This window comes from Flavobacterium sp. ov086, assembly GCF_900187965.1.
Taxonomy (GTDB): domain Bacteria; phylum Bacteroidota; class Bacteroidia; order Flavobacteriales; family Flavobacteriaceae; genus Flavobacterium.
Window position 1 is genome coordinate 57672 of record NZ_FZNL01000005.1, and the last position, 56922, is coordinate 114593.

Consider the following 56922-nt stretch of genomic DNA (forward strand, 5'->3'; position numbering starts at 1 on the left):
TGGATCAATAAGTGCATTAATTTCCGGATGAAGATCTTCGCAATTGGTGTTGCCAAATACAAAACCTTCATGAAGCTGTAAAACCGCAGCAATGCTTTCTATACTTCCGGCAGCACTAAGGCAATGTCCCGTCATACTTTTTAAGGAGTTGATATACGGAAAATCAGTACCACTTCTTCCTAGTGCTTTAGTCCAATTTTCAATTTCAAGACTATCTTTTGTAGTGGCCGTAAGATGACCGTTTATAGCATCAATATCATTTGCTGAAATACCGGAATTATAAATGGCACTAGTAATACATCGTTGGACAGCAATACTATTTGGCGCCGTCATACTTCCGTTTCCGCGCTGTCCGCCGGAGTTTACATTTCCGCCTAATATTTCGGCATAAATGGTGGCACCTCTTTCCAGAGCAGTTTCTAAATCTTCTATAACCAATGCTCCGGCACCACTACCGGGTACGAATCCTGATGCAGAGGCACTCATTGGGCGAGATCCCTGCTCTGTATTATCATTATAGTTAGAACTGCAAACACGTAAAGCATCAAACCCGCCCCAGATATAAGGTCCGCTATCGCCAGTGCTTCCGCTTAATATACGTTTCGCTTGTCCGGATTGTATGCGGTCGTAAGCCATTAAAATAGCTTCTGTACCCGTTGCGCAGGCTGATGAATTTGTGGTTACCTGATTTCCGAGCCCTAATTTACCGCCAAGATAAGCACTTACGCCACTGTTCATCGTTTGTGCTACTACAGTACTACCAAGTCTTCGGACCTGTAATTCATCTATTTTATAAATGCTTTCGCGAAATTTATCTATCCCGGATGTACCAGATCCAAAAATAGTTCCGCTGTCCCAATCGGGATTGTCATTGTTTTCTATTGGCAATCCGGCATTTTTCCAAGCTTCTATACCTGCAATAACACCATATAAAATACCGGTGCTGTTAAAACCTCTTAGCTCAAGTTCTGTAAAGTATTCCAATTTTAGTTCGTCTGATATTTGTGGCTGACCGGCGATCTGACAAGAAAATTGTAATTCCTGCAACTGCGCATCATGCCGAATTCCAGAGACTCCGTTTTTTATAGCATGAGTAAATTCGGGAAGTCCAACTCCATTGGGAGCCACCACACCTAAACCTGTTATTACAACTCTTTTGTTCATAATTTTGTACTAATCATACCGGCCAAAATACCTTTACAAACTTCCTGTCCGGCTTCGTTTTTCATAATTACCTCACACTTCAGTTTACCAAATCTAAAAAATATTTTTTGAGAAGTTATCGTTACTTTTTCATTAGGATATACGGGTTTTAAAAATTGCATATCTGCCGATGTAAAAGCGATTACGGTATCTTTATTATAATTGTTTCCAAGTAAATAAATACCAAGGCAAACCAGACCAATCTGCGCCATGGTTTCGGTTAGGATTACACCCGGAGTTATTGGATTATCTTTAAAATGACCTTTATAAAAATCAAGATCTTCATTAAAAGTATAGGTTCCGGTAACACTATTTTCATCTGCATGCAATAATTCGTCTACAAATAAAAACGGTTTAGTGTAAGGAAGCTTCGTTATGATATCGGTAAATTTCATCTTTTGTTTATTTAGAAATTACCACTGTAACAAAACCCGTTGCGCCGAAAATCCCGGACCAAAACTAAGCATCAATCCTTTTTCTCCCGATTTTGGATTTCCGTCCATAATTCTTTCTAAAACATACAAAACGGTAGCGCTCGACATATTGCCATATTGTTTGAGAACTTCTTTAGTATCGTCAATGTTTTTTCCTAATCCGGAGAAAAGTGATTCTACTGTTGTAACTATTTTTTTTCCACCGGGATGAAAAATCATATGATCAATATCGTTAATCTCTAGATTGTTTTTTTGTAAAAAAGGATGAATAATATCTCCAAAATGTGAGGAAATAGTATCGGGAACTTCAATATCCAAAACCATTTGTAAACCTGTATTGGTGAGTTTAAACCCCATCATATGTTCAGCATCATAAAAATGATACATTTGTTCGTCCAGTATTTCGGGGCCATTATCTTCTTCATACGATGATAAAAGACAACAGGCAGCACCATCGCCAAAAATAGCAGCGCTTACAATGTTTGGCATCGAAAAATCATTCAGCTGAAATGTTGCTGTAGGCGATTCAATTGCTATTACTGCAGCACGTTTTTTGGGATTAGCCTTAAGAAAGTTTTTAGCGTATATAATACCCGATATTCCTGCGGCACAGCCCATTTCGGTTACAGGAAGACGTACGATGTCTTGTCTTAATTTCATTTTATTGATAAGATAAGCGTCTAATGACGGTATCATAATTCCTGTACAACTTACCGTAATAATGTAGTCCAGCGTTTGCGGGTCCCAGTTTGCTTTTGTTAATGCTTTTTCTAATACTTGTTCGCCCAGAATGATTACTTCCCGACTATAAATATCATTTTTATCTTCAAAAGAGGTTGCGGTAAAGACTTCGGCAGGATCCATGATGGAGTAGCGTTTGTCTACCGCTGCACCTTCGAATATTTTTTTTACTTTTTTGATAAAGCGTTCGTCTTGTCCGTGCAGCCATCCTTTCAACATTGGGAGTATCTCGGCCGTTGTACGCGAATATTTTGGTAGTTGCTTGGCAACAGTTATAATTTTTACACTCATGTTTTAGCGATTATCCACTGATAACGGAATGCCCATTTCCAGTTTATGGTATAGTTTTTAAAATTTACTTTATTTGAAAAGATTTCTAATTCGTTTTTCTTAAATCCTCTCAAAATAGATACAAGTCCATCCTGGCGTGACATTTTATTTAGATTAAAAATAATACCAATCATTTTAAAAAGCCGATAAGCTAATTTACTGCGATGCAAATCGTTAATAATAATACCAACTTCGGCATTGTTATTAAAGGTAGTGATTATATTTAATATTTCCTCATTGGTAAAATGGTGCAGGGTAAGAGTACATAAAACAATATCATATTTAATAGCAGTAAACTCATCGCTAAAAATATCCACGCATATATATTCGATATTTGGATATCCAACGGAGAGTTTTTTAGCATAATTTATCGTAAAGGCATTTGCATCTATACCTATAAGTTTAAAATTAAGATTGTTCCTTTGGCCATATTTCGCCAACATGCGCAACATATCTCCATTGCCACAACCTATATCTGCAACTACTATTGTTTTATGAGTATTGGATTTCTTTAATAATGCTTTTATACCGTGAAGAGTAAGTTTGTTACCTCCTAATAATTGATTAATACTGGCGATTTTGTCTAATGCATCTTTGAGCTCTTTCCCCTGAAGAGAAAAATCATCCATTATTTCTGTATCTAGTGTTCTAAATTTAGTGCTTATTCCCATTTAATTACTATAGGTTTGCCGTGAGTTTGTTTAATTATTGCAGGCATTATCTCTGGAAATGATGCTACGATTGCAAAGAGTACATTAGTAATGGTTTTATTGGTTAAGATTTGTGCCAGAATCCTGCCCATAAATAATCTTTTACCAAAATGTTTATACCATTGCTTAGTATAGGTTTTTTCTAATAATTCGCGTGAGATTATTTTGCCTGAATAATAATCAACTATTAATTCTGAAGCTATTTTTGCGCTGTGTATCGCCATCGCCATTCCGTTGCCACAAAGCGGATGAATAAGTCCGGCCGTATCACCAATCATTAATAAATGGTTTTCTACAGGTTGTTTTTTATCAAAAGATATCTGGCTTATGGTTATGGGTTTATCAAAAAGAAGTTTACTGTTTTCAAAAACAGATTTTAAGTGTTTGTTTTTATAGAGAATATTTTGCTGATAATCCTCGATGTTTTTATATTGTTTAAAGGTGGCATAATCTGCCAGATAACAAATATTTATAATGTTATTCTCGACTTTAGAAACCCCACAATAACCACCTTTGAAGTTATGTAAAGATACGAGATCATTATCTATATTACCTGAATAATGAGCCTTAACAGCCAGCCAAGGTGATTTTTTGGTGATAAAATTCCGGGCTAAAACCTGATCGATGTTAGACCGTTTGCCAAAAGCACCCAATACTATTTTAGCCAATAAAATTTGATTTAGAGTCGTAATTGTAAAAATTTCGTTGCTAAAAGAAACATCAATAACATTTTCTTTAATAATGATACAATTGTTCGCTAATGCTTTTTGGTATAAAAAATTGTCAAGCGCATATCGACTAATGCCAAAGCCTCCTAACGGAAGTTTTGCAGTTACAGCTTTTCCATTGCTTGATGTAAATTCAAACTTAGAGATATTGGTGGGATGCAGTTCTGAAACATCTACACCAAGTGATAACAAATAGGGGAGAATCTCATTAGAAATATACTCCCCGCAGACTTTATGCTTGGGATAGTCTGATTTCTCGATCAGGCTTACTTTTAATCCTTTTTGAGATAGATGTATAGCGGCTGCCAATCCGGCAAGTCCGCCACCAACAATTATTACATCTGCATCTGTTTTCATTCTAGTAATTTAGATATAAAATTTTGGATATGCAAACAGAAAAAGGCATAAAAAAAGCATTTAGTAAGAAATGGGATTTTAGTTTTGTGACCCGTAAAGGACAAATAAGACACCATTTCATGGAAGATTTAATGAGATTGGCTTATTATATGTAAGACTTGTCTTTGAATGACACCAACAATTTGGTTTGGATATACTGTTGGGGATTATTTGTAATATCATTTAAATTTATCTTATCCAGTTTAAATTTGAATCACATAGTTAATATACTTAAAAGACTGATTTAGATTTTTGTACTAAGATTTACAATAGTAAATAAGCATTTTTTTAAGTAAAAAAGCAGGTATTTATACTTGTGTCATTTTTGTAATTTATCATTACTTTTATATAGTCCAAGCCAGATAGTGTACTTAAAATGACCTGAAAATTATTAGCTTTTATTTATAACTTTAAAATTAGAAAATGTCAAATCATACTATTAATATTGGAATCAAACAACACGGGCTAAATTCGCAAGGTTTTTTCAGTTATAGTGAACCTAATAATCTAATTGTGTTTGTTCATGGTTTTGGAGGTACTTCTATTGGAACATGGAATAATTTCCCAAATTATATCACATCAGAATCAGAGTTTGCAAACTCTGATATTATTTTTTATGGTTATGATACTTTCAAAGGTCAAGCAGGTGATCACTCCGCGCAACTTTTTAAATTTTTAAATCTTCTAGAAAATCCACTAGCGAATCATATTTTACCCATTGAACAAGGCTTACCTGAAAGGAATTACAGTAAAATTATTTTAGTTGCTCATTCTCTAGGTGCTATCTTAACAAGGCAGGCTTTAATATTTGCTATAAATGAGAATAGGTCGTGGGCTGATAAAGTTTCTTTGGCATTGTTTGCGCCTGCCCATCACGGGGCAAGTATTGTCCATTTGGCAATGCAGGCTTTACCAGGCTTAACTGGCTTACTTGGGATTTTTGCTAAACTCAGATATCCAATTCTTAATGATTTAGATCATACTGAGGAAGGTATTATACATAGTATAAAAGAAACAACTCAAGAACTTCAAAACCAGAACAAAGGCGATTGTACTAAAGCAAAATTAGTTGTGTATGCTATGGGAGACAATGTAGTTAGAAATTTCCAATATCTAAATGATATAACTCCGGATGTTTTAGAAGAGACAAGTCATGTATCTGTTTGCAAACCCAAAAAGGGCTTTACAAAACCATTGGATTTGCTTAAGGCCATCATCTAAAATTAAGTATTTATGGAAAACAAAGACAGAAATTACCATTCTTTAAGGGCTGAATTTTATAAAAAAAAGATGCCGTCGCAAGGATTCGATTTGATAAATCATTTAATTTCAGAAAATAGAAACAATGACTTACATTCCTTACTTGGGCATCATAGAGAAAGGGGCTATTATGGACTTGAACTTGACCAACGATTTTGGACTGATGAGTTAATAGGATATTACAACCTTTTATTACTAGCTGTATTTGCTGGATTTATGCCCAGAAAGTTCAATAATCATTTAACACAAGAGATAATTAAAATAATGTCTGATGAAGCTGTAAAGATATATTATGAAGAGCACTATCCTTATAAATTAGCGGAATATACTAGGGAGTTTGCTTTTAATAAGATGGAATATAACGGAGAAACAAATGAAGATAGTTTACGAATTTTTAATGATTACATTAGTTTAAACAGATTCTTAAAAAATGATGATGATATTGACGTTTTTTTAGGAATGCTGGATTACGTTAGCTATGGTAATTACGATATTTCGCATGTTATTGAAAGTTTAAAATCATTCGAAAAATTAAGTAAAATTATTATATCAGAAAATAAATCTATTTTGGCGCAAGGTGTTTGGGGCTTTATTAAATATACCTCTTTTATAAGTCAGTTAAAAATAGTAATGGAAAGTGCTAATGACTTTCCTGTTCTTCAATCTGCCATTTGGTTATATCATGAATATTATTTCAACCGATTACAAATGAAAATGGAACTTTTCTTTGACGAGGCGTTCTTTAATCTTGAGAAGACAATGAGCAATGAGTTGCTTTTTAAAGAAATGGTTGAAGAACTATATAATCAAAATGTCCCAAAAGATTTTAATTATAAAGAATTAATGGACTTTTCGAAAAAAGAGATAAGTGACGCTAAAGGAGATATTACATATATTTTAGATGAAAGATGGAGTTTTGCTATTGCAGACTATTTCAAAGAATATCAAAGAGAAGTCTATTAAAAAATGATATACTATTAATTTATTACTTCTGAATTATGAGAGATTTTATTGGTAAAAAGAAGGTAAGTTGACTATAACCCAAGTTAAGTACAAAGAAGGATTCAAAAAAAATCCCATTTCGTAAGAAATGGGATTTTTTTTTGTGACTCCTAAAGGACAGATTTTGCACCATTTTATGGAGGATTTAAAGAGGTTAGCTTACTACAAGTAGTACCTCTTTAGATGTCTTTAGTGCTTTGGTTTGGATGTCCTGTTGGGGATTGATAGGGTATTATAAAATAAGTAATTAGGGTTCGATAACTAGCTTAGGAGAATAACTAACCTGCCTGCTTATAATGATGCGGAGTGCAATAAGTCGCAGAGGATAGGGAAGCAGAGGGTAGCCATAATACACGTTGCAAACCCAACGGTTTACAATTAATCTTTATATTTGATGATTAAAATACTAAAATGAGCGAAAAAACTAAACCGTATGCCTTAATAACTGGCGCCAGCAAAGGCATTGGAAAATCTATTGCTTATGAACTGGCTAGACAGGGTTATCCGTTATTGCTTGTTGCAAGAAGTGACGAGGAATTAAAAACATTATCTGATGATCTTCAAGCTAAATACGGCATCAAAGCTTCTGTTTTATCGATTGATCTTTCGACAAATGGTGCAGCGCAAAAAGTAACCAATTGGATAAAAATGAATAACTATCCGGTTGGTTTTTTAGTTAACAATGCTGGTTATGGTGTGTGGGGCAATTTTAGTCAGTCTTCTCTAACTGATCAGCTTGGCATGATGCAACTTAACATGAATGTAGTTGTAGAACTTTCACATTTATTAATACCCATACTTTCACAAGAAAAACAAGCCTACATTTTAAATATATCAAGTACTGCTGCCTACCAGGCTGTACCTACGCTGGCTGTTTATTCGGCTACAAAGGCTTTTGTTTTATCATTTACCCGCGCCTTGCGTTTCGAACTTGCCCAAACTTCAATTTCGGTAACCTGTTTTAGTCCAGGTCCGGTTGATACTGGTTTTGCTGAAAGAGCTGGTTTAAACGCTTTTAGCAAAATGGCCGAAAAGTTCAATATGCAGCCTGATGAAGTTGCAAAAATTGCGGTAAAAGCCATGTTCAACAAAAAATCAGAAGTTATTCCAGGCTTTACAAATATCGTTTCGGTTTATGCCAACCGTATACTACCAAAGGCATTTATCGAAAAAACTGCTGCTGGAATTTATAAAGTTTAATTTTTTCAAAAAAAAATAAAGAAAAATCTTTTGCAAAAGAGAAATTATAATATATTTGTATAAATATCTACTAATTCTATAGAGTATGTCTAATAAAAGAAATATGTTTAATTTATCTGAGAGCAGAATGCACGCAAACATGCGAATGTGTTGCTGTTGTTGCTGTTGCTAATCTCTTAGATAAAATTACAAACACTATTATTTCATTTATTAAATATATTTATCATGGTATCTTCTTATAAAACCTTTACCCTTACTGAGCAATTAACTGCTGAGCAAATCAACTTTTTTAACGAATATGGCTTTATCCATTTCAAAAAATTTATAAATCCAGAAACTGTTTCATCAATCATTGATGCCTCAAAACAAGTTGAGCAAAAATGGATTGACAATGACCTTCAAAAAATAAATGGTGTTCCTATTAAATACGGAAAAGATTTAGATGGTTCTCCTATTGTACAGCGTTTTGCTTTTATCAATCAACATCATCAAACCTTAAGCGGCCTTTTACTTGATCCAAGATTTAATAGTCTATTACCATTGGCAGGCGATGGCGCAAGATTAGGTACCGAAGAAAAAGACGGAATGGTTTTTAATCATTATATCAACGGACCAGAAAGTAAGTTTAGTAAAATGGGGTGGCATACAGATGGTTTGAGAGATATTTTTTATGGTGTAAAATTAAACCCGATGCTCAATGTGGGTATTCACTTAAGCACTTTAAAACCTGAAAACGGTGGCCTTAAAATTATCCCGGGTACTCACAAACAAAGTGTTTATCAAATGCTTTTTCGTAAAAAATACTTTTTAGATAATAAACCCGATCCACAGGAAGTTTCTATCACTCCGGAAGCTGGAGATTTAACCATTCACGATGGCCGTTTGTGGCATAGAGTTGCAGAATCATCTATCCGTGGCGAAGAGAGTAGAAGGAGAGTTATTTATATTCCGATTATAGCAGGGAAATATGCTCCTAAAAATGAGAACAGCCCAACGGTTTTCTATCAACGTTTTGCGGGTATTGTTAAGTAATATGCTGATTATTATTGCATTTAGTTATCTGGTTAGATCAGGTAAGCTAAAAAGAACCACCGATTTTTTTAAAAATACGCAAAGAAAAATAAAATTTAAAATTATAAAAGTAGAACTGGCTATAGCATCAGGCTTACAAATATTGCGCTATTAATGGAGAAGGGAACACAGGTTGAAGGTTATAGTGCCATTGTACAAAGAACATTTTCTGACCGTAAACGAACTAATATTTTAAAAAGAGCAGAACAGTCAACGATTGTATTTTTGTTGCCAAAGGTGCCTAAATTCATTTCGCCAAACGTACTCACTTTAATTGGTACACTTGGTTCAGGATTAGTTTTTTTAGCTTTTGTTTTAGGCACTTATTCAGCAAATTGGTATTTACTTTTGGGTATTATTGGTTTGGTTATAAATTGGTTAGGCGATTCTTTAGACGGGAGATTGGCTTATTATAGAAATATTCCCCGCCGTTGGTATGGTTTTGCACTCGATATTATTGCCGATTGGATTGGTATTGTACTTATAGGCTTTGGCTACTACATTTATGCTAAGAATGGAACACAAATAGTAGCCTTTGCTTTTGTCGCATTGTATGGCTGGTCTATTATCATCAGCCAGTTACGCTACAAAATTACAAATGAATATAGTATAGATTCCGGCTTTGTTGGTCCAACAGAACTTAGATTTATTATTGCTTTAATTTTAATTATAGAAGTTTTATTTCAGGAATCTATTACCTATTTGGCTAGCTTAATCACCGTTATTTTATTTATAATTAATACTATAGATAGTTTAAAGCTTTTAAAGCTGGGCGATTTAAAAGATAAAAACCAAAACTGATATGTTTAGGAAAAAAGCCGTTTTTACTTTTCTACAAGCACAAGTCGCGGCATTTTTAGGTGGCATTACAGATTATGGGGTAATGATTTTATTAACAGAAGTATTTAAATTGCATTTTGCCTTTTCTATTCTAATCTCCGGAATTGTTGGCGCAATTGTCAATTTCAGCATCAATAGATTTTGGGTATTTAAAAATCAATCTGGTTATAGCAGTCCCATCAATAGTCAGCTTTTTAAATTTGCGTTGGTTGTATTGGGAAGCATTTCCTTAAAATCATTTGGTACGCTTATTTTGCAAAAAGTATTTCAAATCGATTATAGAATCGGAAGATTAATCACAGATAGTTTTGTTTCTTATGGTTTTAATTATCCACTGATTAAATATTGGGTTTTTAAGGCAAAGGATAGACAGAATGTAATTGAAAGTAATTAGAAAAATCCGTTTTTATCAGCGTTTTCGCTTTAGCGAATCCGTAGAATCAGTGTGTAATTTTGACGCGGATAAAACAGATTTACTTCGTAAAAACGCGGATAAAAACGGATTTGATTTGCGATAAATTATTTAACGGTTCAATCAAGAAAGTAATTAGAAAATCCGTTTTCATCAGCGTTTTCGCTTTAGCGAATCAGTAAAATCAGCGTCTAATTTTGACGCAGATAAAAACAGATTTGATTTGCAATAATTTTATTTACTAAAAGCTTAACTTAATGACTTTGCCCGATCCCCAAACTTCGGGACGAGATAGATTTTATATATAAAAGAAGAAAACAAAAAAAACTAGTTTCTTTACACATAGCTATGTTTGTTAATATCAGTGAAACGCCTGTTATAAGTTTACAATATCTATGATTCTATGTGTTAAAAATAATTAAACCCAAAGATTTTAAATTAAAGCATAAAAATTTCATCATGAATAAATTATCATTTAAAAATTTTAAAAAATCACTAATCGTTATAACGATTTTAGTAAATATACTTTCTGGAAATCTATTGGCACAATCCAAAAATCCATCGCCATTGAATTTTCCAACACCTAAAAATATAGAAAACATGCTGTTTTACATTCAACGGGATCCAAATGTAAACACGGCTATTTATGCCATAAACTACCAGGAAAATGGAAAAATAGACAAAAGTAATCCTATAAAAGCGTATTGGATTCGATATGCCGAGAAAGGAGAAAAAAAAGATTTTAATTATATGCAACGCAAATTTGCATACGGAATAGAAAGTAAAACGGTAAATAATGAAGAGTTTGAGCTTCAATTTGTATCGTATAAAAAGTTACCCTTCACCTTGAAAAAGATAGATTCAGATCAAAAATATCATGTCTTTGTAAGTGTAAATCAAAAAAGAATACAAGTAGAAAAAATATTTGTACGTATTGAAGGAGGTTCTTTTTGGTTGCCAAATGTAAAGTATGCCGAAGTTACGGGAATTGAAACTTCCTCAAATAAAATTATTACGGAAAGAATGTTATTGAAATGAGATAGCTATTTAAAGGTTACTCAATCGCTCAGATATGCGCAACGAAACGTATGTGATAAAAGCATTGCAATTTCACCTGCTTTTTTTTAAGTAATCATTTGCCATTTTTTTTGTTTTATCATCCAAAACTTTTTTATCGTGTGTAAGAATATCATACACATCATAGGAAGCTCTTTTATAATTATATTTATTAGACATAATCAAAGAATAATAAAGCAATCCTGTAACTTTTTGTCCACCTATATAATAAATCCCTTTTAATTCATTATATGCTAGCGTATCACCGTTAAACAGGGCACGATTCTCTAAACTATCCATTAATTTTTGATTAGATAATTTTTTCTTAAAAAAAGTTCCAGAGTTTTCAGATGTAATATTAACTTTCGCCTCTTCCTTTTTGTTGCATGCAAAAGCTAGCGCTAAGATCACAACAATTAGTATAATATTTGATTTCATAATTTTTTATTATATTAAATTTTCTGCTATAAATTTCATGCCCATTCTTATATGGTAGTAAATCTTTGTTCTGTAGAAACTATAAATCTGATAGTAGTCTCCCGACTTTTTACTGTTAGTTCTTATTTATTGCCTTAGATTTTTTTTACATTCAGGAAAAATATTCTAAGAAAATTAGTTTTAAAGTCAGAGGCAATATAAACAAAAAAAAAATTAATTGAGGTATTAAATTGTAACACTCAGCAAAATTTGCAGTCTTTGATACTGATTATTTACATTTCATTAATAACTAATTCACTACATATGAATAATATCGTTCGCACTTTCCTGACATTTTTTATTGTCCTGAGTTTACACTGTTCTGTTGTTAATGGGCAAGAAACCAAACAAACTAAAAATGCTTTGGCGTTCATCAATGCCACTATATATGTTTCACCAACCGATCCGGCGATTCTTGAAGGAATCGTAGTTATTGAGAATGATAAAATAATTGCAGTTGGTAAAAAGAACGAGGTAAAACTACCAGAGAACGCCAAACTAATTGACTGCAAGGATTTAACAATTACAGCGGGATTCTGGAATAGTCACGTTCATTTTACCGATCCAAAAATTGCCAATGCGCCAAGTTTAAGTAATAGTGAATTATCCAATTATCTTGAACAATTTTTAATCAAATATGGATTTACCTATGCCTTTGATATAGGTTCGTTTCCAGATAACACAAATAATATAAGACAACGAATTAACAACGGTTCCATCTCAGGTCCTCTCATTCTGACTACCGGTCTTCCGCTTACAGCAGAGGATGGCACTCCTTTCTATGTGAAAGCAATGAATATAAAATTGCCGGAACTGACTTCTGTAGATGTCGCTGTAAAAATCGTAAACCAAAATATTGCTGCGGGTTTAGATGGAATAAAAATATTTTCCGGATCTCCTATGGGACCCGGAAAAGCCGAAAAGATGATGCCTGTAGAAATAGCGAAAGCTGTTATCAATACTGCCCACAAAAAAGGCAAACTCGTTTTTGCACATCCTTCTGTAAATGACGGGATTTTAGTTTCATTAGAATCCGGTGTCGATATACTGGCACATACCACTCCTGACGGCGGACTGGCTTGGGATAGTCAAATGATTCGACAAATGGTTAAAAAGAATTTATATCTAATTCCAACCCTAAAACTTTGGAAGTGGAGTTTAGCTAACAATAATCAATCGCCGCAACAAATTGAAGATTTTGTTTCTATCGCTATTGGGCAAGTAAAAGATTTTAATGAAGCAGGAGGAAAACTTTTATTTGGAACTGATATTGGTTTCATGGATGATTTTGACCCAACAGATGAGTATGTTTATTTGCAAAAGGCACAACTTAATTTCCGACAGATTCTGGCAATGCTTACTACAATACCCTCAGAAAAATATGGTTTTTCAAAGCAATATGGCAAACTTGCTGTTGGCATGACTGCAGATATGGTGGTTTTTAATGGAAATCCGGAACTAGACATCAGAACTTTGGCGGATGTAAAATATACGGTTAGAAAAGGTGAAATTGTATATACAAAAAAAGACTGATTCTAAGATTATAACAGCGTAAAGAAGAACACTTTGGAGAGCGGGGTATTCAATAAATTAAAAGCCCTTAGGATCATTTATAAGTTTATTATTATATATTTGAAAATAAATAAACACTGAAATTTGTCAGACATAGCGACCCAATTTAGGAGTGCTATGTCTGATGTCGTCAGACATATATACAAGTTAGCAGTAATGCACCCGCAGAATCGAGAAAAACCCAAAAAAATAACAAATAAAAATTCAAATAAATAGATTGAAAATGAGAAAAATTTTGATTTTTATTTCAATATTGTTTTTTGCTAATTGCAATAAACCAAATACAGAAGTTATGAAATTAGTTGAATTATTAAAAACTGAAAAAATTATCGCAAGCTATTTTCAAGGAAATAAAATATCGGTATTATTGGATGAAGTTGACCAAAGTAATAACTATCAGAATCTATTAAAGATTGCTACAGACGAAGATTTAATTTACTTGACTGACAATGAATATCCAATTATACGTTGTATTGCATTTAAAGGGTTAAATAGCCGAAACAATACGCGAATTAGAGAAATATTATACAATCATAAAAATGATAATTCTGAAGTTGAATGTAGTAACGGTGCATGTTTAACTAATCAAATAAAAGTGAAAGAATTTATGCTTGAGCAATTAAATCCTGAAACAACTTCCAAATATAGATTTAATTTAGAAAAATTTGAGAGTATCACGAAAATGTATGAAAAGGAATAATTAGTATTAAAATGCACTACTGCTAACAGCCACTACAACGGATTTGGGCATTTGGCTTAATGGAAAGTTGGTTTTGTATTTGGGATGATTTGGCAAATCCGAATAATGGGCTTAATTTAGTCCCAAACCCGCTGTAGTACCAGAACGTTGTGTGCTAGTTTACCAGAAAATTTAGGGTTAAAAGAAAACAGATAAAATCAATAAATGGAAAATCCTTTCAATAGAATTAAAACTACAATTATATTTTTTATAGCATATTTTTTATTGGCAATACTAGTAAATATTTTGGTTCCGGGAGATATGTGTAATCCAGGCGGAGGATTTGCGATGATATTTCTGCTAGTTCCAATATCAATAATATTGATTTTATTTAGAATTGTAAAATATTACCGTGAACATTAATTGTCAAAAGGACTCATAAAAATTTAAAATGGCTACACAAATTTGTCCAAAATGTAAAACAGATAATTTTGGTTGGTATATTGACGAAGAAGAGACTCCGCGAACAATATGGTGCTGTCTAAATTGTAAATACATTGCATTTGAAAATGAAAGTGATATAAGAAAATGTCTGAAGTGTAATCAAAAAACAGAAACGAAGTTAAAAGACAAAATTGAAGAATTTTGGTGGTGTAGTAATTGCAATACAACAACAGAAATTGAATAAAAAACCAGCACACAACAGTTACTACAACCAATTTGGGCAATAGGCTTATTGGAAAGATGGTTTTGTATTTGGAATATCTGGCAAATCCGAAGAATGGACTTAATTTAGTCCCAGCTCTCCGAAGTGTTCTTTATTTATAAAATATGCTGATCGCTGCGAAGTCTCCCGACTTCGTACCCACTCCAATAATCTACAAAGAGAATCAAAAAAGAAAAATGGAACGGAATGTAGCAACGGGTACGAAGTCGGGAGACTTCGTACAGTAAGTGCGAGCACTTCGTAGAGCGGGGAATTTATATGTAAAAATGTTTTACAAATTTGAACACTAGAATGCCTGAGTAAAGCTTACAGTCAAGCGAGTACCATTTTCTTTCACATAATTCATATTATTAGACTGCCATTGTGAAATTACAGTATAATAGTCTTTATTGAATAGATTCTCAACACCAAAACGGAAAGTACTTTTTTCTCTGAAAGTATAACTAGACGAAAGATTAAATGCAGTGAAAGATTTTATTGGTCCTGTTCCATAAGTATAAGCTCCGTTAACAGGTTCAAATCTATCTCTTCCTGTTGTACTTGTCATTTGCAAAAATATTGACCAAGCTTCAAGAGGTCTGAAAACGGTATAAGCTGCTATTTTAGGCGGATTTATACGATCTCCTCCTAAATATACTTTTTTGTCTGCAAGTTCACGTTTTCCTTCAGTAAAGGAATAATTGGCTCCGATATCGACTTTTGGATGAAGACGATATTTTGCTGACAATTCAAAGCCGTAAATTTTCTCCGGTGAACGTGAAATCTGCGGATTACCATCAACATAAACATAAGAAGCTCCTAATTTTGAAGTACTGTAATAAACAGCTCCTTCATAAGTAAGTTTATCAAAAGCTCCGGAGAATCCAAATTCATAATTATTAGCCGTAACTGCTTTTATCGAAGTATTACTAACTGTGTTTTCTTTCGCAGCGCGCAAAACCAAACCTAAATCGGCAACGCTGAAACTTTGAGAAAAACTAACAAAAGGTTTAAATAAAGACCATTTTGTATAACGCAATCCCGCATTAAACATAAGTGCGCTGAAATCTAATGCTCCGCCATTAACAGCAATACCGCCGCCTACATAAGTTCCGTTTACATAATTACGAATTCCAATTGTCGTATAATCCGGCACATCGATATTTACATTTTCGAGCCTTAAGCCGGTTTTTAATACTAAGTTTGGTCCGAACATATTTTTAAGCTGAAAATATGGTGCAAGGTTTGTCATATTCATTTCAGGAATTACCACTCTGTTATCAGTAAGATGTGTATCTGTCACATCTGAAAGTATATCCAGCCCATAAGTTAAATTACCTGAAATAAGAGAACTAAACTCATATGGAGTGTTTAAATTTAAACGGAAACCAAATTTCTTACTTTGCGTTGCTGGTTGTCCATTATTTTCAAAAAAGTCGCTATAGTTAATTAGAGTAAGGTAATCCTGAAAATAAAGAGTAGCATTAAGATCTGTTTTTCCAATTAAGTTCTTTCCAATATAACTTAAACTTGCATTGTGGTTGTAAGGCGTTCCTTCCGGATCTCCAGGGCGTTGTCCTTTAACTCCTGTAGTTGGCGAATCAAAATTGCCATAAACACCGGCTTTTGCAACGTAATCCGTATGCTGAGTACTTTCGAAATAGTTATACATGAATTCCAATCGATTATTATCATTAAAGTCGTAACCAATTTTCGCAAAAGCGTTCCAATTTTTAAGATCATTCATTCCGTATTCTGGAGAAAGTACACGGCCTTTAGCATCGCGATAAAGTCCGGTCTCTTCATAGCGTCCACTTACTACATAATCTAATTTCTTTACTTTTCCTGTAAATAGTTGAGAAACAAAGAAACCAGCTGTTCCTTTAGGTTTGATAAGAGAGAAAGCTGTTCCCAGCTCTGTTGATCCGCTTATTGCCTTGTCTGTATTCGCTTTTTTAGTGATATAATTAATCAAACCACCATCTGCACCATTACCATAAATAGCAGTTGCACCTTTAATCACTTCTACACGGTCTAATACAGTAGGATCAAGAGAGCGCATGTCTTTTGCCCCGTCTCTTAAAGGTGTAGATTGCGGAATCCCATCAATCATAACCAATACACGGCGACCACGAAGAGTTTGCCCTAAATTTTGAGTTCTATTAGTTGTAAACCCTAAACCAGGTACCGTTGCACCAAGGATATCACTAAGATTAGAACTTATACTTAATTGCTGTTGTATTTGTTTTTTAGATAAAAGAGTAACAGAAGAGGGGACTTCATCTAAAATCTCTGCCTTTCTCGATGCAGAAACGACAATTTCCTGCAATTCATTATCAGCCGATGAGATGCTATCTTGGCTTTTGGCATTTACGCTTTTTTCTTTTTCGTTATTCTTGTTGGTTTTAGAAATCTGTTGTGCAGAAAGTGAACTTATGGAAAAGAACACCACTAGTAGTAAAATAGAAAAATGCTTCATTATTTATTTAGACTTGATTAAAATAAAGCAAATGTAAATATTACAATTTATTTAAACAATTAAAATTTCCTTATTTGAGGTCTGTTTTTTTAGATTTAAAAATAAGTTAATACAGCAAATAATAGTTACAATGATGGCGCTTACAGGTAAAATTTACCCGCTCTTTGAATAGTTCTTATGAAAAGTAAAGGCGAATGTCTCCTGACTTCGCAACCGTAAATAATGGTCTAAAACAAAAAAGAGACTCGAAAGTCTCTTTATAGAATTAATATATCTTTATAAATAATTATTTATTGATTAGTTTTTCAAGCCTCGCCATCATTTCATCTTTCTCTTTTAGCATACGCTCATATAACGCAATTTTTTCTTCGTGAAGTTGGATCAATTTTTCTATTGGATTAACATTAAATGTTGCACTATGACCTGTATTAAAAAAAGCTCCATTATCAAAAGTATTAGAAATAATATTTATCGCTTGCTCTTCATCGAAATTCTGAAAAGCTTCAACTGGAATTTTTAATACGGCAGAGATTTGTTTCAGCAGGTGGTCTTCAATTACATCTTTTTGCTCCAGCATAGAAATTTTCTTTTGGTTCCAGTCTTCTCCCAGATCATAAGCTAATGCTTCCTGTTTTATGTTAAGCATTTCTCTGAAACGTTTTACGTTTCTTCCCTGATGTATTTTCTGTTCCATAATGAATATCAATTTTTCTAAAGGCTCAAAGATAAAGCCATTTGGATTAAAAATCCTGAATTTCAAAGATAAAAAAATATCCCATAAAACATCCTTTTTGTCAGATATTATACCAGTTATATTTTACTACAATCGGTATTATACCCGCTTTTTTAGGCTTTTTTTGAAAACTTTGTTTTTTCTTTAGTTTAGGCTTTTCGCAGAGTTTAATATATTCGAAACTAACTTTCCAGAGCTTTATTTTGCTTTATTTTTTGTTTATGAAAATTTCTTTTGTCTGTTTGTCGTTTTTTCATTTCAACAAAATTGCGGGTTATATCAAATTTTAAGCAATAATCATTTCTTCCTGAAAAGTAGCATATACGGTTTTTAGGATTTGCTCAAATATTTTGAAAAAACAGTATTGGTAATACCAAATAAAAAACCTAAATAAAAAATAAAAGAGCCGGGAATCATGATATAGGGATGCCAAAAATACAGATACCTCCAACCATAACCATGGTTTTCATTTATATAGCTATAAACCAATATTCCTGCTGCCAAAGCAATCAATAGTAATAGCCCAATCACAGTAAGCACTATGGTTTTTGCATTCGATTTCACTACATGTCCGTCTATATCAATGTATGGAGGTTTCGGTTCTCTGTTCGGCACAATCCCAGTGGTATTGCCCACTTCAAAGCGGCGTTGATGTGGTTTTAAGTCCATAAACTCAAACTCTTCCAAAACGGTTCCTTTTCTTTTTTTACCAGGCTCGAGCAATCGAATAAAGCCATTTTTTTTTGAAAGAGGATTAATTAAAAATAGCTTGATGTAATAAATAAATACGATAAACCAAAGTGCCGTGCCCACGCCAAGTAAAACAAATGCTTCGCTGGCAGATGTGTGAATCATCTCATAATCGTTTTTATGATGATCTCCTGCATAATGGAGAATGAGTGGCAGTCCAATAGCAAAAAATAACAAATAGAGTATCCAAAATATAATAAAGCCTTTCCAAAATTTCATATCATCAGGTTTTTCATAGATTAAAATAACGCTTCACTTTACTTTGTTAAAGATAAGTAATATTTTATTCTGACATTACCTCGTGGGTTTACTCCATGATTATTTATTATTATGAAATTTGGCTACTACATAAATTATGGTATGATAACCGGAGCCATAAACATTGATTTGTGAGGTTTGGCGGCTTACGGTTCTTTACATACAACATGCCCAAATTTAGACCACAGATTTGTCAATTTAGGGATGAAAATATTTTGACCTTTACAGCCCAGTATTGTAAAAAGTAAAATGATGGCTGATAGAATTTTATTATTTTTCATTTTCATATAATTTTATATTTTTATCATTCTGCTTCAATTTTACAGATGCATTTCCGTTCATTGAGATTTTTATTACAGTACATCTAGAGAACCATAAAAAAAATACAAGCCTCCAAAATCAAATGACTTTGGAGGCTTGTTTATCAGAACCTTGTTATTTTAATGATTGACCATTTTCATAGCATCTTCACTGTATCGATCTCCTATGATAGGATATTGCTTAAGGAGTCTGTCAATTGTCATTAGATCCTCGTTTGTTATGTTGACATCAACTGCCATTGCATTCTCTTGCAGGTATTTTCTTTTTTGGTTCCGGGTATTGGGATAATATCATTACCCTGAGCCAATACCCACGCAAGAGCTAGCTGTGCCGGCGTGCATTCTTTATTCATCGCCATAGCTGCAAACTCACGCACTAGAATATTGTTATTATTTATATTCTCCTGTTGGTAGCGCGGTAAGGTTTTTCTAAAATCATTATCGGCAAAAGTGTCGATATTAAGGACATTAGTAACCAAACCTCGTGCTAAGGGAGAATAGGGCACCAGTGAGATTCCAAGTTCACGGGTAGTTTGTAATATCTCTGTTTCAACATCTCTGGTTAGTAACGAATACTCACTTTGCAGAGCAGCAATTGGATGTACAGCGTGCGCCTTGCGAATCGAGGCTGGCGAGGCCTCACTCAGGCCAAGATAACGTACTTTTCCTTCTTTTACCAAATCTGACATTGCTCCAACAGTTTCCTCAATTGGAATATTTGGATCAACACGATGTACATAATAAAGATCAATAGTGTCTGTTTTTAGACGTTTTAGGCTGTTTTCAACTGCAACTTTCATCCAGGCAGGCGAACCATCAAAGTAGGTGCTGGCTGCACTGCTGGGACCTGCAATACCATCTTTAAAACGGAATCCGAATTTCGTTGCGATAAATATCTTATCGCGGTTGGGTACCAATACCTTTGATATAAGTTCTTCATTGGCACCATTGGCGTACATATCGGCTGTATCCCAAAAGTTGATCCCCAGGTCAAGGGCTTTTTCCAGCGTGGCTAAACTTTCTTGATCATCTGTAGGTCCGTAAGCAAAGCTCATACCCATACATCCCAAGCCAAGTGCAGATAGACGTTCGTCAGTTTTTCCAAGTTTTCTGTATTTCATTTTTTATCTAATTTTGTTTCAACAAATTTAGATTAGCAAACTCAGCAGAATTTATAATGATCAAACTGATAGTTATAATATTCAAACAGACTACCTCAGCTGGGAGGGTGTCAGACCTGTATGCTTTTTAAAAAAAAGAGTAAAATAAGAAGGATATTCAAAGCCAAGGCTGTAAGCAATATCGGCTATGTTCCAGTTAGTATGTTGTAATAATGCCTTTGCTTCTTTTATAATGCGCGCTGTGACATGCTCAGTTGTAGTCTTGCCGCTTACTTGTTTTACCGCACGATTAAGGTGATTGATGTGAACCGATAAAGCAGCCGCATAATCTGCAGGGGTTTTCAGTTTGAGCACAAGAGCGGGCGAATCAATTGGAAACTGTCTTTCGAGCAATTCCAAAAATAAAGTACAAACCCTTGATGAGGCATTAGTGTAGGTATGAAAATTGGTTGCAGGATTATTTTTCATGGCCTCATGTATTATCAGGTGCAGATAGCTGCGCAATACATCGTACTTATGTGGATAAGTGGAGAGCATTTCTGCCTGCATCTTCATATAGAGAGACGAAAGTTCCTTCAATTGAATAGCATCGGGAAAGAATATCGGGTTGCAGCCAATTTTGAATAAAGGCGAATCCTGTAAGCTGCCCAGTCGCTCGCTATGCTGAATGAAATCTTCGGTAAACAAACAATACCAACCTGACTGCTGCTCAGACTCTGCTTCCCAGGAATAAGGTACTACAGGATTAGAGAAAAGTAGTGCTGGCTGGTCGATTTGTATCCATTTATCAGCGTAATAAATTTTACCCTTGCCAATAATTAGGGAAACTTTATAAAAATCCCGGCGGCTGTAAGGACTTACCACCGAGCAGCTATCTCTGCTGAAGATATTAATGTGTCCGATGCCTGCATTATTAAGTGGTACACGTGCTGGTGCATGGCTAGGAAGTCGTTTGTAAAAATCGCTAACGCTTTCGGCTTGTTTCATAGTGTAAATTTATAAAAATAAAACGGACCTCAGCTGCGAATATTTTTATAGCGCTTCTAAAATAATGCTGAATAAACCAGGCAATACGGTAGATTTTCTTTTGACCAGAAAAAGACCGAGAATGAGTGCACAGTCATTTCTAATTAAAGCAATTAGTAATAACTACTGGCCGAGAGTAATTAATATTGATAAAAGTGGTTCTAATTTGACAGCTATCAAAGTATATAATAAGCGTTCGTTTTCAAAGATTAAATTCCGGCAATGTAAATATCTCAACAATAATGTAGAGCTGGATCATCGTTTTATCAAATGGCGTATACAAAACAGATTAGGGTTTAAAAATTTTGAATCAGCTAGACGAATATTGAGTGGAATTGAAGTTGTGTATATGTTGAGAATTAAATTAGTGATTAATAGCTCCAGTCAAAACGACCTTCTTTTATTTCTACTTTTTCTCCTTTTGAATTCACGGCATTGAACCAGAAGGTACCCGAGATGATGGATTTTGACAAATCCAGATGGGTGATTTTGAGCTCTCCGGTTTGGATAGTATTGGTGTAAAAGCTGTTATTGAAATCAGGTTCGTAGATTCCAGCAGCGCCAATAAAATCCGGCTCTGTAGTAAATGTTTTATCAAGTTTATAGACAGCGCCCTCGGTAATATCAATTTTAGTGGTCTGCAGTGCTACGAGTTCACCTTTTGAATTGCTGTAATCAGCAAAATTCAAACTAAAATAATGCTGCCCTTGTTCAATCTGATAAAAACAATTCACCCCGGTATTACCACTTTTTCCATGGGGCAGAAAAACTTTTCCGTTGACCAGGCAACCCACTGTGTTGGCACCTGTATGGGTCTGGGCAGGTAGTTTGTCTTTATCATTTAAAATAGACCCGTCTTTATCGCAGGAGTATAATACGACTAAAATGGCAAAAAAAGATAATAATCTTCTCATAAAATTTGGTTTTGGTAAAGTTGTTATAATTTTATAAATATAGGATAAATTTTACGTTACAAAACCTTTAGATTAGCTGTTTTTTTTTCAATAATCAGCAAAAAAAAACTATTAAGACATTAAATAGTTTGTCGATATGAAAGCTGAGCTGAAATTTCGTCAACGTTCAGAAGTGGTTCTGTGGCATTTGGGAATAACTTTTATCTTTATAAATTTAAACTCATTCAAAATGAATACTAAAGCGAACATTGAGTGGAATTGAAGTTGTGCATATGCAGAGAAAGAATCAAATGGTTAGACCAGGATTGACTATGTTTAAATCATTTTGTAAATTAGCAGTTTAATTTTTGAATTCCTTAAATATTCGTATTTGATTCTGACAGATGCGGCAGAAGCGTAGATTCTAGAACCGATAAGTTTACAGAAAGATTCACAAACAGAGGTTTTGTAGTATTATCTTTTTCCGGAAATCTAACTTGATTTTTTATCCTTTTTCAATTTTCCGGAAGACTGTTCTGTTTTAATTTTTTCGCGATGCTGCATGCCCCATTTTGTCATTGCTCCCACAACTTCCTCTAGTGTATGACTGTAGGGTAGAAGTTCATATTTTATGCTTACCGGATAGCCATTTTCTACTTTTTTGATGATAAAACCATTCATTTCCAGTTCTTTTAATTCGCTGGAAAGAACTCGTGCAGAGATTCCTGTAACCTGCCTTTGAATTTCGGTAAATCGTTTGTTTCCTCTTGCCATCGCGATGATAATCATCAGTTTCCATTTACCGCCAATAACATATAATGCGTCTGAAACAGCCATTAAAACTTTATGGCATTCTTCCGTAAATGCTTTGTTATCTGTTTGGTTTTCTTGCGCTTCACCCATAACTATGTTGTTTGTTACTTACTAACCTTTAGGTAATGACTAATAAATTGTAAGCAAATATAATATAATTTTGGTTTGTAATAATTACAGAAAATAATTTTTCAAATTTAATTAAACAACAAAATTATGACGCTAGAAATTTTAAAAACAAAAGAAGATTTAAGAAACTTGATTGATGATTATGCTTATTTAAGTGATGACAAAAAAATCGCTGACGTGATGAATCTATTCACACTGGATGTTACGTATAAAGTTTATATGGGTGGTGCTCTGGTGGCCGATGTTTCGGGAAGAGAAAATATGGAAAAAGATTTCAACCATCATGCTTCTCTGGTAAAAACCTATTTTACATTAAATGGGCAGCATACTGTAAAAATCGACAGCGAAACCGCTACGGGAGTTTCTTTTACTCAAATCAAAATGATCAGAGACATTGAAGGAAAAGATATTTTGACTGATTACAGTGTAAAATACGATGACAGCTATGTGTTTCAAAATGGAAAATGGTTTATCAAAGACCGTGTGGCTCATTTTCTAATTATTGAAGCAAGACCTGTTTCTTAATATTATTAAAAAACTTTGTGACCTATTTTGGTTGCAAGGTTTTTTTTGATTATTCCAAATTATAGTTGATACTCTCTATTTTATTTTAATCACAACCTTTCTAAAAAGTTCTGGATATGATGATAGAATTCGGATAAAAGAACACAGGGAAAGTATTTTGGGTAAAATTTAAGATTACAGGGTTTTAAACAAGTTTGAATTTCTTAACTTTATAAAATGAAAGAGAAGATAATAAGAGAAGTTTCCAAGTTTAACAATGAACTGAAACTGCAGGGGTTTAAAGCATTCCAGATAGAAGATGATGGCGCCGAAACCAGAACTTACAGCAGAAAGGAGTTTTATAAAATCTGTCTGACAACAGGTAAAAGCAAAATTCATTATTCTGATAAAACTTATGAACAGGAAGGTACGATTCTCTTTTTTGGAAATCCGCACATTCCATATTCATGGGAAACAATTTCAACAACTTATATTGGTTACACTATTTTATTTTCAGAAGAGTTTTTTAAAAACTCCGAACGTTCTGAAAGCCTGCAGCAATCGTCCTTTTTTAAAATTGGCGGAACACCTGTTTTGAAAATCACAGAAGAGCAAAGAGTTTTTCTCAATACTATTTTTCATAAAATGATTACGGAACAGGAAAGTGATTATGTTTTTAAAGATGAGCTGATTCGCAATTACATCAGTCTCATTATACATGAATCTTTAAAGATGGAACCTTCAGAAAATTTCGAACAAAATAAGAATGCATCTTCCAGATTGTCATCGGTATTTTTGGAATTACTGGAAAGACAATTTCCAATTGAAAGTACTTCCAGTCCACTTCAATTAAGAACAGCCCAACATTATGCCCAGCATTTGAATGTGCATGTCAATTACCTGAATCGAGCTGTAAAAGAAGTTACAGGAAAATCTACAACTACTCATATTACGGAGCGAATCATCACAGAAGCCAAAGCGCTATTGCTCCATACTGATTGGAGTGTTTCTGAAATTGGTTATGCACTTGGGTTTGATTATCCTACCTACTTCAATAATTTCTTCAAAAAAAATACCGGCACCAACCCCACAGCATTTCGCTTAGCAGAAGTTTGAATTTCTTAATCTTTGGTTTGATAATCGTTACTACCTTGCTTAAAGGCAGTCTTACCTTTGTATCTGATTATTTAATTCAAATATTATGTCAGATTCAAATCCTATTTTCGATGCCACACCATTTCAAAAAGATATTTTCGAAAGGCTTTTGACGGGTGAAACCATACTTCCTAACGATTCGCAAATAGGCAGATTGAGAGAAGAGGCATTCGCTGTGAAAGCATTACTGACTCAGATGAACAATGCTGTAAATCCTGAAGAAATTACACAGATACTAAGCAGGATTTTAGATAAAGAACTTCAGGATGTTGCCGTATTTACTCCTATTTACATCAATTGTGGAAAACACATTACAATTGGTAAAAACGTATTTATCAATTTTGACTGCACCTTTTTGGCATTGGGCGGAATTACCATTGAAGACGACGTTTTAATTGGTCCGAAAGTCAGTCTCATTACCGAAAATCATCCATTAAATCCTGAGGAAAGAAAAGGACTAACAGGTAAACCAATTCTCATCAAAAAAAATGCATGGATTGGTGCCAATGCTACAATTTTGCCTGGCGTAACAATTGGAGAAAATGCAGTTGTCGCGGCAGGAGCAGTAGTCTCTAAAGATGTTCCTGACAATACCATCGTTGGTGGAGTTCCTGCAAAATTCATTAAAAATGTTTAACCTTAAAAGAGATAATTATGAAACTGAAATCTTTAGTAACAGTTATCGCTATTCTTTTCGCTTTTTCTTTTTGCAATGCAAGTTGTAGTAATGACAATGAAAAAGCACCAAGAGAAAATAATGAGAATAATAATACTTCAACAACTAAAATGAAAATTACAATTGGTACAGCAGTTTTTACAGCAACATTGTATAACAACCCAAGTGCAGCTGCATTGAAAGCAATGCTCCCGCTTACCATAAATATGACCGAACTGAATGGCAATGAAAAGTATTATGATTTTCCTGGTCCGTTTCCAACAAATGGTTCAGCTGGAGGAGATATCAAAGAAGGCGATTTAACGCTTTACAGGAACAATGTGCTTGTACTTTTTTATAAAAGTTTCAACACTTCCTATAGCTATACAAAACTCGGATATATTGACAATCCTGCAGGACTTGCTGCTGCATTGGGTGCCGGAAATGTAGTTGCGAAATTTGAAAACAATTAAAATCAAATTATTATGAAGAATATAAGTTTAAAAATAATTCAAAAGAAAATGAAAAAAACATTCGCAGTCGCAATATTATTCCTGATAACAGGGCAAATATTTGCACAAAAAGTACAATCAAATTTAGAAAAAATGAATACATCAAAAGAACATTATACATTCCAACTTAGTGACAAAGTAATACGTCAAAAAGTGAGCTTCAAAAATCGTTACGGCATTACATTAAGTGGCGATTTATACCTTCCGAAAAATGCAGGAAACGAAAAATTGTCTGCATTAGCAATCAGTGGACCATTTGGAGCTGTGAAACAACAATCATCTGGATTATATGCCAACCAAATGGCAGAACGTGGTTTTGTAGCATTAGCTTTTGATCCCTCTTATACAGGAGAAAGCGCAGGAGAACCACGAAATCTAGCTTCTCCGGAAATCAATACAGAAGATTTTAGCGCTGCGGTTGATTTTTTGGGATTACAAAAAAAGGTGGATAGAAATAAAATTGGCATCATCGGAATTTGTGGTTTTGGCGGTTTTGCTTTAAATGCAACTGCTATTGATAAACGAGTAAAAGCCGTTGCAGTGACAAGTTTGTATGATATGACCAGAGTAATGTCAAAAGGATATAATGATTCAGTAACTCCGGAACAAAGAACCAAAACATTGGAAGCTTTGGGTGAGCAGCGTTGGAAAGATGCCGAAAACGGAAAACCGGCAGATGGTCCAAGAAATTTACCGGAAAAATTGAAAGGCGATGAACCGCAGTTTGTAAAAGAATATTTTGATTATTACAGAACACAGCGTGGTTTTCAAGTTAATTCTGTGAACTCAAATGGAGCTTGGCTGGTAACCAATCCGATATCTTTTATGAATATGCCAATATTAGCTTATGTAAAAGAAATTTCGCCAAGACCAATGCTTTTAATCGCAGGAGAAAATGCGCACTCAAGATATTTTAGCGAAGACATTTTTAAAGTAGCAAATGAACCAAAAGAATTAATAATTATTCCAAATGCAGTTCACGTAGATCTGTATGACAAAGTAGATATTATTCCTTTCGATAAGTTAAAACGTTTCTTTAATGATAATTTGAAATAATACATCGGATGGTGATTTGACACAAAGTCAAATAGGGAGCTTAAAGCAAATTAACAACCTCCAAAGTTATTTGATTTTGGAGGTTGTTTGTGTTCGGAAAAACTTTATAGAACATATAAACCGCTTTCTATTTTGATGTATATAGAGATAAAATCGCAAGAAAGGCCATAAAAAAATCCCATTTCGTAAGAAATGGGATTTTAAGTTTTTGACCCCTAAAGGACAAATAACACACCATTTTATGGAAGATTTAATGAGATTGGCTTCTTATATGTAAGATTTGTCTTTGTGAATGGCACCAACAATTTGGTTTGGATATGCTTCAGCCCAAATTTTTCCGAATCCTCGGGATGCACCCGTTATAAAAATTGTTTTTTTCATTATACTATATTTTATTGTTTTAATATCGAGATAAAATTCCGTCAATTATTGATAAACATTATGATACAAAAGTGGGCAATAATGAAACATTTTAACGAGAACTAACATTCTAAAACTAGGATATAGTTGTATTTATAGCTATGCATCCGAAGAGAGATAGTTCCTGCGTTTTAATTATTTGATTGTTTTTCTGACTGTTCTTTCAGACTTATTAACCAATTCTTAATGTTCTTACGAACCATATTAGGTGCAAAAATTTTCTCCATTTTTGTTTTAGGTCCATTTTGGGATTCGTTTGAGATAACCTTGCAGCCTTCTTTGGTTGGGATAATCATCCATGCATTGTAAACGGTCATGTTTTTATTATCGGTTTCTCCGCACCAGGCTATGTTATAAGGAGCGTTGAATTCCTTTATAGTCGAAGTAAACTTACCTGCCGGATGCCAGATAAAAACACTGGATGAATTAAGCTTTCCTTCAGGTGAATTTTGCAGTTCAATACCTTCAGCTTTTTTGTACCACTCTGGCCATTTAGCGGCTTGGATGAAAATATCCCAAACGACTTGCGGCTTGGCTTTAATGTCTATTTCGTTATGTATGAAAAAATCAGCTTCTGCTGGTTTATAACCTTCCGGCCAGTTAATTTTATCGGAATATGGTAAACTTGACTGAACTGCATTTTTGTGTGAATAACAAGAGGAAAGTAGCAATGTGATACTAGTTAAGCTAACGAGTATAAATTTTTTTGTTGTTTTCATTGTCTGGGATTTTCATTCATAAATTAATACGATTTAATGCTGGCGAGATTCTTTTTGATCTTCATCATAATACTGTCAGGCATAAAACTTGATAGTTTTGAGTTAAACCAATTTTGAAAGCCTACAACTTTTTTTCCTTTTCCATATAAAAGATGTTTCACACCTTGCGCTGCTACTTGTTTGGGTTGCATTGGTCTGGTTTTATGAAGATTTGTAGATTGCATCTTCTCTGTGGTAAAACCAGTATCTACCGTGCCGGGGTAAAGAGAGGTAACTACAACACCGGTGCCATCTAATTCAGCTGCAAGAGTTTCACTAAATGCTTTTACGAAAGCTTTGGTAGCAGAATAAACGGAAAAATAGGGAAATGGTAAAAATGCTACCAAGGAAGATATGTTCATAATTCTACCTGATTTTCGGTTGACCATATCTTTTGCAAAGAGCTTGCTCAGTACTACCAGACTGGCAATGTTTAATTGAATCATGCTCAGTTCTTCGTTCAATGATGTTTCAGTAAAATTGCCATAGTTACCTACACCTGCATTATTTATTAGATGGGTTACTAATAAATTATCTTGCTGCACTTTTTTGTAAAGGTCTTTTGCAGCATTTACATCAGAGAGATCTACAGCAAAATACTGAACAAGAATACCATACTTGTTTGTAAGTTCTGCTTGCATTTGCTGCAGCTTAGTTTCGGTACGGGCAACCAATATCAGGTTGTGTTTTTTTTCAGCTAATTGATTTGCCATTTCGTAACCAATTCCGGATGATGCTCCGGTGAGCAATATATATTCTTTCATAGTAGTAAAATTTATGTGAGTAATAGTTTTTTTTAAGAGAAAATGTCAATGAAATTAGAAATTCAGGCCGGTATTTGAAACAATACCCAATAAGAGGTAATTCATCTTATTGGGTACAGGAGAAATTCTTCTTTATTTTAGAAAATCAGCAGCCTGATATGCCGGGTTTGGATACTTGTAAAAACCTTCTCCTGTAGTTATACCGAGCTTGTTTCTGTCAATAAAGTTTTCTTTCAGAAAATCCCGTCTGTTTTTCCATATTTCCTCGCCAGTTAGTTCTGCATAAGACTTGGTAACATTATATGCTGTGGTCATTCCTACAAGATCTGCCATAGCCATAGGTCTCAGATTAGCTCCTACCGTTTTCATCCAGGTTTTATCAATAGATGATGCATCTGCAACACCATTTCGGTATAAATCCAGACCTGCTATCAGCCAGGGCACTAAAAGAGAATTCATGACATAACCGGGCTGTTCTTTATAGATTGGTATGGTAAGCATACCAATGGTTTTGGCAAATTGAACTACTTGCTCAAAAATTTCAGAATCTGTGCCTGAATGCCCCATAATTTCAGCCACATTGTTCTTCCATAAATAATTTGCAAAGTGCAGTGCTAAGAATCGTTCCGACCTCCCTGTTTCAGCCGCAAACTGACTTGGCAGCAGGGTAGAAGAGTTGGTGCAGAAAATGGTTTTTGCCGGAGCCAAAGTGCCCAGTTTGGTATAAAAATCTTTTTTTATTTGAACATTCTCCGGAATCGCTTCAATAGTCAGGTCAGCATCTTTTACTGATTCGGCCAAATCTGTTGTAAAGCTTATTCTTGTTACTGCAGCGTCCAAATCGGCAGCAGTGGCATTTATATCTTGTTGATACAGCTTTTTAAATTCTTCAAATTTTAGTTTTGCATTTTCTAACAATTCTTCCTTAATATCGAATAATGTAACATGATAACCGTGAAAAGCAGCATGAAAAGCAATCTGTGCACCTAGTACACCGGAGCCAAATACTGTGACATTTTTAATTTTCATAATAGTATTTTTAAGCGTTTTGTTTAATAAATTCTTTGGACTTTATTTATATTAGACATTGTCAATATTCGGCGGAATCAATTTATACATTACCGGGGTCACAATTCTCGAAAGGATGGTGGAGCTTATCAGCCCTCCGATCAACACAATGGCCAAAGGCGCAATAAGCGGGTTGGAGTTCAAGGCAAGAGGGATTAGTCCGCAGATAGCCGTAATGGACGTCAGTACCACAGGAAGGAAACGTGTTTCTCCTGCAATGGCAATAGCTTCATCAATGGAATGTCCTTCCTGACGCAGCTGGTTGGTAAAATCTACGAGCAAGAGTGAATTTTTAACCTGTATACCAGAAAGACCTATAAATCCGATAATTGCCACAAGCGACATTGGACTGCCGTCGATCAGTAAAAATAATACCCCTCCTAAAATTCCCAATGGAATAATAGAGAGTACAATAATGATCCCTTTAAAGGTTTTAAATTGTAATAACAGAACAGCTATAAACAAAAAAGTACTCAATATAATTACTGAGAGAAAATTACCTCCAAGCGAATCGCCTTCGGATTCTTTTTCTCCTGCCAATTTATAATAGTATCCCTTTGGCATTTTTAACTGGTCCAGTTTAGGAACAATTTCCGTAAGTAAATCATTAGCATAATATCCTTCCTGAGATACAGCGGTTACTTTTGAGAAACGTGATTTATTGAAATGATTGATGGCTGTTGGCGAAGTTTCAAAAGAAAGTGCTGCAACCTGGTTAAGGGCAATAGGCGTTCCCTGAATATTATTAACATACAAATTCTTCAAGGCGTCCAGATTAGAAAACTTATCACGTGGCAGAGTCAGGGTTACATTCCTTGCATCGCCGCGGTTGTCAATATAATCTCCAACGTTTAAACCCGCTACGGCAAGGCGGATCACCTTATCGATATCGCTTGTCAGTACGCCCAATGTTCTGGCTTTCTCTTTGTTAATCTTTACTTTTACATCAGTCTTATAAGTGTTCAATTCATTATTAACGTAAATCGTTCCCTTTTGTCCACGTAGAATATTTTCTACCTGAAAAGACAGTTTGCGAAGAATATTTTCATCTTCTCCAAACAATCGCACCACAATATTGGCTTCAAGTGGGGGGCCTTGTTCAAAGTCTTTTATCTCTATTTTAGCGTAAGGCATTGTTTTAAACTTTTCCCTCAAAGTTTGAATTAATGCAGTTTTTTCAGAAGGTTTCGCATCATCTGACAGCTGAACAAAGACCTGGCCGAAGTCCGGCTTTCTGTCCTGTGGATGTACATTGTAATAGATCTGAGGATTTCCCTTGCCGACATTTGCGGTAAAAAATGAAATTTCTTTGTGGTTTTTTAATTCAGCTTCTACCAATTTTGTCACCCTGTTGCTCTCTGAGATACTGGATTGAAGTGGTGTTTTTATATTGATCAGGAACATTGGCTTTTCCGATGTAGGAAATAATTTAAACCCTGTAAGGGTGAACAATCCAAATGCTGTAAAACTTAAAGCTACTGATATTGCAATAGTTGTTTTTGGATATTTCAGCGCTTTTGGCATTATATCTCTATACGATCTGGTAAGAAATTTTTGTAAATATTGCAGAAAGATATTTCCTTCGCCATGTTCGTGTGTTTTTAAAAATCTGCTTCCCAAAAACGGAACTAACGTTAATGCTACAACCATAGAAGCCAAGACACTTGTAATGACAGCCATCGGAAGGCTTCGGATAAATTCACCCGCAACATCAGGAAGAAAGGCGAGTGGTAAAAATGCAATAACCAAGGTAGCGGTACAGCCCACCACAGCAATGCCTATTTGCTTAGTACCTTTTAGTACGGCGTCCATTTTAGAATGACCCTCGCGAAGCCAGCGCTCAATATTTTCAACAACAACAATACTGTCGTCTACCAAAAGCCCTAAAGCAACCACCAGACCAACGATACTCAATTGATTAAGGGAATAACCCAGTGCATTCATTGCGATAAGCCCTAAAGCTAAAGACAGCGGTATGGAGATCATAACAATGATAGAGGCTCTGGAACCTAATGGAAGCAATGTAATGATAACCAGGAAAATAGCAAGACCAAAATCAAAGCCTAAATGTCCCAAACGCTCTGAAACCATTTGTGCCTGATCAAAGTTCTTAACCAGCTTAATATTTTGAGGTAATTCTTTGGAGAATTCCTCCACAATAGGCAGGTACTGAGCCTCAACATCTGCAATATTGATGTTGTCTTTCATTCCGGCAGTTATTAAAACACAGCGGTGTCCGTTGATGCGCGTAATATGGTCTACGGTTTCTGACTTGTAGCTCACCTGGGCAACATCCCTCATGTAAATTATTTTTCCGTTTGCATTGTAAATAACCGTATTGGCAACGTCCTGTTCATTTTTAAACTTACCACTGGTTTTTACATTGAATACCTTGGTGTCAAGATCAATACTTCCTCCGGGAATATCGGCGGCTTCACTCTGTAAGCTCCCCATAACTGCGTTTAAAGGAATCTTTAGCTGCGCCAATTTATCCAGTTGCAAATCTACCCGGATCTCCTGTTCAGGGATTCCGTCATATTCCACATCCTTAAGGTTGGTAATTTTTTCTAATTTTGTTTTTAGTTTATCGGCTTCATCACGCAGTTTCTTGTCCGAAACATTTTCAGAGACCAAAGCCACCTGCAGGATCTTTACATCCGAAGAGGCAATTTTCTCTGTCTTGATCAGATAAATATCTTTAGGAAGCTCGCTGCTTTTCAATGCATTTATTTCTGTAGAGATTTCCTGATATTTATTATCGACGTCTACACCGTATTTAAATTTTACCTGAAATGCAGCAACTCCATCTTCTACGGTGGTTAAAATCTTATCAATATTCTCAAGGGCATAAATTTTACTCTCGATGGGTTTTACGACCTGCTCCTCCATATCTTTCGGGCTGGTACCCGGATAAATTACTGTAATCAAATATTGGGGTGCATGGGTAGAAGGATCCTCTGAGCGCGGCATTGAAAACAGGGTTATATAGCCTACTACGGCAACCAGAAGAAAAATAATCAGCGTAAACTGATAATTTTTAACGGCAAAGTTTGTAATCTTCATACTGTTAGTTATTTAATTATTTTGATCGTTGATTGTTCGTTCAGATAGGCACTGTTTGAGATCACTATCTGATCTGTTTTTTGCAGTCCATCTTTTATATAGACGGTTTTATTTTCAAACTTATAGATGGTTACCGGCTGTCTTTTCACTTTGTTGTTGACTACTATAAATACATAGGCTTTGTTGCCATCAGCTTCGATGAGCGCATCATAAGGAATTGTGATTACATCCTGTGCATTATCCGTGTGTATTTCGGCTTTACCAAACATACCTACTGCTGGTTTACTGTTTTTCATCTCTAGTTTTAGCTCCACCTGAAAAGAGCCTAATGCTGCATCTGCAGATTGCGATTTTCGAAAAACCAAAGCATCAAATTGTTTATCGGGATAACCATCAAGTGTAACAACTGCTTTCTGTCCTATTTTTGCAGCTGCCCATTCTGTATCAGTAAGTCCAATTTTTAATAAGTAATTATTGTTGTGGGATGTTTCATTAATGGCTAGAATAGGAGAACCGGGTCCAACTACTTCGCCTACACTGGCTATTTTTTGAGATACAAAACCATCGGAAGCGGCATATATTTTGGCATAACGGGCATTAAAAGCAACCGCATCTTTTTGTTTTTTGGCGATGTCTAAACCAGTTTTTGTATTTTGAAGCTGTTCTAAAGTGTACACGCTGTCTTTATACAAATTATTGGCACGTGTATAATCCCGTTCATATTTTTTTACGTTTAGATCTGTCTGGTTTAAACCCGCACTAATTTCGGTTTCATCCAATGTTGCTAAAAGCTGTCCTTTTTTAAAAAAATTACCTTCTTCCACATAAATGTGATTCACTATACCACCAATTTTAAAAGCATAATTGGCAGTGTTTTCTGTTGTAACTAAACCTGAGGCGCTTATGGTACTGGTAAGTGCTAATGAATTAACTGTTGCTGTTTTAATGGATACCACTTCAGCAGTTTCGAATGTGTTGTGCTCTTTTTTTTCTTCTTTACAGGCGTAAAAAACGGGAAGGACTAAAAGGCATATTACTATAGATTTTTTACTCACAAGTATAAAATTATTTTTTAGGTGTTCGTGACCTGAGCCTGAAAGGCGAACGGATGAAATAATCTTCGATTTCATAATTATTGTTTTTTGATTTAATTAAAAGTAAAAGTTGCATTGGCTCTTTCTAATTCTGCAAAAGCAATCCAGGAGTTATAAAGAGATATATTAGTATTGAGCTGGGCATTTACCCACTGGTTTTGTGCATCGAGAAGCTCTATATAAATGGCCTGACCTTCCTTATATAATTTGGTTATATCGTCATTGTATTTTTTGGCTGCTGCTTTTTGATTTTTATCGGCATTGAATTGTTCCAAAGCAGATATTAAATTATTTCGGGTAACCTGAAACTGAAGCAGTAACTGCTGTTTTACATTGTCTGTCTGAGAACTTATTCTCTTACCGTCTTCTTCGACCTGCTTTAGCTTGTATTTGTTTTTGTTGCCTGAAAAAATAGTCCATTCTAAAGCAGCACCGGCAAAGTAATATCTGGATTGTTTATTTACTTCGAAATCAAAGTCCTGAAATCCGAAATCAGCAAAACCGCTCAATTTTGGATACCAATACGATTGGGTGAGCTTACTTACGTTTTCATTTATATCTTTTGCCATAGTAAGTTTTGAAAGTTCTTCTCTGCTTGAGGTATTTTCCTGTACCAATACACTGGGCAGGCTTTCTTTATCCGAATCAACCTCAATTTCGCTGTCAAGCTTTTGATTGATCAGGAAATTAAAATAAGACTTGGCATTGTTACTCGTCTGTTTAGCGGTTTCCAGGTTAGCTTCAATACGGATTACCTCATTATCACTTCTAAGAACTGCTGTACGGTTAATTTTATCATTTTTAAATAAAGACTGGTTAACTCTTTGATTTTCTTTTACCAATGCTAAAGCATCCTGATAAATATTAATTCCTTCAATTGACTGCAGGTATTTATAGTATGCTGTTTTTATTTCTTTAACCAGTTCCCTTTGATAGATTTCAAGCTCTATTTTTTGTAAAGAAGTTTGCTGGCTTTTGATTCTCTTGTTATAGATAATTTCATAGTTCAGCAGAGGCATTGTCGTGTGAATTTTAGCATCATAGAAATTATCGGGATTAATTAAAACCGACTGGTTCTGCAGAGAAGGGAAAGCATTCGAATTGGTTATTTGATTGAGTGTACTGTATACCGGATTCAGCATGTCTCCAATTGGAATATCAATTGTTCTTCCGCCATCGGCCTTAGTATAATTGGCATTCAAAGAAACAGTAGGGTAGAACAGGGAGCGGGCTTCCTGCAGGGCATACATACTTTTATTGATGTCGAAGTTGTGCTGTTTGATTACCTCGTTGCTTTTTAATCCAATCTGGATGTAATTATCAAGTTTGCTCTGGGAATATCCTATAAATCCAAAACAAAGAATGGTTAATGTAATTGCTTTTTTCATTTTATTGTACATTGTTTTTAAATTGAACGTTGTTCATTTTTTTGATCAAAAAAAAGTTTAAAGTTTCTTTATTATTTTTAAATATTCATTGTATCCTTCAGAGAGGATGGTATCCGGGTTAGAAAATTTTACACCTTTTGTTCTCTGGCGTATTTCCAGGCAGCACATTCCGTGTACTAAGCTCCAAATCATAAAGGATAGTGCTTCTAATGAATGTCCCTCAAAATGTCCTTCTTTCATACATTCTTCCACGGTTTTCTTCAGCGCATTAAAGGTGTCAGCTCCTTCATTCCATGCTTGATTTTCACTGCTTTCGATAAATTCCATTGGAGCTTTAACGATGAACATCAAATCATACATTTCAGAATTTTCCATCGCAAATTTCAAATAGGTAAATCCCATTTTTCGAAGACGTTCCATTGGATCTTTAATAGCGAACAATTCGGTAAAATATCCGCCTAACTCTTGAAAACCAATGGAGTGGAGGTCGTGAAGAATGGCATTCTTATCTTTAAAGTAAACATACACAGTTCCAACGCTGTAGTCAATCTCATCAGCGATATTTCGAATGGTAGTCTGTTCAATACCTCTTTCTAAAAAGAGTTTTTTAGCTCCTTTTAGGATCAGCATTTTTAAGGCTTCTTTTTCACGTGCTTTTCTTTCTGCTGTACTCATGTCTGCATTTTATGATGCAAATATATAAATATATTTTGAACGATGTTCATTTTTTGAAACAAATTTTATATCTGTTGTTAATCAGTCGTGTATATTTATGGTATTATAGGTGTTTTGAATACCCATAAAGCAAGAAGAAACATTTGGGAATACATTACAATAATGTATATATTCATGTTGTAAAGGTAATACTTGGGTACTAATCTGGTTATGTAAAGAAACCTTGTCTTAAAAAGAATGACCGTAGGTTTTTCTAAATTCCTTAATTAATTCAAGTTGCTAGTTAATAAAGTGTAGTCCCTACAGGACAAAAATTGACGTGAATAAATTGATTTCTACCAATATGTAATCTCTCCGAGATATTTTTTTGTTACTCCGTTAGGAGTTAAATGTTGGTAGTAGAATAATAAAATCTACCAGAAAAAATATCCCGTAGGGATTAAACTTTTTTAGATCCAACTTATTTATTGAATTGTTAGACTAGCAACTTGAATTAATTAAGAAGTTCACATAGATTATTACTAAAAAAATGTCATTATTTAATCTTATGCTGGTTTAACCTCCTGAAAAATTTTCTTTTTGTGGTTTAATCCCCAATCTTTCATAGCGTAGATAATTGGTGTTAAGGTATCGGCATAAGGTTCCAGAATGTAGGATATTTTTACAGGATAATCGTTCGTTATAATTCTTTTGATCAGTTGGTGCTGCTCAAGTTCCTTAAGTTCTTTAGAAAGAACTTTGGGAGTTAATCCAGGAATACTCTCTTGAATTTCAGTAAATCGGCTGTTGCCAACACCTACTGAAATAATGATGGATAATTTCCACTTTCCGTTAATTACTTCAAGTGTGTCTCGCACTGGTTTGACGGTATTTAGGCATTCACAGTAAGGTTTCTTTTTAGACATAATAAAATTTTATTTTGCTTTCCTTTGGGAAATGACTATACAAAGGAAAGTAATTTTGTTTAATTTTGCAATCAATTTAATGAATAAGTATTATTTGTTGCAAGTAATCAAAAACCCGCAGCAAGTAATTTAGTCAATAAGAATAATTTTTAATAAAATAGTCAGAATATGAAAATAGGAATAATAGGTACCGGCGCTATCGGCGGTACTATAGCAAAAAAAATGGCAGCAGCTGGTCACAGTGTAAAAGTGAATAGTTCAGGTGATATTGATAAATTAAACGCTCGTGCTGAAGAATTAGGTGTCGTAGCTGCAACTCTAACGGATGTTGTAAAAGACGTAGATGTTATTATTTTATCAGTGCCGACAGTAGCAATTCCAACTTTGCCCAAAGATTTATTAGCAAACGTTCCGGAAAATGTAATTGTGGTTGACACCTCAAATTACTATCCTTTTCGTGATGCCGATATTGAAGAGATCAAAGACGGAAAAGTAGAAAGTGTTTGGGTGTCTGAACAACTGGGAAGACCTGTGATCAAAGCCTTCAATAATTTATTGGCGGAAACATTAGTAAATGGAGGAAAAGAATCCGGTGCTAAAGACAGAATAGCAATGGCTGTAGCCGGAGACGATATAGAGGCAAAAAAAGTAATTTCAGACTTAATCAATGATGCCGGTTATGATGCAGTTGACTCCGGGGATCTTTCTGAATCCTGGAAACATCAGCCGGGAACGCCTGCTTACTGTACAGAACTTACTGCAGAGGAATTAAAACAGGCCCTTTGTGATGGTGTAAAAGAAGAAGCACCTTCTTTAAGAGATAAGACTATTGTTGATCTTTCTTCTCTGCCATCATATCCATCTCATTCAGATGTAGTTGAATATAACAGAGGATTGTTTCAAAAGAATCCTAAATCTGTTTAAAGGAAACGGATTTAAACATCTTTTGGAATAGAGCCAAATCGTTAAAACGTTTCATTATTGCCTACTTTTGTATCACAATCATTACTACTAATAAGCAGAACTTTGTCCTTATAATTATTAAACTAAAATTATGGCAAAGACAATTTTTATAACAGGTGCATCCCGAGGATTCGGCAGAATTTGGGCAGAAGCATTTTTACAGCGTGGCGACAATGTTGTTGCGGCTGTTCGTAATCCTGAAACATTAAACGAACTTACGAAAGAATTCTCATCAAATCTATTGGTAGTAAAACTTGATGTTACTGATAAAAAAGCAAGTTTTGAAGCAATTGAAACTGCAAAAAAGCATTTCGGCAAGATAGACGTATTGATAAACAACGCGGGTTTTGGTCACATTGGAGCTGTAGAGGAACTAAAAGAGCAGGACGTCAGAGCACAGTTTGAAACTAATGTTTTGGGTTCATTATGGACTATACAAGCAGTTTTGCCTATTATGCGTCAGCAAAATTCAGGACATATTATTCAACTTTCAAGTGCCTTGGGATTAAATACGGTTTCATTAATGGGATTATATAGTGCATCCAAGTTTGCAGTTGAAGGCCTTGTTGAAACTTTGGCCGGCGAAGTAAGTGGATTTGGCATTAAAGTGACCATCGTAGAACCAGGTGGTTTCTCTACAGATTTCTTCGGTACTACTTCTCTTGCATTGAGCGAATCAATACCCGCTTACGACAGTACAAGAAAAGATTTTTATGAGCATGCTAATGAGCAGGATTCCGGTAATCCGGCAGCTACAGCTGCAGCAATATTAAGTCTGGTAGATGCTGAAAATCCCCCATTAAGATTGTTATTGGGCAAAACGGCTTACCCTTGGACAAAATATACTTACGAAGAACGCCTGAAAACATGGGAATCATGGCAGGATGTTTCTGTAGCAGCACACGGTTAATAGAAGTTTAAATCATCAGAATCTGGATTTTCCGGGTTCTGTTTTTAACATTGACAACAGATGATTCATTTCAAAAAAATCAGCGATCTTCATGAAGCTCTTGGTATAAAACCTCCGGAAAGTCCACTTTTTAGTGCGGCTTATGGTGAACGTGGCAAATGTGACGCTAATACTATTCTTGAATTTTCTTCAGACTTTTACATCATCGGATTTAAAAAATTAAAATCCGGCAGCATGCATTACGGAAAAACAAAATACGACCATGATCTTGGTTCAATGTCGTTTGTAAAGCCCCTACAGAAAGTGGTTTTTAAAAATGTTCAACTAGAAGAAAAGGGATTTCTAATTATTATTCATGAAGATTTTTTACCGGGAACAGTCCTTTATAACGAAATCAGGAAATATGGTTATTTTGATTATGAGGTTAATGAGGCATTGCACCTTTCGCCAACAGAAGAGGATATCATCTGGAATTTGTATTTCAGCATTGAAAAAGAATACCATAATAATACTGACGAACTAAGTAAAGCTATTATTGTAAGTCATCTGGATTCGATGCTTAAATATGCACAACGCTTTTACAAAAGACAGTTTATTAACCGTAAAGAACTAACCGGTTCTACAGTCACAAAGTTTAATGCTTTGCTGGCTGCTAATTTTGAAGAAAGAAAAACAAGAAACATGGGATTGCCAACGGTATCTCTGATGGCAGAGAAGCTAAATATATCTTCCCGCTATTTAACCGATTTACTGAAGCAAGAAACAGGAAAGACGGCTTTAGAGCTAATTCATCTTTTTTTGATCGGTGAGGCAAAAAATTTATTGACCGAAGGGGAACTGAATATCTCTGAAATTTCGCACTTACTTGGTTTTGAAAATACAACCTACTTTTCACGGCTGTTTAAAAAAGAAGTAGGCAGCACACCAAATGAATTTAGAGGAAACAGATTAAATTAATAGGTGTAAAATTTCTGTAATTTCATCTTAAAACCAGGGCCATACAATCAAACAGCGTCAATAATGATATTTGGAAATTAACATATAAAAAAATGAAACGTACAGCAAGAGCATATTGGTCAGGGACTATAAAAGAAGGTAACGGTGAATTGACGCCCCAAAGTGAGGTCTTAAACAAAACGAAGTTCAGTTTTAAAACTCGTATTTCTGAAGACGAAAAAGACACAAATCCTGAAGAATTGTTAGCAGCAGCACATGCAGGTTGTAAACTGATTTTGGAGGCGGTGTTGTCCGTGATATTTCAGATTTGAATAAATACTTGGCTTCAGAAACAGCTTTAGGAAGAGTTGGTTTGCCGGATGATATTGGAAGTGTAGTAACATTTCTTTGTTCCGATGATTCTAAATGGATTAATGCCCAACGAATAGAAGTTTCCGGCGGATTCAAAATATAATTGACTTTGAAATAAATTAGAAAAACCCATTCGACTAGCTTTGAATGGGTTTTTTGTTATCATTTTGATTTCAGGCCTTTTGTTATCTGTCTTACAAATTTGTCTTTGTCTTTTTTGGCTTCTTTAATTATCGCCTTTATATCTGCTGGCATTGTTAAATATTTGTCCGACCAAATGTAAACTTCTACAATAATCGGTAATAAATCTATTCCTTTTGTTGTCAGTTTGTACAAATTTTTTGCCTTGCTGTCTGGATGTGCTGATTTTTCGATTATTCCGTTTTCTTCCAATGCCTTTAGTCTTGATGCTAAAATATTGGTGGCAATGCCTTCTTCCGATTTTAAAAAGTCATTGTATGTGCTTTTCTCATTAAATATTAAATCCCTGATAATAAGTAAAGACCATTTATCACCAAAGACATCCAATGAGCAACTCAATGGGCATTCAGACCTTTTTTTACTTGTTTCCATAAAATAAACTAAAAATATTTTTAAATTCAACTTGCATTTTGAAAGTTGTTTGTATATTTGCACTTGCAATTTGCAAGCAAAATTACGATTTAAAATTTAAAACAAATAAAAATGAGTAAGAATATTTTAATAACAGGTGCTTCTTCCGGGTTTGGTCTACTTATCGCAAACGAGCTTCACAGAAAGGGGTACAATGTAATTGGTACAAGTCGAAATCCCGAAAAAATGCAGTCGTCAGTAAAATTCAAAATGATAGCATTAGACCTTGATTCAGAGCAATCAATAAAAACTTTACCTGAAAGAATTTTCAATGAAATAGGGCAGTTGGATATTCTTATCAATAATGCTGGTTTTTTAGTATCGGGTATTGCAGAAGAGACACCCATTGAGTTAGGCAGACAACAATTGGAAACTAACTTTTGGGGAACTATCAAAGTAACAAATGCTGTACTCCCATATTTTAGAAAACAAAAATTTGGTAAAATAATAACTGTGGGTTCAATTATTGGACTCGTGTCTTTTCCTAATGCCGCTTACTATGCCGCTTCCAAACACGCATTGGAAGGTTATTTCAAAGCATTAAGATATGAATTGAATGAGTTTAATATTAGTGTTGCTATGATTGAACCTGCTGCTTTTAAAACAAGTATTTTAGATAATTCATCAACAACTTTAAATAAAATTGAAGATTACAATACGTTAAGAAGTAAAATTGAAAAATTCACAAACAATTTGGTAGAGCAAGCCGAAGACCCTGCAATGGTTGCGGAAAAAGTGCTTAAAGTAGTTCAGACAGATAAGCCAAAATTTAGAAACATTGTGGGTAAAGGCACTTCTGTCCTGATAAACTTGCAACATTTTGCTTATGGGATTTTAGAAAAAAATGTTCTTAAGCAATTAAACAAAGCTTAAAACAAACTAGGTACCCAATAATAAATTATATAATAATAAAAGTAAAAAACTTTAAAAAATAATAAAATGAAAGCAATAATTTTAAATGAAGCAGGTGGTGTTGATAATCTAAAATTTGTAGATATAGCAAAGCCAATTATTAAAAATAATGAAGTTTTAGTAAAACCAGTTTCATTAAGTATAAACGTAATTGATTATAAAGTAAGGTCAAATAATGGAGCATTAAATTGGATTCTTGGTGCAGATAGACCAGCAATTATAGGTTGGGATTTGTCTGGGACAATAGTTGAAGTTGGTGATGCCGTAACCGATTTCAAAATTGGTGATGCCGTTTTTGGAATGGCAAATTTCCCTGGGAAAGGAAATGCTTATGCAGAATATGTTGCAGTGCCATCTACACATTTAACTTTAAAACCCACAAATATTTCTCATCAGGAGGCTGCATCAGCTACACTTGCGGCACTTACAGCTTACCAAGCTTTGGTAGAAAAAGCTAATGTAAAAAAAGGAGACAAAGTGTTAATTCATGCTGCATCGGGTGGTGTTGGACATTATGCAACACAAATTGCCAAGCATTTTGGAGCTTATGTAATTGGTACTTCATCAGCAAAAAACAGAGAATTTGTTTTGCAAAATGGGGTAGATGAACATATAGATTATACAACAGAAAATTTTCAAGACATAGTATCAGATGCTGATTTTGTGTTAGATACCATTGGAGGTGATACTATTTTAAAATCATTAGATGTAATAAAAGAAGGTGGGACAATTGTTTCAATTACAACTAGCAGTATGTCTGCTGAAGAACTTGAAAAAGCAAAAGTAAAAAATGTGAATCTATCATTTTTACTTGTACAGTCATCAGGTGAAAACATGTTGAAACTTTCACAATTAATGGAAAGAGGAATATTGAAATCACACGTTTCAAAAACTTTTTCATTTGGCGAGATGAGTGAGGCTCATTTGTATTTAGAAAAAGGTAGAACTGTTGGTAAAATTGTTGTTAATATTTAAGCATGGAAATGAAAAATGCATTCAATATTTTAGTAATACTGGGGATTATCCCTTTGTTTTTACTAGGTGCCGTAAATGTATTTGCCCCATTAAATACGTTTGACTTATATGGCATTAGACCATTAGGTATAATGACTTATAGTACATTTAGAGGAGCTATAGGCGGTATGCTTATTGGTGGTGGTTTAATAATGCTTATGGGTTTAATCACCAAAAACAAGACCTGGTATCAATCTTCTTTATTGCTAATATCTGTAATACTCTCTTGCAGGATCATTAGCGTGCTATTTGACGGTTGGACAAATGATTTATTACCAGCAGTTATAACAGAATTGTATATAATTATTGTAATGTTTTTTGCCTCAAAGCAAATAGATGCTTCAAAAAAGTAAGTTTTTGATTCAAAACAATTCTTAATCAATTACACAAAGTTTAAAATGAAAAAATCGAGTCTTTTATTTCTTACATTAGTAATGCTTAGTTAAGTTTTTGCTCTATCTGAAAATAACTAAATAGGCATAAAATCTATTTTACTTAATGGCTAGCACTAAAACGATGCTATATGATATAAAAACCGTTGAAGTTTATCAACGGTTTTTATATTTGTGATTTATTCGGCGAAGTTTGCACCGCTCATTGCTTTTTGAAAAGCTTGTGGATTCCAGTATTCACGATAGTTTACAATTAGCCCGTCACGAAAGGTTACAAAAGTAGCATAGCTCATTTCATATTGATTCCCATTGCCAATTACTTTACCTGAAGCACTCCATTCTGCAATAGCAACATTTGGGTCATCAGTACCGTAGATTTTCAAAGTTGGAATAGATTTTACATCTATATAACTAGGATAATCTTTCAAATAAGCATACAGTGCAGCACGACCTTCAAATCTTGATTGAGATGCTTCTGGAGCAAAAGGAAATTCGGCAACTACATCCTCAGCACAAAGTTCTGACCAGCCTTTCATGTCTTTGGCTAAAAATGTATCTAAACTATTACGAAGAAGTTGAGTTGCTGAGGTATTTTTTGAATTTTCCATTTTTTTATTTAAATTTTAATGTTATTTTTTTATCATTTTGATAGGGCAAAGTTGCATTAGAAGTACACCTCGAAACAATGAGATATGATAAAAAAAACCGTTGACATTTGTCAACGGTTTTTATGAACTCAAATTTAAAAGATAAGTTATTTTGTTCCTTGTTTCCTAATTCGGCTCAATGTTTCTTTGGTAATACCTAAAAAAGAGGCAATGATGTGTTGCGGAAAGCGCTGGATAAATTGTGGGTGGTTGCTGGCAAACTCTTCATAACGTTTTTCTGCCGTGTTGCTAATAGTAGAATTTAACCTTCGTTGGTTAGCAATGGCATTTCTTTCATCCATTAAATAGATCATTTGCGCCATAGCAGGTATTTTCTCCATTAAATCAAGCATTTCAGCTCTTGTAATAATGAGAAGTTCGGTATCTTCCCAAGCATCAATATTATATTTGGATGGAGTTAGCATCGTTGAGCTTTCGCGATCGTTTGCCCAATAATTTTCAATTAACAGATGTACAATATGTTCTGCACCTTTATCATCTACACTGTATTGGCGCATAGCACCTTTTACAATAAAGCCAGCATATTTGCATACATCGCCTTCTTGTAAAAAGTATTGTTTTTTTCGTAGCTTCTTAGGTTGAAAAGTTGCAACAATTAAGGCTTGCTCTTCACTTGTTAGCGGTAAGTTTGCATATTGGCGGATATAGGCTATTAATTTTTCGTGCATTAGTTTGATGATTCATTAATACAATGCAAGATATAAAAAACAGTTTTATTTCAAAGCATCATTTACAGGCTGGCTATCTACAAACTGTTCGAAACTGATAATTTTACTGTTCTTCAATTTCCAAATGTGAGCCACTCTGGCAGTGAATGATTTGCCTGTAATTTTATAGGTTCCTGTGTAAGTGCCGTATGCTACTACTTTATCATCGCTGGCAACATAATCTTCAGGAGTAAATTTATAATCAATCCATTCGCTTCCTAATCGGCTAAAGACATTTTTGGTTATATTTTCTAAACCAATATAAGTTCCTGCATACGGAAAACCTTTAGCTTCTGTCCATGAAATATCTTCGGCAACATATTTAGCCAAATTTTGACCATTTTCTTCTGAAGTTTTTCCTTCGTAAGTACTTTTAACTATTTCAAGATTTGTCATTGTCTTTTTATTTAAAGAACAGCCTGACAATACAAAGAGTATCGTCAGGCTGTAAATGATTGATTTTACCATTTCATTTCTCCAGTATTCACTTTTGCACCAATCATTAGGGCAGTTTCAAAAGTAAGTGTTGGATATTTTGTTTTCAAAGCAGTAATTAAAGCTTCTGATGTTTTGTTGGTTTTCAAAGCTTCTTCGTAGAATTGAATATAACTTTTCGTGTGATTTACAGCAGCGATATCAAATGGAGAATTAGAATTAGCATGAGCTGGAATTACAATTTCAGGTTTCAAAGCCGAGATTTTATCTAAAACGGCAATCCAGTTTTTACGGGCTTCTGTAGTTTGAGCATCAGCCATCCAAAGATGGAAACTAGTTCCAAAAACATTAATTCCGCCTACAACTGCTTTGATAGAAGGGATCCATACAAAAGTTTTATTTGGAAAATCTTCCAAACCAACGATTTCTAATTTCTGAGCTTCCAGTTCAATGCTGTTTCCCTTTAAAACCTGCGGCAAAACAACATTTGACGTAATTGCTTTACCTAATCGTTCACCCCAAACGTCTAATTTTTTTTGAGCTGTAGCCTTAATTGCCTCTACTGAAGAAGGTGATGCATAAGCAACTACATCCGGGAAATATTTTTTAAATATCTCCAATCCAAAATAGTAATCAGGATCTGCGTGAGAAACATAAATTGTGGTTAGTTTTTTACCGCTTGCTTTAATCTCCTGCGCTACTTTTTCGGCATCCGCCAAAGTAAATTGCGCGTCAATTAAAACCGCATCTGTTTTTCCCGATACAATTACCGATGCTACACCAAAGCTGTTTTCTGATGCGTTGTAAACCTGAAGTTTTAAATCTTTAGTTTCAATTGTTTTGAAACTTTGTGCTTGTGATTCCATATTCAATAAAATTAAAATTGTTATAAATACTCTCGAGATAGTGTGTTTACTCACGGTTTTAATATTTGTTTTTCCGTGTTCGTGACCCGAGCCTGTAAGGCGAACGGATGAAATAATCTTCGATTTCATTTCGTGTGTTGGTTTAAATTAACACTGCAAAGATGAAACGAAATGCAATCTTAAAACATTAAACTAGTTTAATAAATAAAGGAAATCTTATTTTTTGACAGCAATTTTCTTTCGAATATTACTCAAAAAAACATTGGTAATACCCAAATAAGCAGCTATTTGTATGTTAGAAAGCCGTTGAATAAGCTGTGGGTATTTTTCTATAAATTCGATATAACGGGATTCTGCTGTTTTGCTAAGGTTATCTATCATTCTTCGTTGAAGGGCAACGTGTGTTTTTTGTGTCATTACCCGAAACAGCTTTTCAATTTTAGGCAAATTAGCATAAGCAAACTCCTTATCTTTTTTAGAAATCACAAGTACTTCGCTGTCTTCGAGCGCTTCTATGAAAAGTTGTGAAGGAGTTTCAGTAGTAAAACTGTCAATATCAGTAATCCACCAATTTTCAATAGCAAAATAGAGTATTTGTTCAAAACCATTTTTGTCAATATGATAAACCCGAAAAAGTCCTTTGGTAACAAAACCTTCAAATTTACAAATCTCGCCTTCTCTGAGTAAAAAGCTTTTTTTAGGGATTAACTTTTGCTCAAATAAATTGCTAAACTCTTCTGTTTCATTTTCTGAAAGAGAAATATGTTTAGCGATATTTTGTTTTAAAAGTGCTTTCATATAACAGTATGTAAAAAATGCTTTAGAAGCATTTTTTTAGCTTTGCTAAGATACATAAATATTTAAATAAGCTATTGCTTGGTAAATGATAATTAGATTGAATTTGGTAGTTTTTGCATAAAAGTTTTTTTAGATGTTTTACTGATTTTAATCTTTAAAACAATCAGCTAAAATTTTTAAATATTCAAATAAAAGGTTCGAATTAGCGCCTGTTAATATCACATCAAAAGCCCCTCAATTTGAGAGACTTTTTTGTTTGTAGTAAAAATCAAAATTTTATAAATTACTTTTAAGACACCATTTTTTAGACTATTTCTGCATATTTATTGCATGTGAGATTTGACTGTTAATTTAAAAATTGTTCACGGTATTCTGTTGGAGTTATTCCAACTTCTTTTTTAAATAATCTGGAAAAATAGGGTGGATTCTCAAAACCTAATTGATAAGCCGTTTCTGCTACAGTATTGTCAGTGCTTACCAAGAGATTTTTAGCCTCTGTTACCAGAGAAATATGGATGTGCTCTAAAGCTGTTTTACCTGTTTCCTGCTTAAGTAAATCACTTAGATATCGTACAGATAACGATAGCTTTGATGCCATATATTTAACGGTTGGTAATCCTTCTTTCTGAAGTTTTCCACTTTCGAAGTATAATTTTAGAATCTCGGTAAACTTAGTAATTACTGTTCCTGATAATGAAGTTCTGTTTAAAAACTGCCGTTTGTAATACCGTTGAGAATATTTTAGAATAGAATCGATATGAGTCAGCATAATATCTTTACTGAAATCATCCTGATTATTGTAATATTCTAATTTTATTTTATAAAATAAATCCCAGATAGTTTCTTCTTCTTTTGGTGATAAATGCAAAGCTTCATTGACTTCATAATCAAAAAATCCATATTTTTTGATTTCCGAATAAAGATTGGTATTCATTAAAAAATCTTCATCAATATAAATCATAAAGCCTTTTTCGGTAAGTTCAATATCGCTCATTGTAATTTTCTGACCGGGTTTTACAAATGCCATAGAACCGTTATCGTGATCGTACTTGGTTTTTCCGTATAAAATGGTACCGGATTTTACTTTTTTTAAAGCTATTTTATAAAAATCCATTGTGAATTCTGTTTCAGCAAACGTGCAACCTTTTAGCTCTTCAAAAGTTACCAGCCCCAACAACGGATTTTCGGGAGGCGGAAATCCGTTTGAGGTATAGAGTTCACTTATCGTTTTATAATTTTTCATACTTGACGTTTTTATACATTATAAATTTACATTTAAAAAGTTTATGATGTGCGCCATTTAAATTTCTTCGAGATATGTTACTTCCGGCGGAGCAATCAGTTTTCCGTTTAAAAAATCAAAAAAGCGTTTTACATAATCCTGTTCCAGATGCCAATCATAAGTTTCTTTTGAAGTATAAACAGCAAAAATTACTATAGTATTGGGTTCTTCGGTTTTTCGCATCAGCACAAAATTTTCACATCCTTCTTCAAGTAAAATCTGGTTTTTCGTTTCAATTGCAAGCGGAAGTACTTGCGCTATGAATTCAGGATTAATTTTAAGTGCGGCATTTGTTATGATTTTATTTTTCATTTGTTTTTATTTTAATGCAAATCAGAATGCTAAAATAATCTTGAAACATTCTAATGCTATGATAATTAATTTGAATTTTTGTCAGGATATTTATCTAATGCTTTTTAATATTGAACTTTCAAACATTTTTGGAGCATAATGCTGCAGGAATACAATCATACCAGACATTTTACCAGCAGGATTACTGAATTTTGGTTCTTTTGTATCAATTAGTTTGGTAATAATTTTAGCTACTGCATCTGGTGATTCTGCCTCGTCTAAGCCTTTTTGAGTAGCTGCGTTGACCTTTTTTCTATAAATATTGTAATCTGGAATGCTTCCTGTTGAAGAAATGGCATTATGTCCAAGATTGGTTTTAAACCAGACAGGTTCAACAACACTAACTTTAATATTAAAGGGATTGAGTTCGAAACGAAGTGACTTGAAATATCCTTCAACTGCATGTTTAGAAGCAGAGTAGTAAGATAAATTTGGAGGCCCAATCAAACCAACAATTGAACTTACAGTTATGATTTGTCCAAATTTTTGTTTTCTAAAGTACGGTAATAACGCATTGGTAACTTTAACGGTTCCCCAGAAATTGGTCTCAAATTGTTTTCTGGCTACATCTATTGGCGTTTCTTCTGCAATACCAGTGATCATAAAACCTGCATTGTTTACCAGGACATCTAATTGTTTTGTTTCGGCAAACAGTTTTTCTTTGAATGCAATAATTGAATTATCGTCATCTATATCCAGGCGTATTAATTTAAAAGGGACTTTATATTTTTGCGGTTCACGACTAGTTCCAATTACATTAAATCCTTTTTTGTGAAGATCATTTGCCAGCATCAATCCAAAACCTGATGATGCTCCTGTGATTAAAATTGTTTTGCTCATTTTTATTTCTTTATATGATTAATAATGAGGCAAAGTTAGAGTAGGAGTTGTTGTTGCGGCTTATACAAAAGTGGGAAGACGTGATACATATTTACGTATGTTTTTTACTGAAGCTTACAGTATAATTTGATTTTCTATAAAAAAACTGCTGAACCCAATAAGTTTAGAACCTAAACCTCTTATAACCTTATATGGTATATTAGCTATTAAGTTATTTTTTTGCATAATATTTTCTATTTCCTAAATGGATGAATTGTTTAAGGACTAAAAGAGCAAAATATTTGGACTAAAAAGAAAAATATATTTTTCTTAATGCTTGTATCTTTGTAACTTAAGTTTATAATATTTTGGATTAATTCAAAAAGAATTTCTAAGACAAAATTAAAACCGCTTTATAGCTTTAACAGTTGTAGTATGAAAAAAATGATTAAAGTTCCAACTTCTTTGATTGGCTGTGATGCTCCGCAAAACTTCCTGATGCTGGATGGCTGTTCTGTAATTGAGCAGTGCATACACAGTACCGAAGTTAAAGGAATTATGTATTTAGAACAGCACTTACTCCTAATTGTACTGGAAGGATCCATTATTCTAACTTATGGAAAACAGGAATATAAGCTTGGCAAGAACGATATGATTTTGCTAAAAAAAGCAACTGCTGTAAAGTATCATAAATTTGGGAATGCTGAAAATGATAATATTTACGACAGTTTCATGTTCAGTATCAAAGATGATGTTCTAAAATCATTTTTATCAACCTCAGAAATTAAGGTATCAAAACCTGAAGAAGAAATTAAGACAGGTGTTTACCCAATGAATGAATGTTTGGTTGCATTTGCCCATTCTCTAAAGCCTTACTTTTTTGATCATTCTGTGGTTCATCCCGGACAGCTTCGCCTGAAGATTATGGAATTGCTTTATGATGTTGCAGAATGTAACCGAAATATGTTTTTACAAATTCTCCAGTTGCACGAACCTGTGAGAACTGATATCCGCAATGTTGTAGAACAGCATTATGCTTCACCAGTCTCTGTTTCTGAACTGGCTTATCTTTCCGGAAGAAGTCTGTCAAGTTTTAAAAGAGATTTTCAAAATATATACAATGTTGCACCGGCAACCTGGATCAGAGAAAAGAGATTGGAAAAAGCAAAAGATATGCTGGAAACTACTGCTTTGTCGGTTTCAGACATCTGTTATTCACTAGGATTTGAAAACGTCTCTCACTTTTCGAGAATTTACAAAGAATTTCACGGGCAGGCACCAAGTATCTCCCGTTAGTAGATAATTTTAAAATAAAAATTATGCAAGTATTAGTTATTCCATTGCTAATGTTGTAGACCTCTTTTTTTTGAATATTAGAAAATAATTCAACTACAAGTAATGTCATTTTAATGCATGATGGTAATACTCCGATTAATGGAGCACTAAATCAACTTTGATAAAATTTCAGTATTCAATTTTTTGAATCTCAATCTACCATCTTATTCTCCATATCTCATTAAAAAAGTTTTTATAACAAATCTTACTTAATGGAGAAACTTCCAAATTGTATAATTTCCAATTCTAAAAAAGGACTAATTAGTCAAAATCTTTGAACTAATTAGAAAAAACTTCATGCTTTGGTCATTGTACCTTTGTTTTAGAAATAGAGCTTAATTATTCTGTCAGTCAGCACAGTAGATTATGCTCAAAATAATAATAATACTTAACTAAAACAAAACGATTTATGACAAACATTCCAGATCAAAAAAACGCAGTTTCAAGTTCCACAGATCTTAATAATAATGGCTTTAGGCAAGGTACTGGGAAAATTTTGAGAAAATTATTTTCCTTATTTCCTACGGTAGCCATTATTTCGGCACTAACAATTGGAGGCTTATTAGTTTCCTGTCAAGATAAAAATATTCAAAACAATAAAATAGAAGTTATGCAAAACAATCAAGAACAAAAAGAAGGGATCCTGAAAGCAATAGATTTATATGTTGAAGCAGGAAAAAAAGGCGATGGAAATATTGCAAAACCGGCATTTGCGTCTACCGCAACAATGTCGTGGTCTGAAAATGGAGCATTAAAAAGTGTTCCTATCCAGGCACTGTTTGATGGATTTTCTGCAATGAAGCCAATGGAAGCGAATTACAAATTGACGACTCTGGATGTAGAAGGTGATGTAGCAATTGTAAGAATCGAATCTCAGTTTGGACCTGACAAATATGCAGATATGTTTACATTGGTTAAGGATGGCAGCGATTGGAAAATTATCAGTAAAATTTATCAAATTAAAAAATAAGAATAATGGCAGCAAATCAAAATATAAACGCTGTTCAGGATTATGAAGATGTTCTGTCGGCAATGGAAGGCTATGTTCACGGATTAAAAACAGGGAACGTAACAGAATTGAAAAAGACCTTTCATCAGGATGCGATAATGTACGGTCATTTAGGAGATGACCTCTCACAAGGCAGTATAGATAATCTCTACACTTATGTTGAGAAATTTGGCGCAGCACCCAATATCAAAACCAATCTTACGGTTTTGCACAAAACACCTACCACAGCAATTGTTCGCATTGAAATGGAACACGATGCAGCAGATGAAGATTTCACAGATTACCATTCATTAATCAAAATTAATGGTGAATGGAAAGTTGTTTCAAAGCTTTTTCATTTGTATACTAAATAATTAAAGATCATTTCGTTAAAGTTTTTACTGGGAGCATTGTATTGCTTTCAGTGGAGCTTTGCGTTTAAAAATAAAATAAGTAATGAATAAATATAATAAGTTGTTTACTCCCTTGTTATTTGGGAACGGAATTAGTTTAAAAAACAGAATTGTGATGTCGCCTATGACTACCTGGGCATCTAATGAAGACTTCACTATATCTGATGAAGAAGTTGAATATTACAAGAAAAGAGTAAATGGGGTTGGTTTAGTAATCACAGGATGTACCCACGTTATGGCAAATGGTATTGGTTTTACTCACGAATTTGCAGGATATGACGATACTTTTCTTCCAAGTTTGAAGAAGTTGGCAGATGCCGCGAAAAGTGGTGGAGCACCAGCAATTTTACAGATGTTTCATGCGGGAAATAAAGCAATTCCTGGGCTTATTCCAGATGGTAAAGTGGTAAGTGCAAGTGCAGTTTCAAGTGGACCTATTGTACTTTTTGAAAAAGAAAACCTTCCAAAAGAATTGAGCGAAAATGAAATTCTGGAAATCATCAAAGCATTTGGAGATACCACAAGAAGAGCAATTGAAGCTGGTTTTGACGGCGTAGAAATTCATGGAGCACATGGATTTTTGCTTCAAAATTTTATATCGCCTTTTTTCAATAATAGAAATGATCAATGGGGAGGTTCTCTGGAAAATCGTTTACGACTTAGCCTTGAAATTTTAAGAGAAGTAAAAAATATAGTTTCAAAATATGCTGATCATCCTTTTTTGATTGGGTACAGAATCTCTCCGGAAGAATTTCCACAACAAACGTATGGACTTCCAGATACGTTCATTTTAATGGATAAGTTGATTGAAGAAAAGATCGATTATTTACATTTCTCTCTACTGGATGCCGTTAATCAAATGCCAATTGAGTCAGAATTTTCTAAAGAACCTATATCAGCTGTGCTAAACAATTATGTTAACAACAGAGTTCCCGTTCTTGTTGCTGGAGGTATTACAACACCTGCAATGGCGGATCAGGTAGTAAACTATGGTGTTTCTATGGTGGCAATTGGAAGAACTTTGATTGTTAATCCTGATTGGGTAGAATTAACACAAAATGGAGAAGAAGATAAAATCACTTCAATTCTTAAACTTGCAACTGTACAAGAGAAAAGAATCCCATCAAAATTAATGACAATATTCGGAAAACTAGACGGGTGGGTACAAGTGGAAGCTTAATGTAATCTACAGCGTAAATAAAGATTTATAAAATAAAAATCAGTTGGTTTATAGTTCTGGGATTACTTTTACTATTTAATAATATAAAAAATGGCGCCAATTGGCGCCATTTGGCTGTGGTGACCTCTACAGAACAAATTTCTATAAATTTTATGGAGGATTTGAAGAGATTGGCTTACTACATTTAGTGTCTGTTTTTCATTGGCCTTATGAATTTGGTTTAGATGTCCTGTTGAGGATTGATGGATTTTTTTTTAGTATATTTCAATACGAATCTTTAGTCTTTTAGTAATCGATTCCAAAAACTATTTGCTGAGTAAATTTTTATAAATAACTCCGTCTTTTATAATCAGTAGTAGAGTTTTGTCATAGTCTTCCAGTATATTCAAATTAATAAGCGGATTACCATCTACCAATAAAACATCGGCATAAGCACCTTCTTCTATAACACCCAGCTTTTTGGGATAGGGATTACGTGGGCCGCTCATGGTCAGTAATTCCGCATTTGTAGAGGTAGCCATTTTTAATATTTCATAAGGGGTATAGAAGCGCAATAACTTTACAAGATCACCTGCTCTTTTTACCGAATGTTCAGGCTCGAAAAGGCAATCAGTTCCAAATGCAGTTTTAATGTTATATTTTTTTGCAAAATTATAGGCTTTCTCAGTACCGCTCATCATAGTTTGTTGTTTTATGCGGTTAGGTGAACCATCAGCATAAAGGCTCTTACCTTCGTCGATAAAAGGCTGCAGACTTAGCCATGCTTTTTTATCGGCCAGCATTTTTGCTGTTTCATCATCAATAAGCTGGGCATGATCTATACAGCGCACCCCGGCGCGCAATGCAGTTTGTATGGCTCTTGGCGTGTAAGCGTGTACGGTAACATAAGTACCCCAGTTTTCAGCTGCGTCAACAGCGGCCTTCATTTCTGCTTCTGTAAACTGAGAGATATCCAAAGGGTCATACGTTGAAGAAACACCACCTCCGGCGGCCAGTTTTATTTGTGTAGCACCAAGGCGCAACTGCTCCCGTACACGTTTCAATACCTGATCTGCTCCATCAGCGATTATGCCAAAATTATAACGTTCGGTAAAGTCAAGGTTTGCCGCCATATCTTTTGGAACAGCGTTTGGGCTAAGGAAGTCGCCGTGGCCTCCAGTTTGGGAAATCATCGCGCCGGAGGGATAAATACGCGGACCTATAATCAAACCCCTGTCTATTGCTTTTTGCAGTCCGACTGCTGGACCGGCAAGGTCCCTGAAAGTGGTAAAGCCCTGCATCAGGTCTTTTTCCGCGGACTTCATAGCAATGGCAGTAATGTATTGTATAGGGTATGGGCATCAATAAGTCCCGGCATTAAAAATTTTCCTTTACCATCGATGATGGTTGTATTTGCACTTTTATCGGTTGGGATTGGTGATGTAGAAAATTTGCTGATCAGATTATTGACAATCAAAAGATTTCCCTTAGTTGTTTTTTCATCCTTACCATTAAAAATTTGAACATCGTTGATAAGAATTGTTTTTTGAGCCATTCCATAAAATGAACTCAGTAAAATTGCCATAACCAATAATTTTCGTTTTATAGGGCACATATCTATAAGGGGTTTTGAAGTTATAGTACTAATTTAGTAAATGTTATATTAATTTATTGATTTTTTCGTGAGATATTAATCAATGTATTAGCTTCTTTAGAACAACAGTAAAAAGGTCAATTTTGAAGATATATTTTTCGTATAAAAAAAATATTTGCAGTTTGTTGTTTGATTCTAAAAAAAGTCCTGTTGGGGATTGGTGTAAAATTTGTATCTAATTTTTATTTTTTTTTGATATGACAGTTTATATATAGGAACCTAGACCTCATTGTCCATAATTTACTAAATTTTTAATTGTTCAAAATACCTGTGCCACGATTCCGTCACAAAAGTTAGAAGGTGAAATATCTTTAAAAACTGCCTTAACCTTTTGCGGCAATATGGGAGGCAGCTCCAGTCCCATTAGTATAGGTGTTTTTTCAAGTTATCGTATAAAAAACAGATCTATGAAATCTTTTTATTGCAGTTTTGAAGTAATTTAGTGATTTAAATATATTTTACTGAAATGATCTTCGAATTTACAACAGCTTTCGGTTTTGATTTTATTACATTTTTTGCAAAACATATTAATGGTACTGTAAGAGATAATTTCATGGAAATCCCAAATTCATTGGGAGAAGGCTATGTGCGTAAAATTGAATTTGGAAGTGATTTTAAATTAACGATACATCGCTATACATTGAAGGAAGATTTAATTATTAAACGAAATCCTTCCCCGGAGACCAGCAGTGTGCGCACTTTTTTCTTTTATAATACCAAACAGGATCTTGAGGTTAAATATGAGAATGAGGAAAATATACCATTTTCACAAAAAAATGATGCTTCCATACTGTTATCTACAAATGATCTGCGGACGGAAATCCGTTTTCCTGCCGGCAGTAATATCCAATATGTAGTAGTTGCGATTGCTGCTGATAGACTGCGTGCCATTCTATCTATTGAAAACCCCAATAGCACGATAAAAACTATCACAGCGGAAAATGCTTCATTTCTTTTTTTCGAAAGCCTGGATACTGAAATGCAATTGCTTTTGAAAAATATTGTATCTGTTGATATGAATAACTCTATGAATAATTTCTATGTCCAAATTAAGGTTCAGGAATTAATGTATCTGCTTTTTAGTAAGCTGTCACTTAGGGAGAATACAACTTTTAAAAGTATAAATAGTAACGATGCAGAGAAGCTACTGAATATTCGCAACGAAATATTGAAAGACCTCAGCACACCGCCTGTTTTGAATCAATTAGCAATTATTGCTTCAATGAGCGAAACTAAACTTAAACAACTCTTTAAGCAGACCTTTGGAGATACAATCTATAATTATTACCAAAAGGCAAGAATGGAAGAAGCTGCTTTTTTGCTAAAACAGGCAAAACATTCCGTTTCGGAGGTTGGTTACGAACTAGGATTTTCTAACCTTAGCCACTTCAGCAGATTGTTCGAGAAGCAGTATGGTATCACACCCAAAAAATTTTCATACACTTCATAAAAATTCTTTTCTATAAGTTTATAACTGTCGGATAGGACTATTTTTGTGTCTTTTCCGGTTATTTTACCTATTTAATAGCTTTTAAATTTGTCCATGTAATTAAGCATGACAAAATGAGAAAGATATTTATCCACATTACTTAAGGCTTCTGAAAATTAATAAAGTTTCTGGTGATAGCACTCATAACCAGAAAGCGGCCTTGTTGACCATTTCGAAAAAATATTTTCCTCAATCATCTTGACTACAGCACATTGTATTCTTTAAAAAAAGAAGACTACACTATTTATTCAATTTATAATTAAAATAATGAAAGCAATCCAATACAGAACTTATGGAAGTTCAGATGTGATCGAACAAGTTGAAGTTCCAATTCCTTCAATACAAAGTAAAAATGACGTTTTAATCAAGGTTAAGGCAGTAGGTATAAATCCAATTGATATGAAAATACGCATGGGATTTATGAAGCAGATCCGTCCCGTTGAGATGCCCTTTGTACCTGGCGGTGAAGCTTCAGGAATAATTGCTGCAGT

The 56922-nt window shown here is 34.3% G+C and carries 61 protein-coding genes and 1 pseudogene (2 of these 62 running past the window's edge); 30 read left to right on the forward strand and 32 right to left on the reverse strand.

What is annotated here, in order from left to right:
- The 5 genes in view from CHB81_RS07375 to CHB81_RS07395 are tightly spaced (at most 18 nt apart) and all read right to left on the reverse strand, a layout consistent with a single transcriptional unit that may run on beyond the window.
- Positions 1-1164, reverse strand: the 5' portion of a protein-coding gene (locus CHB81_RS07375; protein ID WP_089351256.1) for a beta-ketoacyl synthase. The gene continues 111 nt to the left of window position 1, outside the view; the window shows 1164 of its 1275 coding nt (coding positions 1-1164); it begins with the start codon at positions 1162-1164; its stop codon lies off the left edge, out of view.
- The gene (locus CHB81_RS07380; RefSeq protein WP_089351257.1) at positions 1161-1598 is read right to left on the reverse strand and encodes a 3-hydroxyacyl-ACP dehydratase FabZ family protein; all 438 of its coding nucleotides are present in this window, start codon (positions 1596-1598) and stop codon (positions 1161-1163) included. The genes CHB81_RS07375 and CHB81_RS07380 overlap by 4 nt, the downstream gene beginning before the upstream one ends.
- Positions 1599-1616: 18 nt before the next feature.
- Complete coding sequence (locus CHB81_RS07385; protein ID WP_089351258.1) at positions 1617-2669, reverse strand: type III polyketide synthase; 1053 nt, start codon at positions 2667-2669, stop codon at positions 1617-1619.
- Entirely contained in the window at positions 2666-3379 is a 714-nt protein-coding gene (locus CHB81_RS07390) for a methyltransferase domain-containing protein (protein WP_089351259.1), read from the reverse strand. The genes CHB81_RS07385 and CHB81_RS07390 overlap by 4 nt, the downstream gene beginning before the upstream one ends.
- Positions 3370-4503, reverse strand: a complete 1134-nt coding sequence (locus CHB81_RS07395; RefSeq protein ID WP_089351260.1) for an NAD(P)/FAD-dependent oxidoreductase — start codon at positions 4501-4503, stop codon at positions 3370-3372. Before CHB81_RS07395 ends, CHB81_RS07390 begins: the two co-directional genes overlap by 10 nt.
- A gap of 462 nt (positions 4504-4965) precedes the next feature.
- Here CHB81_RS07395 and CHB81_RS07400 point away from each other — a divergent pair, with 462 nt between their 5' ends.
- The 7 genes from CHB81_RS07400 (at position 4966) to CHB81_RS07430 (ending at position 11365) form a co-directional block, all read left to right on the forward strand.
- Entirely contained in the window at positions 4966-5763 is a 798-nt protein-coding gene (locus tag CHB81_RS07400; RefSeq protein ID WP_089351261.1) for a triacylglycerol lipase, read from the forward strand.
- A 12-nt stretch (positions 5764-5775) separates the two neighbouring features.
- Positions 5776-6765 carry a hypothetical protein gene (locus tag CHB81_RS07405; protein WP_089351262.1) on the forward strand — a complete coding sequence of 330 codons (990 nt, stop codon included), beginning with the start codon at positions 5776-5778 and terminating at the stop codon, positions 6763-6765.
- A gap of 450 nt (positions 6766-7215) precedes the next feature.
- On the forward strand, positions 7216-8004 hold the full coding sequence (locus CHB81_RS07410) for an SDR family oxidoreductase (RefSeq protein ID WP_089351263.1): 789 nt from the start codon (positions 7216-7218) through the stop codon (positions 8002-8004).
- Between the two features lie 225 nt (positions 8005-8229).
- Positions 8230-9036: a phytanoyl-CoA dioxygenase family protein gene (locus CHB81_RS07415; RefSeq protein ID WP_089351264.1), complete on the forward strand. Its 807-nt coding sequence runs from the start codon at positions 8230-8232 to the stop codon at positions 9034-9036.
- 153 nt (positions 9037-9189) lie between these two features.
- Positions 9190-9876, forward strand: a complete 687-nt coding sequence (locus tag CHB81_RS07420) for a CDP-alcohol phosphatidyltransferase family protein (protein ID WP_089351265.1) — start codon at positions 9190-9192, stop codon at positions 9874-9876.
- A gap of 1 nt (position 9877) precedes the next feature.
- On the forward strand, positions 9878-10309 hold the full coding sequence (locus CHB81_RS07425) for a GtrA family protein (RefSeq protein ID WP_089351266.1): 432 nt from the start codon (positions 9878-9880) through the stop codon (positions 10307-10309).
- A gap of 477 nt (positions 10310-10786) precedes the next feature.
- Entirely contained in the window at positions 10787-11365 is a 579-nt protein-coding gene (locus tag CHB81_RS07430; protein ID WP_089351267.1) for a DUF4833 domain-containing protein, read from the forward strand.
- 72 nt (positions 11366-11437) lie between these two features.
- Here CHB81_RS07430 and CHB81_RS07435 read toward each other — a convergent pair whose 3' ends face one another.
- Positions 11438-11821, reverse strand: coding sequence for a hypothetical protein (locus CHB81_RS07435; protein ID WP_089351268.1), 384 nt, complete (start codon positions 11819-11821; stop codon positions 11438-11440).
- A 303-nt stretch (positions 11822-12124) separates the two neighbouring features.
- Between CHB81_RS07435 and CHB81_RS07440 the strand changes: the two genes are divergently transcribed.
- The 3 genes from CHB81_RS07440 (at position 12125) to CHB81_RS07455 (ending at position 14799) form a co-directional block, all read left to right on the forward strand.
- Positions 12125-13393: an amidohydrolase family protein gene (locus tag CHB81_RS07440; RefSeq protein ID WP_089351269.1), complete on the forward strand. Its 1269-nt coding sequence runs from the start codon at positions 12125-12127 to the stop codon at positions 13391-13393.
- Between the two features lie 331 nt (positions 13394-13724).
- The gene (locus CHB81_RS07445; RefSeq protein WP_132022343.1) at positions 13725-14132 is read left to right on the forward strand and encodes a hypothetical protein; all 408 of its coding nucleotides are present in this window, start codon (positions 13725-13727) and stop codon (positions 14130-14132) included.
- Positions 14133-14562: 430 nt separating this feature from the next.
- The gene (locus tag CHB81_RS07455) at positions 14563-14799 is read left to right on the forward strand and encodes a hypothetical protein (RefSeq protein WP_089351272.1); all 237 of its coding nucleotides are present in this window, start codon (positions 14563-14565) and stop codon (positions 14797-14799) included.
- Between the two features lie 325 nt (positions 14800-15124).
- Here the strand turns inward: CHB81_RS07455 and CHB81_RS07460 are convergent, their stop codons facing one another.
- From CHB81_RS07460 to CHB81_RS07480, 5 genes are all read right to left on the reverse strand, one after another.
- Positions 15125-17296 (reverse strand): TonB-dependent receptor, encoded by a 2172-nt coding sequence (locus tag CHB81_RS07460; RefSeq protein WP_089351273.1) that lies wholly within the window; start codon positions 17294-17296, stop codon positions 15125-15127.
- Positions 17297-17582: 286 nt separating this feature from the next.
- Entirely contained in the window at positions 17583-17990 is a 408-nt protein-coding gene (locus CHB81_RS07465; RefSeq protein ID WP_089351274.1) for a helix-turn-helix transcriptional regulator, read from the reverse strand.
- 369 nt (positions 17991-18359) lie between these two features.
- On the reverse strand, positions 18360-18998 hold the full coding sequence (locus tag CHB81_RS07470; RefSeq protein ID WP_089351275.1) for a hypothetical protein: 639 nt from the start codon (positions 18996-18998) through the stop codon (positions 18360-18362).
- Positions 18999-19575: 577 nt separating this feature from the next.
- Positions 19576-20478, reverse strand: coding sequence for an aldo/keto reductase (locus CHB81_RS07475; RefSeq protein ID WP_254921003.1), 903 nt, complete (start codon positions 20476-20478; stop codon positions 19576-19578).
- Positions 20479-20568: 90 nt separating this feature from the next.
- Positions 20569-21465 (reverse strand): AraC family transcriptional regulator, encoded by an 897-nt coding sequence (locus CHB81_RS07480; RefSeq protein WP_089351276.1) that lies wholly within the window; start codon positions 21463-21465, stop codon positions 20569-20571.
- A gap of 7 nt (positions 21466-21472) precedes the next feature.
- Here CHB81_RS07480 and CHB81_RS27270 point away from each other — a divergent pair, with 7 nt between their 5' ends.
- Positions 21473-21943, forward strand: coding sequence for a DDE-type integrase/transposase/recombinase (locus tag CHB81_RS27270; protein ID WP_369597373.1), 471 nt, complete (start codon positions 21473-21475; stop codon positions 21941-21943).
- Here the strand turns inward: CHB81_RS27270 and CHB81_RS07490 are convergent.
- Together CHB81_RS07490 and CHB81_RS07495 are read right to left on the reverse strand one after the other, a co-directional pair.
- The gene (locus tag CHB81_RS07490) at positions 21876-22418 is read right to left on the reverse strand and encodes a DUF6252 family protein (protein WP_089351278.1); all 543 of its coding nucleotides are present in this window, start codon (positions 22416-22418) and stop codon (positions 21876-21878) included. The two genes, CHB81_RS27270 and CHB81_RS07490, sit on opposite strands and share 68 nt — an antisense overlap.
- 471 nt (positions 22419-22889) lie before the next feature.
- Entirely contained in the window at positions 22890-23300 is a 411-nt protein-coding gene (locus CHB81_RS07495) for a helix-turn-helix domain-containing protein (protein ID WP_089351279.1), read from the reverse strand.
- A gap of 126 nt (positions 23301-23426) precedes the next feature.
- Between CHB81_RS07495 and CHB81_RS07500 the strand changes: the two genes are divergently transcribed.
- From CHB81_RS07500 to CHB81_RS07520, 5 genes are all read left to right on the forward strand, one after another.
- Positions 23427-23864 carry a nuclear transport factor 2 family protein gene (locus CHB81_RS07500; RefSeq protein ID WP_089351280.1) on the forward strand — a complete coding sequence of 146 codons (438 nt, stop codon included), beginning with the start codon at positions 23427-23429 and terminating at the stop codon, positions 23862-23864.
- 216 nt (positions 23865-24080) lie between these two features.
- Positions 24081-24959 (forward strand): AraC family transcriptional regulator, encoded by an 879-nt coding sequence (locus tag CHB81_RS07505; protein ID WP_089351281.1) that lies wholly within the window; start codon positions 24081-24083, stop codon positions 24957-24959.
- An 85-nt stretch (positions 24960-25044) separates the two neighbouring features.
- Positions 25045-25635: a DapH/DapD/GlmU-related protein gene (locus tag CHB81_RS07510; RefSeq protein ID WP_089351282.1), complete on the forward strand. Its 591-nt coding sequence runs from the start codon at positions 25045-25047 to the stop codon at positions 25633-25635.
- 17 nt (positions 25636-25652) lie between these two features.
- Positions 25653-26126, forward strand: coding sequence for a cyclophilin-like fold protein (locus CHB81_RS07515; RefSeq protein WP_089351283.1), 474 nt, complete (start codon positions 25653-25655; stop codon positions 26124-26126).
- Positions 26127-26174: 48 nt separating this feature from the next.
- Entirely contained in the window at positions 26175-27221 is a 1047-nt protein-coding gene (locus CHB81_RS07520; RefSeq protein ID WP_089351465.1) for an alpha/beta hydrolase, read from the forward strand.
- Between the two features lie 551 nt (positions 27222-27772).
- Here the strand turns inward: CHB81_RS07520 and CHB81_RS07525 are convergent.
- The 8 genes from CHB81_RS07525 to CHB81_RS07560 all read right to left on the reverse strand — a co-directional run bounded on the left by CHB81_RS07525 (position 27773) and on the right by CHB81_RS07560 (position 37308).
- Positions 27773-28360 (reverse strand): SRPBCC family protein, encoded by a 588-nt coding sequence (locus CHB81_RS07525; protein WP_089351284.1) that lies wholly within the window; start codon positions 28358-28360, stop codon positions 27773-27775.
- Positions 28361-28383: 23 nt separating this feature from the next.
- Positions 28384-29163 (reverse strand): SDR family oxidoreductase, encoded by a 780-nt coding sequence (locus CHB81_RS07530; RefSeq protein ID WP_089351285.1) that lies wholly within the window; start codon positions 29161-29163, stop codon positions 28384-28386.
- Positions 29164-29295: 132 nt separating this feature from the next.
- Positions 29296-30192, reverse strand: coding sequence for a 3-hydroxyacyl-CoA dehydrogenase (locus tag CHB81_RS07535; protein WP_089351286.1), 897 nt, complete (start codon positions 30190-30192; stop codon positions 29296-29298).
- Between the two features lie 51 nt (positions 30193-30243).
- Complete coding sequence (locus CHB81_RS07540; RefSeq protein ID WP_089351287.1) at positions 30244-33294, reverse strand: efflux RND transporter permease subunit; 3051 nt, start codon at positions 33292-33294, stop codon at positions 30244-30246.
- Between the two features lie 8 nt (positions 33295-33302).
- Positions 33303-34424 carry an efflux RND transporter periplasmic adaptor subunit gene (locus tag CHB81_RS07545; RefSeq protein WP_089351288.1) on the reverse strand — a complete coding sequence of 374 codons (1122 nt, stop codon included), beginning with the start codon at positions 34422-34424 and terminating at the stop codon, positions 33303-33305.
- A 17-nt stretch (positions 34425-34441) separates the two neighbouring features.
- The gene (locus tag CHB81_RS07550) at positions 34442-35776 is read right to left on the reverse strand and encodes a TolC family protein (protein WP_089351289.1); all 1335 of its coding nucleotides are present in this window, start codon (positions 35774-35776) and stop codon (positions 34442-34444) included.
- Between the two features lie 57 nt (positions 35777-35833).
- The gene (locus CHB81_RS07555) at positions 35834-36451 is read right to left on the reverse strand and encodes a TetR/AcrR family transcriptional regulator (RefSeq protein ID WP_089351290.1); all 618 of its coding nucleotides are present in this window, start codon (positions 36449-36451) and stop codon (positions 35834-35836) included.
- A gap of 545 nt (positions 36452-36996) precedes the next feature.
- Positions 36997-37308: a helix-turn-helix domain-containing protein gene (locus tag CHB81_RS07560; RefSeq protein WP_254921004.1), complete on the reverse strand. Its 312-nt coding sequence runs from the start codon at positions 37306-37308 to the stop codon at positions 36997-36999.
- A 216-nt stretch (positions 37309-37524) separates the two neighbouring features.
- On the opposite strand from CHB81_RS07560, the gene CHB81_RS07565 reads away from it, so the two are divergent.
- From CHB81_RS07565 to CHB81_RS07585, 5 genes and pseudogenes are all read left to right on the forward strand, one after another.
- Positions 37525-38280 (forward strand): NADPH-dependent F420 reductase, encoded by a 756-nt coding sequence (locus CHB81_RS07565; RefSeq protein WP_089351292.1) that lies wholly within the window; start codon positions 37525-37527, stop codon positions 38278-38280.
- Positions 38281-38410: 130 nt separating this feature from the next.
- Positions 38411-39229: an SDR family NAD(P)-dependent oxidoreductase gene (locus tag CHB81_RS07570; protein WP_089351293.1), complete on the forward strand. Its 819-nt coding sequence runs from the start codon at positions 38411-38413 to the stop codon at positions 39227-39229.
- A 60-nt stretch (positions 39230-39289) separates the two neighbouring features.
- A complete protein-coding gene (locus CHB81_RS07575) occupies positions 39290-40186 on the forward strand; it encodes an AraC family transcriptional regulator (protein WP_089351294.1) in 897 nt (298 codons plus the stop codon).
- A gap of 92 nt (positions 40187-40278) precedes the next feature.
- Positions 40279-40497 (forward strand): hypothetical protein, encoded by a 219-nt coding sequence (locus CHB81_RS07580; protein ID WP_217899718.1) that lies wholly within the window; start codon positions 40279-40281, stop codon positions 40495-40497.
- Positions 40449-40640 (forward strand): annotated as a pseudogene (locus CHB81_RS07585) (SDR family oxidoreductase); the annotation flags it as partial. The gene CHB81_RS07580 and the pseudogene CHB81_RS07585, both read left to right, overlap by 49 nt.
- A 59-nt stretch (positions 40641-40699) precedes the next feature.
- Here CHB81_RS07585 and CHB81_RS07590 read toward each other — a convergent pair.
- Positions 40700-41140: a winged helix-turn-helix transcriptional regulator gene (locus CHB81_RS07590; protein WP_369597370.1), complete on the reverse strand. Its 441-nt coding sequence runs from the start codon at positions 41138-41140 to the stop codon at positions 40700-40702.
- An 81-nt stretch (positions 41141-41221) separates the two neighbouring features.
- Between CHB81_RS07590 and CHB81_RS07595 the strand changes: the two genes are divergently transcribed.
- The 3 genes from CHB81_RS07595 (at position 41222) to CHB81_RS07605 (ending at position 43428) form a co-directional block, all read left to right on the forward strand.
- Positions 41222-42022, forward strand: coding sequence for an SDR family oxidoreductase (locus CHB81_RS07595; protein ID WP_089351297.1), 801 nt, complete (start codon positions 41222-41224; stop codon positions 42020-42022).
- Between the two features lie 66 nt (positions 42023-42088).
- Positions 42089-43036: an NADP-dependent oxidoreductase gene (locus CHB81_RS07600; protein ID WP_089351298.1), complete on the forward strand. Its 948-nt coding sequence runs from the start codon at positions 42089-42091 to the stop codon at positions 43034-43036.
- A gap of 8 nt (positions 43037-43044) precedes the next feature.
- Positions 43045-43428, forward strand: a complete 384-nt coding sequence (locus CHB81_RS07605; protein ID WP_089351466.1) for a DUF4345 family protein — start codon at positions 43045-43047, stop codon at positions 43426-43428.
- Between the two features lie 218 nt (positions 43429-43646).
- On the opposite strand, the gene CHB81_RS07610 is transcribed toward CHB81_RS07605, so the two are convergent.
- The 8 genes from CHB81_RS07610 to CHB81_RS07645 form a co-directional block, all read right to left on the reverse strand.
- Complete coding sequence (locus tag CHB81_RS07610) at positions 43647-44075, reverse strand: nuclear transport factor 2 family protein (protein WP_089351299.1); 429 nt, start codon at positions 44073-44075, stop codon at positions 43647-43649.
- Between the two features lie 146 nt (positions 44076-44221).
- Positions 44222-44803 (reverse strand): Crp/Fnr family transcriptional regulator, encoded by a 582-nt coding sequence (locus CHB81_RS07615; RefSeq protein ID WP_089351300.1) that lies wholly within the window; start codon positions 44801-44803, stop codon positions 44222-44224.
- A 45-nt stretch (positions 44804-44848) separates the two neighbouring features.
- Positions 44849-45238 carry a nuclear transport factor 2 family protein gene (locus tag CHB81_RS07620; RefSeq protein ID WP_089351301.1) on the reverse strand — a complete coding sequence of 130 codons (390 nt, stop codon included), beginning with the start codon at positions 45236-45238 and terminating at the stop codon, positions 44849-44851.
- Positions 45239-45303: 65 nt separating this feature from the next.
- Complete coding sequence (locus tag CHB81_RS07625) at positions 45304-46272, reverse strand: MBL fold metallo-hydrolase (protein WP_176427500.1); 969 nt, start codon at positions 46270-46272, stop codon at positions 45304-45306.
- 87 nt (positions 46273-46359) lie between these two features.
- Complete coding sequence (locus CHB81_RS07630; protein ID WP_089351302.1) at positions 46360-46941, reverse strand: Crp/Fnr family transcriptional regulator; 582 nt, start codon at positions 46939-46941, stop codon at positions 46360-46362.
- Positions 46942-47287: 346 nt separating this feature from the next.
- Positions 47288-48184: an AraC family transcriptional regulator gene (locus CHB81_RS07635; protein WP_089351303.1), complete on the reverse strand. Its 897-nt coding sequence runs from the start codon at positions 48182-48184 to the stop codon at positions 47288-47290.
- 57 nt (positions 48185-48241) lie between these two features.
- On the reverse strand, positions 48242-48535 hold the full coding sequence (locus CHB81_RS07640; RefSeq protein ID WP_089351304.1) for a putative quinol monooxygenase: 294 nt from the start codon (positions 48533-48535) through the stop codon (positions 48242-48244).
- Positions 48536-48625: 90 nt separating this feature from the next.
- Positions 48626-49414, reverse strand: coding sequence for an SDR family NAD(P)-dependent oxidoreductase (locus CHB81_RS07645; protein ID WP_089351305.1), 789 nt, complete (start codon positions 49412-49414; stop codon positions 48626-48628).
- A 414-nt stretch (positions 49415-49828) separates the two neighbouring features.
- Between CHB81_RS07645 and CHB81_RS07650 the strand changes: the two genes are divergently transcribed.
- The 4 genes from CHB81_RS07650 to CHB81_RS07665 all read left to right on the forward strand — a co-directional run bounded on the left by CHB81_RS07650 (position 49829) and on the right by CHB81_RS07665 (position 53309).
- On the forward strand, positions 49829-50689 hold the full coding sequence (locus CHB81_RS07650) for an AraC family transcriptional regulator (RefSeq protein WP_089351306.1): 861 nt from the start codon (positions 49829-49831) through the stop codon (positions 50687-50689).
- A 448-nt stretch (positions 50690-51137) separates the two neighbouring features.
- Positions 51138-51698, forward strand: coding sequence for a nuclear transport factor 2 family protein (locus CHB81_RS07655; RefSeq protein WP_089351307.1), 561 nt, complete (start codon positions 51138-51140; stop codon positions 51696-51698).
- 5 nt (positions 51699-51703) lie between these two features.
- Positions 51704-52090 (forward strand): nuclear transport factor 2 family protein, encoded by a 387-nt coding sequence (locus tag CHB81_RS07660; protein ID WP_089351308.1) that lies wholly within the window; start codon positions 51704-51706, stop codon positions 52088-52090.
- Positions 52091-52172: 82 nt separating this feature from the next.
- Positions 52173-53309, forward strand: coding sequence for an NADH-dependent flavin oxidoreductase (locus CHB81_RS07665; protein WP_089351309.1), 1137 nt, complete (start codon positions 52173-52175; stop codon positions 53307-53309).
- Positions 53310-53614: 305 nt separating this feature from the next.
- Here CHB81_RS07665 and CHB81_RS07670 read toward each other — a convergent pair whose 3' ends face one another.
- The gene (locus CHB81_RS07670) at positions 53615-54613 is read right to left on the reverse strand and encodes an amidohydrolase family protein (protein ID WP_217899719.1); all 999 of its coding nucleotides are present in this window, start codon (positions 54611-54613) and stop codon (positions 53615-53617) included.
- Complete coding sequence (locus CHB81_RS27050; protein WP_217899720.1) at positions 54610-54873, reverse strand: hypothetical protein; 264 nt, start codon at positions 54871-54873, stop codon at positions 54610-54612. The genes CHB81_RS07670 and CHB81_RS27050 overlap by 4 nt, the downstream gene beginning before the upstream one ends.
- 535 nt (positions 54874-55408) lie before the next feature.
- On the opposite strand from CHB81_RS27050, the gene CHB81_RS07675 reads away from it, so the two are divergent.
- Positions 55409-56392: an AraC family transcriptional regulator gene (locus tag CHB81_RS07675; protein ID WP_089351310.1), complete on the forward strand. Its 984-nt coding sequence runs from the start codon at positions 55409-55411 to the stop codon at positions 56390-56392.
- Positions 56393-56698: 306 nt separating this feature from the next.
- A protein-coding gene (locus CHB81_RS07680) for an NADP-dependent oxidoreductase (protein WP_089351311.1) crosses the window boundary here: on the forward strand, positions 56699-56922 show its start. 700 nt of this gene lie beyond the right edge of the window; the window shows 224 of its 924 coding nt (coding positions 1-224); its start codon is at positions 56699-56701; its stop codon lies beyond the right edge, outside the window.

What these genes read in the sequence shown, in the direction of transcription:
- CHB81_RS07380 (WP_089351257.1), bottom strand. Translation starts at nt 1,598, where the DNA reads ATGAAATTTACCGATATCATAACGAAGCTTCCTTACACTAAACCGTTT.
- CHB81_RS07385 (WP_089351258.1), bottom strand. Translation starts at nt 2,669, where the DNA reads ATGAGTGTAAAAATTATAACTGTTGCCAAGCAACTACCAAAATATTCG.
- CHB81_RS07390 (WP_089351259.1), bottom strand. Translation starts at nt 3,379, where the DNA reads ATGGGAATAAGCACTAAATTTAGAACACTAGATACAGAAATAATGGAT.
- CHB81_RS07395 (WP_089351260.1), bottom strand. Translation starts at nt 4,503, where the DNA reads ATGAAAACAGATGCAGATGTAATAATTGTTGGTGGCGGACTTGCCGGA.
- CHB81_RS07400 (WP_089351261.1), top strand. Translation starts at nt 4,966, where the DNA reads ATGTCAAATCATACTATTAATATTGGAATCAAACAACACGGGCTAAAT.
- CHB81_RS07405 (WP_089351262.1), top strand. Translation starts at nt 5,776, where the DNA reads ATGGAAAACAAAGACAGAAATTACCATTCTTTAAGGGCTGAATTTTAT.
- CHB81_RS07410 (WP_089351263.1), top strand. Translation starts at nt 7,216, where the DNA reads ATGAGCGAAAAAACTAAACCGTATGCCTTAATAACTGGCGCCAGCAAA.
- CHB81_RS07415 (WP_089351264.1), top strand. Translation starts at nt 8,230, where the DNA reads ATGGTATCTTCTTATAAAACCTTTACCCTTACTGAGCAATTAACTGCT.
- CHB81_RS07420 (WP_089351265.1), top strand. Translation starts at nt 9,190, where the DNA reads ATGGAGAAGGGAACACAGGTTGAAGGTTATAGTGCCATTGTACAAAGA.
- CHB81_RS07425 (WP_089351266.1), top strand. Translation starts at nt 9,878, where the DNA reads ATGTTTAGGAAAAAAGCCGTTTTTACTTTTCTACAAGCACAAGTCGCG.
- CHB81_RS07430 (WP_089351267.1), top strand. Translation starts at nt 10,787, where the DNA reads ATGAATAAATTATCATTTAAAAATTTTAAAAAATCACTAATCGTTATA.
- CHB81_RS07435 (WP_089351268.1), bottom strand. Translation starts at nt 11,821, where the DNA reads ATGAAATCAAATATTATACTAATTGTTGTGATCTTAGCGCTAGCTTTT.
- CHB81_RS07440 (WP_089351269.1), top strand. Translation starts at nt 12,125, where the DNA reads ATGAATAATATCGTTCGCACTTTCCTGACATTTTTTATTGTCCTGAGT.
- CHB81_RS07445 (WP_132022343.1), top strand. Translation starts at nt 13,725, where the DNA reads ATGAAATTAGTTGAATTATTAAAAACTGAAAAAATTATCGCAAGCTAT.
- CHB81_RS07455 (WP_089351272.1), top strand. Translation starts at nt 14,563, where the DNA reads ATGGCTACACAAATTTGTCCAAAATGTAAAACAGATAATTTTGGTTGG.
- CHB81_RS07460 (WP_089351273.1), bottom strand. Translation starts at nt 17,296, where the DNA reads ATGAAGCATTTTTCTATTTTACTACTAGTGGTGTTCTTTTCCATAAGT.
- CHB81_RS07465 (WP_089351274.1), bottom strand. Translation starts at nt 17,990, where the DNA reads ATGGAACAGAAAATACATCAGGGAAGAAACGTAAAACGTTTCAGAGAA.
- CHB81_RS07470 (WP_089351275.1), bottom strand. Translation starts at nt 18,998, where the DNA reads ATGAAATTTTGGAAAGGCTTTATTATATTTTGGATACTCTATTTGTTA.
- CHB81_RS07475 (WP_254921003.1), bottom strand. Translation starts at nt 20,478, where the DNA reads ATGAAATACAGAAAACTTGGAAAAACTGACGAACGTCTATCTGCACTT.
- CHB81_RS07480 (WP_089351276.1), bottom strand. Translation starts at nt 21,465, where the DNA reads ATGAAACAAGCCGAAAGCGTTAGCGATTTTTACAAACGACTTCCTAGC.
- CHB81_RS07490 (WP_089351278.1), bottom strand. Translation starts at nt 22,418, where the DNA reads ATGAGAAGATTATTATCTTTTTTTGCCATTTTAGTCGTATTATACTCC.
- CHB81_RS07495 (WP_089351279.1), bottom strand. Translation starts at nt 23,300, where the DNA reads ATGGGTGAAGCGCAAGAAAACCAAACAGATAACAAAGCATTTACGGAA.
- CHB81_RS07500 (WP_089351280.1), top strand. Translation starts at nt 23,427, where the DNA reads ATGACGCTAGAAATTTTAAAAACAAAAGAAGATTTAAGAAACTTGATT.
- CHB81_RS07505 (WP_089351281.1), top strand. Translation starts at nt 24,081, where the DNA reads ATGAAAGAGAAGATAATAAGAGAAGTTTCCAAGTTTAACAATGAACTG.
- CHB81_RS07510 (WP_089351282.1), top strand. Translation starts at nt 25,045, where the DNA reads ATGTCAGATTCAAATCCTATTTTCGATGCCACACCATTTCAAAAAGAT.
- CHB81_RS07515 (WP_089351283.1), top strand. Translation starts at nt 25,653, where the DNA reads ATGAAACTGAAATCTTTAGTAACAGTTATCGCTATTCTTTTCGCTTTT.
- CHB81_RS07520 (WP_089351465.1), top strand. Translation starts at nt 26,175, where the DNA reads ATGAAAAAAACATTCGCAGTCGCAATATTATTCCTGATAACAGGGCAA.
- CHB81_RS07525 (WP_089351284.1), bottom strand. Translation starts at nt 28,360, where the DNA reads ATGAAAACAACAAAAAAATTTATACTCGTTAGCTTAACTAGTATCACA.
- CHB81_RS07530 (WP_089351285.1), bottom strand. Translation starts at nt 29,163, where the DNA reads ATGAAAGAATATATATTGCTCACCGGAGCATCATCCGGAATTGGTTAC.
- CHB81_RS07535 (WP_089351286.1), bottom strand. Translation starts at nt 30,192, where the DNA reads ATGAAAATTAAAAATGTCACAGTATTTGGCTCCGGTGTACTAGGTGCA.
- CHB81_RS07540 (WP_089351287.1), bottom strand. Translation starts at nt 33,294, where the DNA reads ATGAAGATTACAAACTTTGCCGTTAAAAATTATCAGTTTACGCTGATT.
- CHB81_RS07545 (WP_089351288.1), bottom strand. Translation starts at nt 34,424, where the DNA reads ATGAAATCGAAGATTATTTCATCCGTTCGCCTTTCAGGCTCAGGTCAC.
- CHB81_RS07550 (WP_089351289.1), bottom strand. Translation starts at nt 35,776, where the DNA reads ATGAAAAAAGCAATTACATTAACCATTCTTTGTTTTGGATTTATAGGA.
- CHB81_RS07555 (WP_089351290.1), bottom strand. Translation starts at nt 36,451, where the DNA reads ATGAGTACAGCAGAAAGAAAAGCACGTGAAAAAGAAGCCTTAAAAATG.
- CHB81_RS07565 (WP_089351292.1), top strand. Translation starts at nt 37,525, where the DNA reads ATGAAAATAGGAATAATAGGTACCGGCGCTATCGGCGGTACTATAGCA.
- CHB81_RS07570 (WP_089351293.1), top strand. Translation starts at nt 38,411, where the DNA reads ATGGCAAAGACAATTTTTATAACAGGTGCATCCCGAGGATTCGGCAGA.
- CHB81_RS07575 (WP_089351294.1), top strand. Translation starts at nt 39,290, where the DNA reads ATGATTCATTTCAAAAAAATCAGCGATCTTCATGAAGCTCTTGGTATA.
- CHB81_RS07580 (WP_217899718.1), top strand. Translation starts at nt 40,279, where the DNA reads ATGAAACGTACAGCAAGAGCATATTGGTCAGGGACTATAAAAGAAGGT.
- CHB81_RS07595 (WP_089351297.1), top strand. Translation starts at nt 41,222, where the DNA reads ATGAGTAAGAATATTTTAATAACAGGTGCTTCTTCCGGGTTTGGTCTA.
- CHB81_RS07600 (WP_089351298.1), top strand. Translation starts at nt 42,089, where the DNA reads ATGAAAGCAATAATTTTAAATGAAGCAGGTGGTGTTGATAATCTAAAA.
- CHB81_RS07605 (WP_089351466.1), top strand. Translation starts at nt 43,045, where the DNA reads ATGAAAAATGCATTCAATATTTTAGTAATACTGGGGATTATCCCTTTG.
- CHB81_RS07610 (WP_089351299.1), bottom strand. Translation starts at nt 44,075, where the DNA reads ATGGAAAATTCAAAAAATACCTCAGCAACTCAACTTCTTCGTAATAGT.
- CHB81_RS07615 (WP_089351300.1), bottom strand. Translation starts at nt 44,803, where the DNA reads ATGCACGAAAAATTAATAGCCTATATCCGCCAATATGCAAACTTACCG.
- CHB81_RS07620 (WP_089351301.1), bottom strand. Translation starts at nt 45,238, where the DNA reads ATGACAAATCTTGAAATAGTTAAAAGTACTTACGAAGGAAAAACTTCA.
- CHB81_RS07625 (WP_176427500.1), bottom strand. Translation starts at nt 46,272, where the DNA reads ATGAAATCGAAGATTATTTCATCCGTTCGCCTTACAGGCTCGGGTCAC.
- CHB81_RS07630 (WP_089351302.1), bottom strand. Translation starts at nt 46,941, where the DNA reads ATGAAAGCACTTTTAAAACAAAATATCGCTAAACATATTTCTCTTTCA.
- CHB81_RS07635 (WP_089351303.1), bottom strand. Translation starts at nt 48,184, where the DNA reads ATGAAAAATTATAAAACGATAAGTGAACTCTATACCTCAAACGGATTT.
- CHB81_RS07640 (WP_089351304.1), bottom strand. Translation starts at nt 48,535, where the DNA reads ATGAAAAATAAAATCATAACAAATGCCGCACTTAAAATTAATCCTGAA.
- CHB81_RS07645 (WP_089351305.1), bottom strand. Translation starts at nt 49,414, where the DNA reads ATGAGCAAAACAATTTTAATCACAGGAGCATCATCAGGTTTTGGATTG.
- CHB81_RS07650 (WP_089351306.1), top strand. Translation starts at nt 49,829, where the DNA reads ATGAAAAAAATGATTAAAGTTCCAACTTCTTTGATTGGCTGTGATGCT.
- CHB81_RS07655 (WP_089351307.1), top strand. Translation starts at nt 51,138, where the DNA reads ATGACAAACATTCCAGATCAAAAAAACGCAGTTTCAAGTTCCACAGAT.
- CHB81_RS07660 (WP_089351308.1), top strand. Translation starts at nt 51,704, where the DNA reads ATGGCAGCAAATCAAAATATAAACGCTGTTCAGGATTATGAAGATGTT.
- CHB81_RS07665 (WP_089351309.1), top strand. Translation starts at nt 52,173, where the DNA reads ATGAATAAATATAATAAGTTGTTTACTCCCTTGTTATTTGGGAACGGA.
- CHB81_RS07670 (WP_217899719.1), bottom strand. Translation starts at nt 54,613, where the DNA reads ATGAAGTCCGCGGAAAAAGACCTGATGCAGGGCTTTACCACTTTCAGG.
- CHB81_RS27050 (WP_217899720.1), bottom strand. Translation starts at nt 54,873, where the DNA reads ATGGCAATTTTACTGAGTTCATTTTATGGAATGGCTCAAAAAACAATT.
- CHB81_RS07675 (WP_089351310.1), top strand. Translation starts at nt 55,409, where the DNA reads ATGATCTTCGAATTTACAACAGCTTTCGGTTTTGATTTTATTACATTT.